43 protein-coding genes (2 of these 43 running past the window's edge) are annotated in these 57,671 nt (G+C 46.2%); 13 read left to right on the top strand and 30 right to left on the bottom strand.

What is annotated here, in order from left to right; translation table 11 throughout:
* From LMH68_RS17525 to gcl, 5 genes are all read right to left on the bottom strand, one after another.
* A protein-coding gene (locus LMH68_RS17525; protein WP_019826185.1) for a TetR/AcrR family transcriptional regulator crosses the window boundary here: on the bottom strand, positions 1 to 286 show its start. 323 nt of this gene lie to the left of the window's left edge; the window shows 286 of its 609 coding nt (coding positions 1–286); the start codon lies at positions 284 to 286; the stop codon falls past the left edge of the window.
* Positions 287 to 449: 163 nt separating this feature from the next.
* Complete coding sequence (locus LMH68_RS17520; protein ID WP_229647907.1) at positions 450 to 1,760, bottom strand: glycerate kinase; 1,311 nt, start codon at positions 1,758 to 1,760, stop codon at positions 450 to 452.
* A gap of 187 nt (positions 1,761 to 1,947) precedes the next feature.
* Positions 1,948 to 2,844 (bottom strand): 2-hydroxy-3-oxopropionate reductase, encoded by an 897-nt coding sequence (locus tag LMH68_RS17515; protein WP_229647905.1) that lies wholly within the window; start codon positions 2,842 to 2,844, stop codon positions 1,948 to 1,950.
* Positions 2,845 to 2,881: 37 nt separating this feature from the next.
* Positions 2,882 to 3,658 carry a hydroxypyruvate isomerase gene (hyi, locus tag LMH68_RS17510; RefSeq protein WP_017075254.1) on the bottom strand — a complete coding sequence of 259 codons (777 nt, stop codon included), beginning with the start codon at positions 3,656 to 3,658 and terminating at the stop codon, positions 2,882 to 2,884.
* Between the two features lie 116 nt (positions 3,659 to 3,774).
* The gene (gcl, locus tag LMH68_RS17505) at positions 3,775 to 5,547 is read right to left on the bottom strand and encodes a glyoxylate carboligase (protein ID WP_229647903.1); all 1,773 of its coding nucleotides are present in this window, start codon (positions 5,545 to 5,547) and stop codon (positions 3,775 to 3,777) included.
* 313 nt (positions 5,548 to 5,860) lie between these two features.
* Here gcl and aceB point away from each other — a divergent pair, with 313 nt between their 5' ends.
* Positions 5,861 to 7,486 carry a malate synthase A gene (gene aceB, locus LMH68_RS17500; protein ID WP_229647901.1) on the top strand — a complete coding sequence of 542 codons (1,626 nt, stop codon included), beginning with the start codon at positions 5,861 to 5,863 and terminating at the stop codon, positions 7,484 to 7,486.
* A 101-nt stretch (positions 7,487 to 7,587) separates the two neighbouring features.
* Positions 7,588 to 8,028, top strand: coding sequence for a GlcG/HbpS family heme-binding protein (locus LMH68_RS17495; protein WP_008220964.1), 441 nt, complete (start codon positions 7,588 to 7,590; stop codon positions 8,026 to 8,028).
* A 99-nt stretch (positions 8,029 to 8,127) separates the two neighbouring features.
* Here LMH68_RS17495 and LMH68_RS17490 read toward each other — a convergent pair whose 3' ends face one another.
* Positions 8,128 to 8,610, bottom strand: a complete 483-nt coding sequence (locus LMH68_RS17490) for a MarR family winged helix-turn-helix transcriptional regulator (RefSeq protein WP_017061583.1) — start codon at positions 8,608 to 8,610, stop codon at positions 8,128 to 8,130.
* A 123-nt stretch (positions 8,611 to 8,733) separates the two neighbouring features.
* Between LMH68_RS17490 and LMH68_RS17485 the strand changes: the two genes are divergently transcribed.
* Both LMH68_RS17485 and LMH68_RS17480 read left to right on the top strand, forming a co-directional pair.
* Positions 8,734 to 9,627: a DMT family transporter gene (locus tag LMH68_RS17485; protein WP_017067653.1), complete on the top strand. Its 894-nt coding sequence runs from the start codon at positions 8,734 to 8,736 to the stop codon at positions 9,625 to 9,627.
* Positions 9,628 to 9,959: 332 nt separating this feature from the next.
* Complete coding sequence (locus LMH68_RS17480; protein ID WP_017061581.1) at positions 9,960 to 10,874, top strand: DMT family transporter; 915 nt, start codon at positions 9,960 to 9,962, stop codon at positions 10,872 to 10,874.
* A gap of 108 nt (positions 10,875 to 10,982) precedes the next feature.
* Here the strand turns inward: LMH68_RS17480 and LMH68_RS17475 are convergent, their stop codons facing one another.
* Genes LMH68_RS17475 through LMH68_RS17465 form a run of 3 tightly spaced genes read right to left on the bottom strand, consistent with a single transcriptional unit; the run spans position 10,983 to position 13,583 of the window.
* Positions 10,983 to 12,164 (bottom strand): MFS transporter, encoded by a 1,182-nt coding sequence (locus LMH68_RS17475; RefSeq protein WP_229647899.1) that lies wholly within the window; start codon positions 12,162 to 12,164, stop codon positions 10,983 to 10,985.
* Positions 12,154 to 13,287, bottom strand: coding sequence for a phosphotransferase (locus tag LMH68_RS17470; RefSeq protein ID WP_102397886.1), 1,134 nt, complete (start codon positions 13,285 to 13,287; stop codon positions 12,154 to 12,156). The genes LMH68_RS17475 and LMH68_RS17470 overlap by 11 nt, the downstream gene beginning before the upstream one ends.
* 11 nt (positions 13,288 to 13,298) lie before the next feature.
* The gene (locus LMH68_RS17465; RefSeq protein WP_102397885.1) at positions 13,299 to 13,583 is read right to left on the bottom strand and encodes a GNAT family N-acetyltransferase; all 285 of its coding nucleotides are present in this window, start codon (positions 13,581 to 13,583) and stop codon (positions 13,299 to 13,301) included.
* A 274-nt stretch (positions 13,584 to 13,857) separates the two neighbouring features.
* Between LMH68_RS17465 and LMH68_RS17460 the strand changes: the two genes are divergently transcribed.
* On the top strand, positions 13,858 to 14,604 hold the full coding sequence (locus LMH68_RS17460) for a flagellar brake protein (RefSeq protein ID WP_017065025.1): 747 nt from the start codon (positions 13,858 to 13,860) through the stop codon (positions 14,602 to 14,604).
* Positions 14,605 to 14,789: 185 nt separating this feature from the next.
* Here the strand turns inward: LMH68_RS17460 and LMH68_RS17455 are convergent, their stop codons facing one another.
* Positions 14,790 to 17,150: a Lon protease family protein gene (locus LMH68_RS17455; RefSeq protein ID WP_017061577.1), complete on the bottom strand. Its 2,361-nt coding sequence runs from the start codon at positions 17,148 to 17,150 to the stop codon at positions 14,790 to 14,792.
* A 240-nt stretch (positions 17,151 to 17,390) separates the two neighbouring features.
* Here LMH68_RS17455 and LMH68_RS17450 point away from each other — a divergent pair, with 240 nt between their 5' ends.
* Both LMH68_RS17450 and LMH68_RS17445 read left to right on the top strand, forming a co-directional pair.
* Entirely contained in the window at positions 17,391 to 17,885 is a 495-nt protein-coding gene (locus tag LMH68_RS17450; protein ID WP_017068585.1) for a hypothetical protein, read from the top strand.
* A gap of 12 nt (positions 17,886 to 17,897) precedes the next feature.
* On the top strand, positions 17,898 to 19,526 hold the full coding sequence (locus tag LMH68_RS17445) for an ABC transporter ATP-binding protein (protein ID WP_229647897.1): 1,629 nt from the start codon (positions 17,898 to 17,900) through the stop codon (positions 19,524 to 19,526).
* 196 nt (positions 19,527 to 19,722) lie between these two features.
* On the opposite strand, the gene LMH68_RS17440 is transcribed toward LMH68_RS17445, so the two are convergent.
* Entirely contained in the window at positions 19,723 to 20,736 is a 1,014-nt protein-coding gene (locus LMH68_RS17440; protein WP_017094250.1) for a LacI family DNA-binding transcriptional regulator, read from the bottom strand.
* A 96-nt stretch (positions 20,737 to 20,832) separates the two neighbouring features.
* Positions 20,833 to 23,931, bottom strand: coding sequence for a GH116 family glycosyl hydrolase (locus LMH68_RS17435; RefSeq protein ID WP_229647896.1), 3,099 nt, complete (start codon positions 23,929 to 23,931; stop codon positions 20,833 to 20,835).
* Between the two features lie 64 nt (positions 23,932 to 23,995).
* Between LMH68_RS17435 and LMH68_RS17430 the strand changes: the two genes are divergently transcribed.
* Positions 23,996 to 24,943 (top strand): aldose 1-epimerase, encoded by a 948-nt coding sequence (locus tag LMH68_RS17430; protein ID WP_229647894.1) that lies wholly within the window; start codon positions 23,996 to 23,998, stop codon positions 24,941 to 24,943.
* Between the two features lie 73 nt (positions 24,944 to 25,016).
* Here the strand turns inward: LMH68_RS17430 and LMH68_RS17425 are convergent, their stop codons facing one another.
* The 11 genes from LMH68_RS17425 to LMH68_RS17375 form a co-directional block, all read right to left on the bottom strand.
* Positions 25,017 to 27,431, bottom strand: coding sequence for a GH36-type glycosyl hydrolase domain-containing protein (locus LMH68_RS17425; protein WP_229647893.1), 2,415 nt, complete (start codon positions 27,429 to 27,431; stop codon positions 25,017 to 25,019).
* Between the two features lie 108 nt (positions 27,432 to 27,539).
* The gene (locus LMH68_RS17420; protein ID WP_008216689.1) at positions 27,540 to 28,631 is read right to left on the bottom strand and encodes an ABC transporter ATP-binding protein; all 1,092 of its coding nucleotides are present in this window, start codon (positions 28,629 to 28,631) and stop codon (positions 27,540 to 27,542) included.
* Positions 28,631 to 29,980: a GH1 family beta-glucosidase gene (locus LMH68_RS17415; protein ID WP_136974041.1), complete on the bottom strand. Its 1,350-nt coding sequence runs from the start codon at positions 29,978 to 29,980 to the stop codon at positions 28,631 to 28,633. Before LMH68_RS17415 ends, LMH68_RS17420 begins: the two co-directional genes overlap by 1 nt.
* 17 nt (positions 29,981 to 29,997) lie before the next feature.
* Positions 29,998 to 30,846, bottom strand: a complete 849-nt coding sequence (locus tag LMH68_RS17410; protein ID WP_229647954.1) for a carbohydrate ABC transporter permease — start codon at positions 30,844 to 30,846, stop codon at positions 29,998 to 30,000.
* A 46-nt stretch (positions 30,847 to 30,892) separates the two neighbouring features.
* Entirely contained in the window at positions 30,893 to 31,879 is a 987-nt protein-coding gene (locus LMH68_RS17405) for a carbohydrate ABC transporter permease (RefSeq protein WP_009846152.1), read from the bottom strand.
* Between the two features lie 66 nt (positions 31,880 to 31,945).
* Positions 31,946 to 33,193: an ABC transporter substrate-binding protein gene (locus tag LMH68_RS17400; protein ID WP_017083012.1), complete on the bottom strand. Its 1,248-nt coding sequence runs from the start codon at positions 33,191 to 33,193 to the stop codon at positions 31,946 to 31,948.
* An 18-nt stretch (positions 33,194 to 33,211) separates the two neighbouring features.
* On the bottom strand, positions 33,212 to 34,219 hold the full coding sequence (locus LMH68_RS17395) for a LacI family DNA-binding transcriptional regulator (protein WP_009846150.1): 1,008 nt from the start codon (positions 34,217 to 34,219) through the stop codon (positions 33,212 to 33,214).
* A gap of 446 nt (positions 34,220 to 34,665) precedes the next feature.
* Positions 34,666 to 36,684, bottom strand: coding sequence for a methyl-accepting chemotaxis protein (locus tag LMH68_RS17390; protein WP_229647892.1), 2,019 nt, complete (start codon positions 36,682 to 36,684; stop codon positions 34,666 to 34,668).
* 200 nt (positions 36,685 to 36,884) lie between these two features.
* Complete coding sequence (locus LMH68_RS17385) at positions 36,885 to 38,225, bottom strand: carbohydrate porin (RefSeq protein WP_229647891.1); 1,341 nt, start codon at positions 38,223 to 38,225, stop codon at positions 36,885 to 36,887.
* Positions 38,226 to 38,598: 373 nt separating this feature from the next.
* Positions 38,599 to 40,659, bottom strand: coding sequence for a prolyl oligopeptidase family serine peptidase (locus LMH68_RS17380; protein ID WP_229647888.1), 2,061 nt, complete (start codon positions 40,657 to 40,659; stop codon positions 38,599 to 38,601).
* An 11-nt stretch (positions 40,660 to 40,670) separates the two neighbouring features.
* On the bottom strand, positions 40,671 to 41,588 hold the full coding sequence (locus tag LMH68_RS17375; RefSeq protein WP_017068571.1) for a LysR family transcriptional regulator: 918 nt from the start codon (positions 41,586 to 41,588) through the stop codon (positions 40,671 to 40,673).
* 234 nt (positions 41,589 to 41,822) lie between these two features.
* On the opposite strand from LMH68_RS17375, the gene LMH68_RS17370 reads away from it, so the two are divergent.
* The 3 genes from LMH68_RS17370 to LMH68_RS17360 all read left to right on the top strand — a co-directional run bounded on the left by LMH68_RS17370 (position 41,823) and on the right by LMH68_RS17360 (position 47,857).
* On the top strand, positions 41,823 to 43,517 hold the full coding sequence (locus LMH68_RS17370; RefSeq protein WP_229647886.1) for an L-lactate permease: 1,695 nt from the start codon (positions 41,823 to 41,825) through the stop codon (positions 43,515 to 43,517).
* Positions 43,518 to 43,718: 201 nt separating this feature from the next.
* Positions 43,719 to 44,858: an FMN-dependent L-lactate dehydrogenase LldD gene (lldD, locus tag LMH68_RS17365; RefSeq protein ID WP_229647885.1), complete on the top strand. Its 1,140-nt coding sequence runs from the start codon at positions 43,719 to 43,721 to the stop codon at positions 44,856 to 44,858.
* A gap of 143 nt (positions 44,859 to 45,001) precedes the next feature.
* The gene (locus tag LMH68_RS17360) at positions 45,002 to 47,857 is read left to right on the top strand and encodes an FAD-binding and (Fe-S)-binding domain-containing protein (RefSeq protein ID WP_229647884.1); all 2,856 of its coding nucleotides are present in this window, start codon (positions 45,002 to 45,004) and stop codon (positions 47,855 to 47,857) included.
* A gap of 140 nt (positions 47,858 to 47,997) precedes the next feature.
* Here LMH68_RS17360 and LMH68_RS17355 read toward each other — a convergent pair whose 3' ends face one another.
* The 7 genes from LMH68_RS17355 to LMH68_RS17325 form a co-directional block, all read right to left on the bottom strand.
* On the bottom strand, positions 47,998 to 48,240 hold the full coding sequence (locus LMH68_RS17355) for a hypothetical protein (RefSeq protein WP_009846141.1): 243 nt from the start codon (positions 48,238 to 48,240) through the stop codon (positions 47,998 to 48,000).
* 152 nt (positions 48,241 to 48,392) lie between these two features.
* Positions 48,393 to 50,129 carry an ABC transporter permease subunit gene (locus LMH68_RS17350; RefSeq protein ID WP_102398456.1) on the bottom strand — a complete coding sequence of 579 codons (1,737 nt, stop codon included), beginning with the start codon at positions 50,127 to 50,129 and terminating at the stop codon, positions 48,393 to 48,395.
* A 4-nt stretch (positions 50,130 to 50,133) separates the two neighbouring features.
* The gene (locus LMH68_RS17345; RefSeq protein ID WP_229647881.1) at positions 50,134 to 51,645 is read right to left on the bottom strand and encodes an ABC transporter substrate-binding protein; all 1,512 of its coding nucleotides are present in this window, start codon (positions 51,643 to 51,645) and stop codon (positions 50,134 to 50,136) included.
* 48 nt (positions 51,646 to 51,693) lie between these two features.
* Positions 51,694 to 52,545, bottom strand: coding sequence for an ABC transporter ATP-binding protein (locus LMH68_RS17340; protein ID WP_229647880.1), 852 nt, complete (start codon positions 52,543 to 52,545; stop codon positions 51,694 to 51,696).
* The gene (locus LMH68_RS17335) at positions 52,542 to 53,300 is read right to left on the bottom strand and encodes an ATP-binding cassette domain-containing protein (protein WP_229647879.1); all 759 of its coding nucleotides are present in this window, start codon (positions 53,298 to 53,300) and stop codon (positions 52,542 to 52,544) included. The genes LMH68_RS17340 and LMH68_RS17335 overlap by 4 nt, the downstream gene beginning before the upstream one ends.
* 201 nt (positions 53,301 to 53,501) lie before the next feature.
* Entirely contained in the window at positions 53,502 to 54,836 is a 1,335-nt protein-coding gene (locus tag LMH68_RS17330; RefSeq protein WP_229647878.1) for an MATE family efflux transporter, read from the bottom strand.
* Between the two features lie 243 nt (positions 54,837 to 55,079).
* A complete protein-coding gene (locus LMH68_RS17325; protein ID WP_017083000.1) occupies positions 55,080 to 55,949 on the bottom strand; it encodes an AraC family transcriptional regulator in 870 nt (289 codons plus the stop codon).
* 115 nt (positions 55,950 to 56,064) lie between these two features.
* On the opposite strand from LMH68_RS17325, the gene LMH68_RS17320 reads away from it, so the two are divergent.
* Both LMH68_RS17320 and LMH68_RS17315 read left to right on the top strand, forming a co-directional pair.
* Complete coding sequence (locus LMH68_RS17320; RefSeq protein WP_054541949.1) at positions 56,065 to 57,213, top strand: PLP-dependent aminotransferase family protein; 1,149 nt, start codon at positions 56,065 to 56,067, stop codon at positions 57,211 to 57,213.
* A 154-nt stretch (positions 57,214 to 57,367) separates the two neighbouring features.
* A protein-coding gene (locus LMH68_RS17315) for a 5-carboxymethyl-2-hydroxymuconate Delta-isomerase (protein ID WP_102501627.1) crosses the window boundary here: on the top strand, positions 57,368 to 57,671 show its 5' portion. Its footprint extends 32 nt past the window's final position; only the first 304 of its 336 coding nucleotides appear in the window; the start codon lies at positions 57,368 to 57,370; the stop codon falls past the right edge of the window.

Raw genomic sequence — 57,671 nt, 5'->3', positions numbered from 1 at the left:
CACGAGAGATGATCAACTTAGTTTGAATATATTGAGATAGGGCTTCAACAGGGTCGCTGAGCTCTTCAATCGGACGTGACGCTTCCAGTAAGGGCTGAGTGACGGTTTCTAGAACGGCATTGTAGAGCTTATCTTTGGAGCTGAAATAATAGAATACGTTAGGCTTGGGAATGTCGGCCGCTTTTGCGATATCAGCCATTTTTGTTGCGGCATAACCATGAGTGGCGAATTGTTCACACGCGACTTCGATGATTAAATCTTGATTCTTTTGTCTGATCCTAGACATATTGCATCCTTTACAGCTCGTTACTAAAATCATAGTAATCAACGTGCTTCATTAGTCCAGAAGATAATCTCAGAACTCAAGGTCACCGCATTGATAACAATAAAATGGCCGCTCTATTTGTTAAGAAGCGACCATTCCATACCGTGTTTTTGAACTGTTCAAGTTAAAGAATCAATATCGCGCGGAAGTCATTCACATTGGTCAGCGTTGGCCCCGTGGTTAGAAGCACATCGACTTGCTTGAAAAAATCGTAGCTGTTGTTCGCATCGAGATAGTCTTGCGCTTTAAGCGACAGGCTCGAACCTAGTTGCCATGTTTGAGGCGCGATCCATGCTCCCGCATTGTCTTCAACACCATCAATCCCGTCGGTATCAGCAGCCAATGCAAATATGTTGTCTTGGCCTTTAAGCTCGTTATACAAGCTCAACAAGAACTCACAGTTACGCCCACCGCGACCATTGCCTTTAACGGTTACCGTGGTTTCCCCGCCGGAAAGTATCACGCAAGGCGTCTCAAATGGGTGCTTGTTATTAGCCACTTGTTTGGCTAGCGCAGCATGCACCTTCGCGACATCTCGCGCTTCTCCCTCTATGCAATCACTCAACACATAAGCGGGAATACCCAAGCCTTCAGCTTCTGCAGCAGCGGATTCCAATGCCGACATTGGTGTCGCGATAATATGGTGCTCCGCGTTCTTCCAACATACGTCATCTGGTTTAACCGTCTCTGACTCTGGATTATTTAGCCATTCAAATGCCGAGCGTGGTGTTTCTATTTGATAACGTTCTAAAATGGCCATCGCATCAAAACGCGTGGTGGTGTCGGGTACGGTTGGGCCCGATGCAATCACACTAATGTCATCGCCCGGCACATCAGAAATCGCCAGTGACACAACCCTTGCAGGATACGCCGCTTTAGCAAGTCGACCGCCTTTTATCGAAGATAGATGTTTGCGAACACAGTTCATCTCATCAATGGCGGCGCCTGATTTAAGCAACGCTTTATTGATTTGTTGCTTCTCTGCCAAGCTAATATCGCCACCAGGCAGACTCAGTAATGCGGAGCCACCTCCTGACAAAAGACATATCACGGTGTCGTCTTCACTGAGGTTACTCACCAACTCCAACATCCGGTGACTGACTTCAAGACCCATCGCATCCGGAACGGGGTGCGCCGCTTCGATCACCTCGATGTACTCACAAGACGCGAGGTGCTCATAGCGAGTCACAACCAAGCCTTCTAAATCACGTAGTGCAAGGTCTTGTTGTTTCTTTGCCTGCCAAACCGCTTCCAGCTCGGCGGCCATCGACGCGGCTGCTTTTCCTGCCCCGATAACGACAGTACGCCCGGCTTGATTAGCAGAGCGATAAAAAATGTCTTGAGGAAGAAAAGGTTCGATGTGATTTTTAGGTAGCGCCTGAGTAACAGCACTTGAGAAAAGGGTTTGTAGAAACTGCTTAGCATCAATGTCCATCAGCCACTCCTTAGTTGACGGAGAAAAAAAGAACCCCGATACAAGGCCAAAGGGTGCCTGCTAAGATCAAGTTGGAAAGGAACAACTTCAACCTCTGCCCTGTATCAGGAACGCGTATAAAAGGAGACGAAACTACGCGATTTATAAACAAACTGTTGGGCTACGAATCGATAGCAGCCCTAATTAATTAACGAATCGAGTGGTCAGAACGTTTCTCAATCGCTTGGATAAGCGCAGAGTGGTCCCAACCTTCACCGCCCATTTCGGCGCACTCGCCAAACAGCTCTTGAGCGTTAGCCGTATTCGGCAGTGCGACACCCAATTCTTGAGCGCCCGTTAGCGCTAAGTTCAGGTCTTTCTGGTGAAGCGAGATTCTAAAGCCAGGGTCAAATGTGCCTTCAACCATGCGCTCGCCGTGTACTTCCAATATCTTAGAGTTAGCAAAGCCACCTAATAGCGCCTGACGTACGCGTGCTGGATCAGCGCCAGCTTTTGAAGCAAATACCAAGGCTTCAGACACGGCTTCGATATTCAGAGCAACAATGATCTGGTTAGCCACTTTACACGTTTGGCCTGCTCCGTTATCACCCACCAGCGTAATATTCTTACCCATGATTTCGAACAAAGGGCGCGCTTTATCAAAGGCGTCTTGCTGACCACCAACCATGATAGTCAGCGCTGCATTAATAGCGCCTACTTCGCCACCTGATACCGGTGCATCAAGGTATGAAGCACCACCTTCATTGATTCGCGCTGCAATTGCTTTGGTCGCGATTGGCGAAATTGAACTCATGTCGATAACCAGTTTTCCAGCTGCACCGCCCGCCATTAGGCCTTTCTCAACACCGTTGTCACCAAACAGGACATCTTCCACTTGAGGGGTATTCGGCACCATTAGGATAATGATATCCGCTGCTTCAGCCGCTTCCGCTGGTGAGTGGCAGACCGTTGCACCCGCTGCCACAAGATCGGCAGGTGCTGCATTAAAGTGATCCGACAGAATCAAATCGTGACCTGCTTTTTGAAGGTTACTCGCCATAGGTTTCCCCATGATGCCAGTTCCGATAAATGCAATTTTAGACATGTTGTTCTCCTTAACGTTTGAGGGTTACCAGACGCAATTAACGGTACTGGTGTAGCCAACCAAGGCCTTCTGTCGTCGTTGTTTTTGGCTTGTATTCGCAGCCAACCCAGCCTTGATAACCAAGCTCATCAAGATAATTGAGCACGAATGGGTAATTGATTTCTCCAGTCCCCGGTTCGTGTCGACCTGGATTGTCAGCCAGTTGAACGTGTGCGATTTGACCAATGTTCTGCTGCATGGTCGGCGTAAGATCGCCTTCCATAATCTGCATGTGATAAATATCGTATTGGATAGAAAGGTTATCGCTCCCTACCTCTTTGATGATCGCTTTGGCTTGCTCAGTCGTGTTCAAGAAGAAGCCCGGAATATCACGGGTATTGATCGCCTCTATCACTAAGCTAATGCCTTCTGCTGCTAGCGCGTTCGCCGCGTAATGCAGGTTAATCACAAACGCCGATTGCGCATCTTGTTGGGTCACACCTTGCGGAACAATCCCGGCCAAGCAATTCACTTGAGTACAACCGAGCGCTTTTGCGTAAGCGATAGCTTTAGGTACACCCGCTTGAAACTCTTCAACTCGTGCAGGGTCGACCGCGATACCACGGTCGCCAGCGTCCCAATCACCCGCAGGCAAGTTAAATAGCACTTGCTCTAGGTTATTAGCATCGAGCTTTGCTTTGATTGCCTGAGCATCAAAGGCGTAAGGAAAAAGATACTCCACACCTTGAAAGCCCGCTTCTGCGGCAGCTTCAAAGCGGTCCATAAAATCAACTTCCGTGAATAACATTGACAAGTTTGCTGCAAATTTTGCCATGACTCTGTCCTTATTCTTTATCTGTAAAAATCTGGTTATTTGTAGTAAAGCCTCGCTCTATTGGAGACTTTCTGTAGATCTAAACCTCAACTCTACGGATACACATTACTTAATGATTACTTGTAAGCTAGCGCGGTTGGAGCATCGTCGCGGCTTTCGGCAAGTGGTTCAAATTCGTTAATAGCATTGATCTCAACGCCCATCGCAATGTTGGTTACTCGCTCAAGAATCAACTCAACAACAACCGGGACCTTATGCTTGTTCATCAGCTCTTTGGCTTGCTCAAACGCAGCGGCAATTTGGTCTGGTTCACGAACTCGAATTGCCTTACAGCCTAGGCCTTCAACAACTGCGACATGGTCAACACCGTAGCCCTCAAGCTCTGGCGCATTCTGGTTATCAAAAGCCAGTTGTACACAATAGTCGATATCAAATTGGCGCTGCGCTTGGCGAATCAATCCTAGGTATGAGTTGTTCACCAACACATGAATGTATGGCAAGTTGAACTGCGCACCTACCGCCAGCTCTTCAATCATGAATTGGAAATCATAATCACCAGAGATAGCGACAATATCGCGGTCAGGATCGGCCGCTCGTACGCCTAATGCAGCAGGTGTTGTCCAACCCAATGGGCCTGCTTGACCACAGTTGATCCAGTTACGAGGCTTATAAACATGCAGGAACTGAGCGGCGGCGATTTGCGACAAACCAATGGTGCTCACATAGCAAGTATCACGACCAAATGCCTTGTTCATCTCTTCATAAACACGCATCGGTTTCATTGGTGCTTCGTCGAAATTGGTTTTTCGCAGCATGGTCGATTTGCGTTCCTGACACTCACTTGCCCAAGCATTTCGGTTCGGCAGTTTGCCTGCATCACGCCACTCTTGCGCCACTTCAACCATTAGCTCTAGCGCTGCTTTCGCATCTGAGACAATGCCTAAATCTGGGCAGAACACGCGACCGATTTGGGTCGGTTCAATATCAACGTGAACAAACTTTCGGCCTTCAGTGTAAACATCGACAGAGCCGGTATGACGGTTTGCCCATCGGTTACCGACACCAAACACAAAATCAGAGTTCAGCATGGTTTCGTTACCGTAACGGTGAGAAGTTTGTAGCCCTACCATGCCTGCCATTAATTCATGATCATCTGGGATCGAGCCCCAACCCATCAAGGTTGGAATCACAGGAACTCCAGTGATCTCGGCAAACTGTTGCAACAATTCGGACGCGCCAGCATTAATCACGCCACCACCCGATACAATCAGCGGTTTTTCCGATTGAGACATCATGGTTAATGCTTTCTCAACCTGCGCGCGGGTTGCTTGTGGCTTATAAGGTTCTAGCGGTTCATAGGTATCGATATCAAACTCAATCTCAGCCAGCTGAACATCAATCGGTAGATCAATCAGGATTGGACCCGGGCGACCCGAACGCATTAAATGAAAGGCTTTTTGGAATGCGCGTGGCACTTGTGCAGGTTCCAGCACCGTAGTCGCCCACTTAGTGACTGGTTTAGCGATAGATTCAATATCAACCGCTTGGAAGTCTTCTTTGTGAAGGCGAGCACGCGGAGCCTGACCTGTAATACATAGGATTGGGATTGAATCTGCAGACGCCGAATAAAGCCCCGTGATCATGTCCGTTCCCGCAGGACCAGAAGTACCAATACACACACCTATATTGCCTTGATTAGTACGCGTGTACCCTTCAGCCATATGGGATGCACCCTCTACGTGACGAGCTAAGACGTGGTCGATTCCTCCGAGCTTTTTCATAGCCGCATACATAGGGTTAATTGCTGCGCCGGGAACACCAAATGCGATGTCTACACCTTCACGTTTAAGCACCTCTACCGCTGCTTCAATCGCTTTCATAATTGCCATTCGAACCTCCAGTTCAGATTGTATACAATTAAACTAACTTTTGTGTACTATGAACCATCCTCGCTATTTATCAACCCCAGAATGAAACAATTTTGTTACATCAACCCATCACATTAAGTACGCACTCATCCTGAAAAGCTTACAATTCATTGCTTTACATAAAATATCTTTACGTAAAAATAAATTACAAAAAGATCAAATGATAAATAAATGTTAAATACCGTTTGCTTGTTTACAATTTCTACAATATAAATATCCTTAAAAAGAGCATTTTGTATACAAAATGACATCGTATTGTTTAAAGGAGACAACAATGATGAATGACGTAAAAGAGAGAGAAGAAGTGCAGTGTATGCAGGTACTCGGGAATATGGACAACTCCGAGTACAAAGAGATCTTGTCTAAAGATGCATTAAAATTCTTAGAAGCTCTCGTCAATAAGTTTGGAGATCGCCGTCATGCCCTGCTAAGTGACCGCGACACAAAACAAGCTCAATATGACGAGGGAGAGCTACCCAATTTCAGAAAAGACACCGTTTCCATTCGTCAGAATAAAGAGTGGAAGGTAGCAACACCGCCACCAGAGCTACTGGATCGCCGCGTAGAGATCACCGGCCCTATCGAAAGAAAAATGGTGATCAACGCGCTAAACTCAGGCGCGAAAGTCTTCATGTGTTGTTTTGAAGATGCGTCTTCCCCGACTTGGGCCAATATGGTCGAAGGGCAAATCAACCTAAGAGACGCCAACCTTGGCACCATTAGCTACTTCGATGAGAAGAAGCAGAAGCGTTACCAATTAAACGACGATCCTGCACTGCTGATCGCACGCCCACGAGGGATCCACCTTCCTGAGCAATCCATCCAATTCAACAATCAGCCTATCGGCGGTTGCTTGATGGACTTCGCCTTGTACTTTTTCCATAACTATCAATCACGAGCACAACAAGGTTTAGGGGTTTACTACTACATTCCCAAGCTTGAGAGCATGGAAGAAGCACAGTGGTGGGACGATATTTTCAGCTTCACCGAAAACTATTTCCACGTACCCAAAGGCACCATTCGTGCGACGGTTTTGATTGAGACGCTTCCAGCCGTATTCCAAATGGAAGAGATCTTGTACGCAATGCGTGATCATATCGTGGCAATGAACTGTGGCCGTTGGGATTACATCTTCAGCTACATCAAAACGCTGAAAAACCATAAAGACCGCATCCTGCCTGACCGCCACGGGATCGGCATGGATCAAGAGTTTCTAAATGCCTATAGCCAACTGTTGGTGCGTACTTGTCATGCTCGCGGCGCACTGGCGATGGGTGGTATGTCGGCCTTTATTCCAGCGAAAGATCCGCAAGAAATGGCGCGTGTAACCGCCAAGGTTATCGAAGATAAGCAAAGAGAATCTCAGAACGGACACGACGGCACATGGGTCGCGCACCCTGCACTGGTTGATTTGGCAATGTCGATCTTTGATAAGCACTTAGATGGCAAAGTAAACCAAATGGATTTTCAAAGCCCGGAGCATGTGATCAATGCAGACTCGTTGCTAAAACCTTGTGAAGGCAGCCGCGACGAAGCCGGCGTGCGCAAGAATATCCGTATTGCGCTGTATTACATCGAAGCTTGGATTCAAGGCTACGGCTGTGTACCTATCTACGGCCTTATGGAAGATGCCGCCACCGCAGAGATCTCAAGAGCCAATATTTGGCAATGGATCCACCACGGCGTCACGCTTGATGACGGCCAAACCTTTACCAAACAATTGTTCCACTCTTGGCTTTACCAGGAGTTAGACACGATAAAACATGAAGTCGGTGACTCGCGCTATGCAGCAGGTCGATTTGAAGAGACAGCTGATCTTTTCTATCAACTTTCTACAGCCGAAGAGTTCGCTGCCTTCCTAACTTTACCCAGCTATGGGCTATTACAAGAGTCCAGTTAGGACTCTTGTACCGAGCTGAATCAGTCAATGATATTCACAACAAGCGTAATGATTGGCTGACTTAGCTTGGTACACGGCCCCTTGAAAAACTAGGAGATAACATGGGAAGTTTGACTCTACAACAAGCGTTAACCATCATTGATGGCACCTTAAAAGCAGGAAACAAGATCCACACAGAACCTTTGACGGTCGCCGTCTTAGACAGCGGTGGCAAGCTGATTTCTCTGCAACGTCAAGACGGCTCTAGCATGATGCGACCAGACATCGCGATTGCTAAAGCGTGGGGAGCACTCGCACTGGGTTGTTCCTCTAGAAAACTCGCCCAAGATGCTGATAATCGACCAGCATTTATCTCCGCCGTAAACGTACTCGCACACGGAAACATGGTGCCAGTGCCAGGGGGCCTACTGATTCGAGATAAGGATAAAACGGTACTTGGTGCGATTGGGGTCAGCGGTGACATCTCAGACATCGACGAAAGTTGCGCCATCAACGGCATTGGTTGTGCAGAACTGTTCAGTGACGAGATGCTGCAAGCTTAACTCGCCAATTCGCTGTACTTGAAGTTCTTAAACAAGCACAAAAAAACCGAAGCGATTAAGCTTCGGTTTTTTATTGAATCTAAAGGAAGATCAGAAAAACTACTCGTACGCGCTCAACCATGTTTTCAGAAGTTGGTTGGTGTTCTTCTTCTGACTCGCAGACAATGATTTAACCAGTTTTTTCTGCATTTCGACATGTTCAGTCATCATTTGGTCAATCAGAATAAGACCATCTTTAGTTAACTGGACACTCACGCTGCGTCTGTCTTCTTTGCTGTGTTCACGACTGATCAGCCCTTTGGCTTCTAGCTTATCAAGGCGATTGGTCATCGCGCCAGATGTCAGCATCATGGATCCAATCAGTTCAGATGGCGTCAGTCGGTAAGGCTTCCCAGAACGTCGCAACGTCGCCAGCACATCAAACTCACCCAGCTTCATGTCGTATTTTTTATGAAGCTCGGCAACTTGCGTCTCCATATACTTGGCAATACGCATAATCCGACCCATCATTGCCATAGGCTCAGTATCTAGTTCGGGCTTTTCCTTTGCCCATTGCTCTACTACGCGGTCGATAGCATCCATTTGCAATCTCGCTCCGTTGTTAGTCTGATTACTTCAAACTAGTTTAACATAAAGATACTTTACAACCACTAGTTCTCAGTATACAGTTCACACAATAGTTATCTTAACGTAAAGATATTTTAAATGAACATATTATTAGCAATGATCCCCGCGTTCTTTTGGGGAACAACCTATGCAGTGACGCAATTTACGCTACAGGAGTGGCCACCATTATTATTGGGTGCTTTGCGTGCGTTACCTGCTGGTTTGTTATTGCTAGCAGTAAAACCAACACTGCCTAAAAAAGGCGAGTGGCAAATCATTTTCACACTGGGCCTTATCAATATCGCGACCTTCTTTGGCTTGATCTTCGTGATGGCGCTAACGCTGCCTTCGGCAATCTCTGGCGTGGGTATGATCTCTGTGCCAGTGTTCGCGATGATCTTCCACTGGGTAGTGAAAAAACAGCGCCCGCATCTGATTCAGGCCCTTTCGGGTATTGGCTTGATCACCTTAGCGTGGATACTGTTTAACCCAAGCCAAATTGCTCTGAACCCAATCGGTTTAGGCGCAATGTTTGCCGCAATAATGTGTATTGTCATCGGCAGCAGCATTACCAAGTCACTGGGTAACCGCATGCACTGGTGGAAGGTATTAACATGGCAACTGATTCTGGGCGGTACGATTTTGTCTGTCGCGTCTGGCGTTCATGCATTCATCGATCCGCAGCCTTATATTAACGCTGTCACTCATTTCGATACTCGTAATGCTATGGGACTCGTATGGGTTATTGGGCTAAACACAGCGCTGGGTTACGGCATGTATGTGTGGTTGCTACAGCGTATGTCGGTGGTTGATTTCACCTTCGGTGGCATCGCAAACCCAGTAGCTGGCATCGTGACCGGTATGGTGTTGATGGGTGAATCATTCACTGCAGTACAATACTCACTAATGACCGGCATGATAGTGATGTCACTGCTACCACAACTTATCCTTGCGGTAAGACAATCCAAACAAGTCAAGCCTGTTACGCAGTAGACGCAGCCTCTTAAACGTATTGTTCAAAAACGCGCCTCATTGAGGGCGCGTTTTTTGTTGCTACGCTAACAGCAATAACCCAACAGCCATACTCGTTGAGTTGACCATTCCTTAAGTTAAATTAAACCTCACAAAGAACAATGACTTTACTTTAACTATCTAAAGCGAATTTATTTTCTATAAAATAATCATAATGGAGATTTAATTTCCACAAAAAACTCAAATTAGAGATAAAAAGACAAAACTTTTCTCCGACTACCTTTCTATACTGTGCCACGTCATTAAGGCGCTACAAGCCTATGATTTAAAATAATTATTAATGAGTAGTCACCATGAATTCGAAGTCGCTAACTATTTTGCTTTTTGTCTCTGTTTGCTTAATTTGGGGAACCACTTGGTTCGCTATGGAAGTAGCATTGCATTCTATCCCACCTATTTTTGCTACTGCGTTGCGCTTTTTACTTGCAGCACCTCTGCTTGCAGTATTGGCGAAAGTCTTCAACCAACCACTGCTGTTCCCTAAAGGTAAGCGCCAATGGCTGCTTATTGTTGCGTTGATGTATTTCGCGATTCCGTTTACGTTGATGATCTATGGCGAGCAATACATCTCTTCAGGTTTAGCGTCGATCATCTTCGCCAACATGCCTGTGGCTGTGATGTTGATGTCTGGCTTATTCTTAGGTCTACGACTAGCGAAGCACCAGATATTCGGGTTGATCGCTGCTGTTGTGAGCCTATGTCTAATCCTTGGTAATGAAATGCAGATGGGTGGCGATGACTACCTAATTGGCACGGTTTGCTTAGGCCTTGCTGTTGCGATTCACGCAGTGATGTATGTGCTGGTTCAAAAGCACTGCAAAGGCATTGAAGTACTAACCTACAACGCCGTACCGAGCCTAATTGCAGCTCTATTCTTGTTCGCTGTTTCAGCTATAGGTGAAAACGTGAATATTGAATCTTTCACTTGGGATTCAATCTCTGCTGTGGTTTACCTAGGCTTTGTGGCGAGTGTTGGCGGCATTGTGGCTTACTTTAAATTAGGTCAGGTTTCGACACCTTTCCAAGCGTCTATCTGCTTCCTAATCTTCCCAGTGGTTGCGCTGCTGATCTCTTGCTACATCAATGGTGAGGTTCTATCTGAACAGTCACTTGTAATGATGATTCCTCTACTTTGCGGCATCTTACTGACCAAAGCACCAAAGGGAATCTTCAAGCTGCGTACCGAATTAAAAACCGTAAGAAACTGATCCGCGTGAAACCTATTTTGCGGATTAGATATACATATCCCACATAAACAAAAAGCTCCAATATCACTATTGGAGCTTTTTGCTTATTTCATAATATCGAGACCAACATTAACGCCAGCTAAACATTCGCACTTCATTACCTTCTTCAGGTGTCTTAGGAATGTTTAAAGACAACGCCAAAGAAACCACGGCCATCACTGCACCAATATAGAAAACCGTTGCAGGAGAAGACAACCAAATCACACCAAACGCGACTGGAATAACAACCGCGGCGATATGGTTGATGGTGAAAGAAACACCTGCGGTTGAGGCCATGTCTGCTGGATCTGCAATTTTTTGGAAGTAAGTTTTAATCGCTAACGCCAAAGCAAAGAACAGATGATCGACCACGTAAAGCGCCGCCGCCCACTCAGCACTTTGCACCAAACCATATCCAACAAACACACCGATCAAACCGACATACTCGAAGATTAACGCCTTGCGCTCGCCAACCACACCAATGAACTTGCCAATGCGTTTTGCGAACAAGAAATTAAATAGGTAGTTGATTAAGAACAATAGCGTAATCTCAGCAGCCGAGTAACCGAACTTCTCTACCATCAAAAAGCCTGCAAACACGGTGAATATTTGTCTTCTCGCGCCACTCATAAACGTCAGCGCATAGTAGAGCCAGTAACGCTTCCTTAGCACTAACTTCTTATTCTGTTGGGTCTTGGTTTGAAACTCAGGGAAACCAAAGGTCATCACCAACACCAGAACGAAACCGATGCCTCCGGTAATACCATATACCCAAGCGAAATCGAGTTTTAGCTGTTCTAGCATCACCCAAATAGAGCCATAGGTGAGAAGAGACGCAAGTGCGCCCACCGAGATCATTTTACCTAGCATCTCTGGCGCTTCTTCTTTGCTTAGCCATTGCAGTGACAAAGATTGCTTCAACGTTTCAAAATAGTGGAAACCCGTTGACATCAAAATGGTGGTAAGCAAAAGGCCTGTCAGTGAAGGGAATAAACCGGTAATCGCCGTGCCCACGGTCAGCATCGCTAGCGATATCAACATGAAGCGTTGCTCACGTATGAAGGCTAAAACAAACACCACAGTAAATGCTAAGAAGCCGGGTATCTCACGAACACTTTGTAGCAAGCCTATATCGGCACCGTCAAAGTTCGCTTTCTCAATCACGAAATTATTAAGCAGAGCCATCCAGCTCGAAAACGCGATAGGTACAACAATCGAAATCAGTAATAAAAAGTTTTGCGGCGTTTTCCAGCTCGCGGTTCTATCGAACATTGACGGACTCCTGTTCGTCTAATTGAGTGAGCACTCGTAAGGTCAACTGCTCAGTATAAGGGTTAATCTTCCAATGCTCTGGGCTCCAGCCTTTTACGAAACGTTGGAAATCGGCCCACGCCACGTAAAACATTGGTCGCCATGCTGCTTCTACCTCATCAAATGAAAGGTGTGGCTGATAGTACGCCAATGCCTCTTTCAAGTAGTGGAAGTAAGCATCTAGTACTTCTGATTCAAGCTCTGCGCAATCTTGTGGCCTAATCGCGCTGCTCATGAACAAGGCGACGTCTTTCATCGCACAGCCGTAACCCACATATTGGAAATCGACCGCAGCTGCTCGCTCGCTTTCAGAATCAAAACAAAAATTGGCGAGCTTGGCATCGCCATGTACCAAGGTTTGATATGGACACTCTTTGAGTAAACGGTCGATGTGCTTGGCTTGATTCTTCAATGGTAAATCAGCCAAGGCATTGAGCTCATCAGGACGTGTATCTAGATGCCAATAAGTACCGACTTGCCACAATGATGACAACTGCTCTTGATTGATATTGATATGCTTTGCGTGAAAGTTAGCGAGCCATTTAAGGCAAGCATCGCGTTGTTTTTGCTCTTCTCGTGTGTAACTAGGTGCCTGATAGTCAGAAGCAGCAAGAACATCAAAATGAGAGGTTAACGGAAAGCCTATATCCGCTAAGTCTTGCATCACAATCAGCCACTCATTCTCTTCTAGTTCACATTGCAGCCCAACAGGCACAGGGCAACGCTCATCCCATTGCTGAGTGAACGACTGATACCAAGCCGTCTCAACTTGGTAAGAGTGCACCTTTCGCTGATGAGATAATTTGGTGTTCCAGCCTTTGGGGTGTTCGGCTTTATCTGGCAGTGCGACATGCTTAACGATCACACTGTTTACTGAGGCGTTGTTCATCGAGCCGCTATTATCTTTATCAAAGACTAAGCGAACTAGCTCGCCATACCCGCCCCATAGGCGTTGAATAACTTGGATATCAAACCCTTGATGGCAACCCAGTAAGGTCGCAATTTTTTGATAAAGCTCAGGTTGGTTTGGACTCGTACTCACTTGTGATTGAGCAAGATTGTTTGACGGTATTGATTGAGACATATAACTCGTTGCTATGCTTTTTCGGATAGAAGATGTGACCACTGTGGCTGCCTATTCATATAGTGAACCACATAGCTACAAACCGGCACAATTTTGAAGCCAGCTTGTTCAATTTCAGGCAATACCGACTCCATCATCACCTTACCAAAGCCCTTGCCTTGCAGTTCATCAGGAATGCGTGTCGACGTGATATGTAGTACATCTCCGTCCTTTTGATACTTAACGACCGCGAACTGGTTGGGTTCTAACTCTACCGTGATCTGGTTCACTTCTTGATCCCATTTTACTGCCTGCATTCTCAACTCCTGCAAATAATTGATACGACAAACAATAAAAGTTTGAAGTATGAGTTCCTTGTAATAGACTAGCGCAAGTGCATATAAATAAAACTAAGTACTTACAAACAAAGCAAATAATTCAGTGCAATCGGCTTAATATAAAATCAGCAATGATAAAAGGCACTCTATAAATCTATGTGAGTACGTCCACTAAATCTAGCACGTAATAACCCCTTGTTAGCAAGTTACCAATATAACTAACAGACGCATGTTGGCGCATGGAGAACATATAATGAACGCACCCCTGAAGAAGCCTTTGGAGCATAATCAGGCACTTCAAGACCCTCGTAATCGTACCGTTTCCACTATCAATAGCACTGATGCACTGGCCATGATTGAGCACGGCAGTGAGCTGACATTAAATGTCTCGACTCCGGTTGGCACTAAGTTTCTCGCCACCACTAAATTTATCGGTACGCACAGTGATAACTGTATTGTGGTTGAGGTTCCCGAGGTATCCAATGAAGATCTGAACTTTTTCTTTCAAGAAGGTTTTTGGATGACCGCTCGTGCGTATTCTCTACGAGGTGAAGGCGCGCTTATCCACTTTAGAAGCCAAATTCACCATAAGATTGGTGAACCCTTCCCTATTCTTGTGCTGTCTACACCAAGCACGATGCAAGTGACTCAGCTGCGTAAAGAAACACGCTATGAAGTTAACCTTGCTTCAAGAATCATCTTCAACGACCAGCGAGCAAACTGTGAGATACGAGATTTATCGAAAAGTGGTTGTCGTTTCGTTACCTCGCCGACCTCTCGTGCGATTCAGATTGCCGATCGAGTGTCTATTGAGATAACCCCTGAGAACTACAATGGCCCACTGATTCCGCCACTGCGAGGCATCGTCTGTAACCTACAGAAATCGACGCACTACGCTCGATATGGTGTTGAATTTGATGATATTGGCCGAGCTAACGCCAAACACTTGTTGGCAAAACTGAAGTTCGATGGCACCAAGCTTTGCTTACGAAATGGGTAACGCCTTTTAACACGCGACTTTCACCGAATACAGCAAGCTGACCAAATACAAATAGCTCACTGGTAAACCAAATCGTAACCAACAAAAAAGCCATCGACTCTAGAATCGATGGCTTTTGCGTTTTAGCTGTTTATCTGTTTGTTTATCTATCTATTTAGCAAATAGTTTGTATCTAGATATTCAAACTATTTGCGCAGTGCGTTCAGTTTAGCTTGGGCGATACCAAAGATAGTATCAATTGGATAGCTACCCTCATCACTTGCTTCACCAGCGGCTTTGCCTGTGAACAGCTCAATCGCCTCTGTTACATGGTCAATCGCCCAGATATTAAACTCGCCCTTTTCAACCGCTTTCACGATATCGCTGCGTAGCATCAGGTTGTGAACATTTGAACGCGGGATGATCACCCCTTGTTCGTTTGAACGCCCTTTGATTTCACACACATCAAAGAAACCTTCAATTTTCTCGTTCACACCACCAATAGGCTGAGACTCACCAAACTGGTTCATCGAGCCTGTAATCGCGATGTCTTGACGGTTTGGCTGCTTAGAAAACGCTGACACTACCGCACAGAACTCGGCCATACTCGCACTGTCACCATCGACGCCACCATACGATTGCTCGAAGGTGATGTTAGTGGTGAGCGGGACTTTGGCTGTCTTACCAAATACGGAAGAAAGGTAAGCCGACAAGATCATCACCCCTTTTGAGTGAATACTGCCACCTAGGTCTACGTTTCTTTCAATATCAATCACTTCACCATCACCGTAAGCGGTGGTTGCCGTGATTCGGTTCGGCGCACCAAACATATGATCCGTCGTGCTGAGTACAGACAGCGCATTCACTTGCCCAACCGCTTGACCATCAACATGGATTAGCGTTGTGCCGTTAGTGAAGGTTTCCATCACGCTGTCTTGCAGTCGTCCGACACGCATCTGTTGGTTAGATAACGCTTGGTCAACGTGCGTTGCACGAATCAGGTTCGATTTTGAGCCTCTCGCCACGTAGTTTGATTCACGAAGCAGATTAGCAATGTGAGCAGAGTGCAGAGACAATTTACCTTGGTCACCCGCCTGACGAGAGCTGTGCTCAATGATGCGAGCGATCGCTTTACGGTCACAATGCAGCATGTTGTTGTCGTGCACGATGCTCGAAATAAAGCGCGCGTAATGCATTTCAGAATCGGGAGTACGCTTCATCTCATCTTCAAAATCGGCCGTTACACGGAACAGTTCACCAAACTCTGCATCGTAGTGTTGCAGCAGTTGGTAAGTTCGGTAATCGCCAAACAGGATGATCTTAACATCCAATGGAATCGGTTCTGGATCAAGCGATACCGCCCCCGTTAAGGTCACCTCTTTTTCTAATGAAGTGAAGCTCAATTGACGTGAACGCAGTGCTCGTTTCAAGCCTTCCCAAACGTACGGCTGCTCAAGTACCTTCACCGCATCCATCAGTAATACGCCACCGTTGGCTCTGTGTAAGCTACCTGCGCGAATCAATGAGAAGTCAGTAAAGACAGTACCCTTGAACGTCGCCGTTTCTACATAGCCAAACAGAGAGTGATAATTTGGATTCTCTTCCACCACGATCGGCAGAGTCTCCTCCTTTTGGCTCACAATCACATTAACCTTGTAGCGACGCGGCATTTTCTTATCCAAAGAGGCCGTTGCAACTTCTGCTTGCTCCGTGCTCTCTTCTAAGAAGATGTCAGCGTTGTCGACAATGTCTTTACGCAGTGCCGTTAGGTACTTTTTGATGTCTGGATATTGGCTGTAATCCTTCTTCAATTGCTTGATGAAGTGCGTGATCACGTCTCGCGCCGTATCATCATTCAGTTTTTGAATTTTCTCAGTGTACGTTTCTTCAAGTTCCGTCAACTCACGAGAAATGGTTCGCAGACCGACTTCCAATCCATCAATGGTTTTATCGAACTGGTCTTGCTCTTCCGGCGAAAGCAGATCAAAGCTCTCTTCGGTATGAAGATCATCACCATTCATGGCCACAAACTGGTAATCACCCTGAGTGGTGATCGTCAGGTTAATGCCCTTGTCTTTCGCTTCTTGGCTAATGCTTTCTAACGCGGCTTGTTGCTTAGCTGCTAATTGGTTTTTAAGCCTGTCAGCACGGCTAAAGTACATCTCGTTATCAAATGCTAGAGGCATACCTTTCAGCAATTTACGCATTAGCTTTTCAATATCTTGCTTTAAGCTGCTGCCAACGCCACGAGGTAATTTCAGTACCTTAGGTGTACGAATATCTTCAAAGTTCGCGATATAACACCAATCAAAAAGCTCCTGCACTTCTTGAGGGTGACGGTTCAGATAGCGCAAGATCATGGTGCGTTTACCCAGACCATTTCGCCCTATCGCATAAATGTTGTAACCCTTTTCCTTGATTGACATCGCGAACTCAACGGCTTTTTGTGCCCGTTCCTGCCCGACGATTTCGTCAATTGGAGCCAGTTCTTTGGTCGACTTACATGGTAGCTTATCTAAATCCGCTACCTGATACAGCTGTTCTGTATTGAGTCTTTGCATCGCCATCGCCGCCTCCTTAGTCCTTCATTACTTGGGTGTAGATAAAATCAGTGTAGATGTAATTTCCTACAAATTTAGTGACTTACGCTACACAGCTGTTCAACTGAACAAATAACACACAATTTAAGCCATTTTTAGGAATAGCTCGTCATTTAATTCACCAACTTAACATGTGAATGATTTTAATTTGCAATTGATAATAAATATCATTAACATTTTCTGATATTATAAATTGAGGATGTGGATATGGAAATTGAACGATGCTGGATGCACTACCTAAAAGCTGAACAGTTAATGGAACAAGGTCACTGGCCAGAAGCACAACGCCTTTATGGTGATGTTCTAACCTCACTTCCTCATCACATCCAAGATGCAGCATACCAAAGCGATATCAAGCCTTGCCAATTTGCCTGCTTGCTTGCCGGGTTAAGAGACGCGAGCGTCGCTCAATCAGAGATACTCAACCGATTAGGTCAGCACCAACAAGCCTTCGATACCTTGAATCAATCTTACGCTCTGATGCAATTTATCTCTCTGGAGAACACTGAGCTGATTCAACGTACCTTTGGATTATTGGAAAAGCAGAGCGAAGGTTTGCTCAATCACCTGATCGCTTTTTGCAGCGCTCAGCGCAGTTCGCATTGGATGCTCGAACTAGAACAAATTCAACGTGCTCATCACCATTTTGGGCAACTTAAAACAACGTCAGAAGTTCAATCTTCACCTAATGTCTTAAATTGATAAGGATATATCATGTCGGACCGGGCTCTTCTTAAAGTCAATAACCTCTCCGTTAGCTTCAAAACCAACGATGGAATCGTTGATGCGGTGAAAAAGGTTAACTTTACCCTTAAATCCAGCGAAACCTTGGCCATTGTTGGTGAATCAGGTTCTGGTAAATCTGTATCTTCCAACGCACTGATGCGTCTACTTCCAGACAACGCCATTATTGATCCGCAGTCTCAAATTGAGTTTGAAGGCGAGTCTGTTCTCGAAAAATCAGAGCGTGAAATGCAGTCGATTCGTGGCGACAGAATCGGCATGATCTTTCAAGAGCCGATGACATCTTTGAACCCATACCTGCGCGTCGGCATTCAAGTGGCAGAAGCTATTATGTGGCATCGTAAAGTGTCAAAGTCTCAAGCCAAACAGCGAGTGATTGAGCTGTTTAATCTTGTGCACTTGCCAATGCCAGAAAAGTCGTACACCAAGTACCCTCACGAATTTTCGGGTGGTCAGCTGCAACGCATCATGATCGCAATGGCGCTGATTAATGAACCGGATATCCTGATTGCTGACGAGCCTACAACTGCATTAGATGTAACGGTTCAAGCTGAAGTGCTTGCTCTTATCAAAGAGATCCAAGGCAAGATGGGAATGGCAATTTTGTTCATCACCCATGACTTAGGTGTGGTGAAACACTTTGCAGACCGCGTGCTAGTGATGTGTAAAGGTGAGCTCGTAGAAGAAGGGATGACTCAATCTTTGTTCGATAGTCCTAAACATGATTACACAAGAATGCTCATTAACTCGATTCCGAAAGGCGCTAAGGTTCCTGTTGAGGCGACAGCCCCAGAACTATTGTGTGCTGACGACATCCGAGTTCAGTTCTTGGTGAAATCACACTTTATCAAGAGTAAAAGCCAGTACTTCGAAGCCGTAAAAGGCATTTCGTTGAATCTTAAGCAAGGCGAAACGCTAGGCATTGTTGGTGAATCTGGTTCAGGTAAATCAACCCTTGGACGTGCATTAATCGGCTTGCTGCCGAGTACCGGACGTATTGTTTACAAAGGCCAAGACGTTAGCTTATTAAATGATAAAGAGCGTCACAAGCTCAAGAAAGATGTCCAAATGGTGTTCCAAGATCCTTATGGTTCTTTATCACCACGCATGACAGTTGGGGAAATCATCACCGAAGGCTTAACGGTGCATCAACCTCATCTATCCAAGCAAGAACGTTTAGAAAGAGCGCGCAAAGCATTGATTGAAGTTCGCTTAGAGCCGAATTCAATAAACCGTTATCCACATGAGTTCTCTGGCGGGCAAAGACAACGTATCGCGATTGCTCGCGCACTGATTCTAGAGCCCTCTTTCATTTTGCTGGATGAACCGACTTCAGCACTCGATCGCTCAGTACAACTGACCGTGATTGACCTGCTGAAAGACATTCAAGCCAAGCACAATATCGGCTTCCTGTTCATCAGCCACGATCTCTCGGTAGTGAAAGCACTGTCGGATCGCGTACTGGTGATGCAGAAGGGCGAAGTAATGGAAGAAGGGTCTGCAGAAGAGATTTTCAATGCGCCGAAAAACAACTACACCAAGAAATTAATCGCTGCGTCATTCGACTTAGAAGATAAATCGAAAAAAAATGCCGCATAAAGGGAACTAATCAACATTAACAGCGTCTTATAATTACATTCTGAATAATCTCCTAATGGATTGAAATCTAGAATGGATATAGCAAAACTGGTTTGGCCGCCAAAAGAGAAATGTCGCATGGATGCGACATTTTTCGTTTCTGAAGGGAAATAATGTGTCTTTGACTGTAACTCCCTATGATTCAATCATTTCACAACTAACGATACAGAGACTTGGTCGACTCTCTGACGATTAAATCTATCGGTGGTAGTCGTGCTTCATGCCTCTCACCTGAAAGTAAGTTCAAAATCGACTGAGCACACACCTCTCCAATCTCTTCAATTGGCTGCCTTAATGTTGTTAACGCAGGTGTGAAATACTTAGACGTTGGCAAGTCATCAAACCCAATCACTGACACATCTTCTGGCACTTTATAACCGTGGTCAGACAGCGCCTTAATCGCCCCGTAAGCCGTTTGGTCATTTGCAGCAAACAAGGCGGAGAAGTGAACCTTAGATTCAATCAACTCTACCGTTTTCTCGTAGCCAGACTCACTACTGAAATCACCCTGTTTAACGAGTTTTGGCATCACTTTTATGCCCGCCTCTTGAAGTGCTTTCTTATAGCCTTCAAAGCGATTTCCCGAATCAGGTTGACTTGAAAGTCCCTTAATATGAGCAATATTCACATGCCCTTGTTGCAGTAAATGTAAGGTTGCCATGTAGCCGCCCAACACGTTATCAATGTTGATGGAGCGGACGTTATTCTCAACAAAATCGTAGCCAACCATCACGATAGGAATGTCTTGTGCATACTTGGAAATCTCTTCCTGAGTAATGCTTCCTGTCACGATGATCATGCCATCCACGTTACTTTTTGCGAGATACTCCAACGCGTGCATTTCTAACTTTTTCTGCCAATGCCCTGTCGCGATTACTAACGAATAACCTTGAGCGATCAGTGTTTTCTCCATGTCATTGAGAATACGGCTGGTATAAGGGCTGTCAGGGTGTTGTACCAATACACCAATAGTGAGCGAGCGTCGGTTGGTGTTTTCTTGCATTTGAAAATTAGGTTTGTAGCCCGTGTCTTTAATCGCTTGCTCAATATTTTGGCTTTTATCGTCAGACACATAAGTGGTTCGATTAAGGAAGCGAGACACGGTACTGGGAGAAACACCAGCCAGTCTTGCTACATCGTATACTGTTGTTTTTTTTGTTTTAGTGCGCATCTCGAATCCCTAATCAAGTGACATTCGGGGAGCTTTAAGCTCCCCATCAGTTTCAACCTGCATACCACTGCTTTAGCTGAAAATCGTGTCATTAAGTTAATACAAGTAGGCGAAGATCATCCCCGGTCTAAAGTAGCGACCAGCCGTATATTTCAAGCCAGTACTCAGTAACCATTTGTGTAAGCCTGCCAGCTTTTCTAACGGAATTTCACCGCTCACCATTTTAACAAAATTATCAGTATCTTTCGTCAATGTTGGATTGATACGACCGTCAGACAGCACACAGTTTTGACATTTAAGTACACTTAGCCAGTTTTTCGCATCATTTTGCGTCAATTTGAAGACTTCCATAAGATCTTTCTCATTGACAGACACAGAGCAATTGAACCCTTCTGGCGCTGCAAATGGAATTTTTGAATAGTCATAGAGTGCGGTATACACGGTATCCATCAATGTTTCTGCTTGCTGGTTTTTACCTGCCAGACTCAACGCCGTTGCGACACTAAACTGCACACCAATCCACACATCTTGAGCCTGAAATGCCTCATGCGGCGAACCATCGGCCAACGTCATATTCGCAACCCCAAGCTTAGGGCTGTTAATCTCAAAGTTGTGCTTATAAACATAGTCTAGTGCGCGTTGGATGTTCTCTTGCGGGAAAATACCGTCCAAGCCGATGAGCTTTAAGTAACTGTCGGCCAACAAGGCATCACCAAAACTGTTGTCAGAATCTGGCACTAAATCTAAGTATTCTTGAGTAAAGGCTTGTGGCGCCGTCTCACTCAGCAAGCGTTTCTTAGAGACTCTTTGAGATACCTTACTGATGCTAATGGAAGTATCCGTTTCATTTAGATATGCATTGAGCATGTGCTTGTCAGCAATCGCATCGCCGGTCAATGAAAGTCCCAAAGTTTCCAGAGCTTGATAGCCCGCACCGGTTAGATGCTTAGCCTGAACTGGCGTCACGAAGAAGTGGTAGTAACCCTCTTTGTCATCCCACAAGCTTTGCTCAACCGTAGCTAACGCCTTTTTAGAACGCGTTAAGTAACCGTTAGCTCGCTCGCTTTCACCCATCAATTGTGCAAGTTCACTCGCCGCTTGCAAGCCAGCAACCCACAGGCTCGCACAATAAATAGAGATGCCGTGAGACGCGAGGTTATCGAAGGTATCGTCTGTGCCACGGGTTAGTGGTAAATCGTCACCCTCAGCGATCAAATTCGATAAGAAATCGATGCTTTCAGTTACCGCTTGCCAGCACTCTTTAACCACAGAGAGATCTTGGGTGTTTTGATAGTGGCGGTACACCATCAGAATGTATTTCGGCGCTAAGTCCTTCCACTCTTTCACATTGTGCCAACTGTAAGCATCGGGCTGAATGTCGAATGGGCTGCCTAAGTCGTGGATTACCGCACCTCGAATGGCACGCACACCTTGGTACTTGTCATCAATCAATTCGGCATTAGGCGTCGCTTCGTATTCCCAGTAGCGGCGCTCGGTAAAGTCTTCGGCCAAAATAGCTTTCGAGAACGCTTTCATCACGCAGCCATCAAGCTCAGGCAGCAAGTAAAGCAGCGAGAACGAGCCGTAGAAATACACATCCAGAGAGTTAAAGAATGGGTAATCGACACACTCTTTTACCAAGAACTTATCTTCATTGTCCCATACCGTTGATTCCGCTAGGAAGGACAATGAGTTCATCGCCATCGTTGCATAGCGAAGTGCCGATTCAGGCTGCGAGATCTTGCTTTGAGCTTGCTCTAGGAAAGCGGTTTGTTGTGCGACGATCTGCTGCTCAATCGCTTCGAGCTTTGGCAACATGTCTTCTAACATAGGTAATGCAGGCTTTACTTGTGGGTAGAATTGCGTGTAAGCCTTATCTGAGTGCCAACCATTAAGCATGACTTTGCTGTGTGCCATCACCTGTGCAAAACGCAGATCAACAGACTCACCCGCTTCCAATTCAACCTGAACCACCACCAATGCGCTCAACGCTTCACGCCCTGTGTAAATGCCGGTTTGGAATTCCACGTTGGTACGGCCTGTTTTCAGTGCGAACTCTGTTTGCTGAGCAGTCTTAGAGGTATAAAGCGTTGGTTTGACAGAAATCGAAACCTTACCAGATTCAGTCAAATGGTTATCTGCTTGAACACCAAACACCATTTCGCCTTCAATATCGCTTTGATAAGGCGATTGGCTAGACAATTGAACACCCGTAAAGCTGCCGCTTTCACCCTTTAAGTTAACCACTTCATGCTGCTGAGCAATCGGATTTTGAGACAAGGTACATGCCGAATCCTGAATACCATCACGACCTTTTTGGTAGGTTGAGCCAATCAAGTTTTGAAGCGGCTGAGCAAGCGTAATCACGCGTGGTTGCGATGAGTTATTGGTTAATTCGAAGTGATTCCAGTGCATCGGTAAAGAACATAGGCGTTTGTTCTCTTTAACGATTGGAGAGACTACCTTACGCTTTATATTAATATCTTCGAAGCTACTGTATTTATATTCAGCCAGTGGATATAAAGCTTGGTATTCTATATCCCTGCCATTAACACTATCTATATCACTGCCACTGATACTATCCATATCATTATTATAACCCGCAGTGAGTGATAATAATCTCGTTGTATCATTTATTAATAAACCATTAAAGAAATCTAAGGCGACATATAATTGACAAATAGTTGAACCTGAATCTTCTGCAATCAACAATTGAGTCTTATTTGAAAATTCAACGTTCCATTTTGTAAAGTTAGTTTTATTTTCTTGGTAGAATCGACCATTTTTTAATGCTGTTTGAATGAGACTAATCGCATTCGACATTTCTCTACTTTCAATCTTTTTTCCATCAAACAAAGCAGGATAGAAGTTCAGGTGAACGCTTAGCTCTTGTTCATTAAGAACTTGCAGCGTGTCGATGGTTGGCACATTCATCACTGACGCATAAAAATCATTAAAATTAATAACTTGCTCTGAACAATCGACAAAGATTCCCGGAATAAAGCTGAAGTTAGGCGTGTTGCCGTTTGGTGTGAGTGTAAATGTGTTACCAATTCCGCCGACTGCCATACCGGTATTTTCTGGTGTAGTCGAAATTGGCGTGTACCAAGGTTGAATAAATTCAACTGCATCACCTTTTTTACACAAGTGTTCTGAATTTCCTGAGTAGCTCGTATATGGAATTTTATTATTCATTTTAAAACCGCCATTGAATATTTTTTTCTTCTTGTTAATATCTTTTAAAAATGGAGACATCAACATGTTTAAAATTATAAATGAAAAATTTGGAAATATTGACTCTGTCACATTAATAAACCACCAACATGGTATAGAACTTCAAATAATCAATGGATTTGGTGCTGTTATTAATAAATATATCGTAAATAACAGTCCATTCTCTTTTATTTGTGGTTATCAGAATTATGATGAACTGATCAACCAACATCCGTTCTTTTCCCGCAGTGCTAAATTATTCCCTTTTCCAAACCGTTTAAACTTAGGTCGTTACAGTTTCGATAACCAAAACCATCAACTCCCAGCTAATTTTCCTTGGTCTGATCACGCCGTACACGGCCTGCTCTACAACCAACCTTTTTCAATCACAAACAGCGTAGCCACTGAAGAATCTGCCAGTGTGACGTTGCAGTATCAAACGTCGTCTTTGCATCCTGCTTTCCCGTTTGCGTTCAACCTTGAAATGACCTTCACGATTGACGTCACGGGTAAACTCACTTCCTCAACGACCGTCTCTAATCTTGGTGATTCAGCCTTCCCATTCGGTGATGCTTGGCACCCTTATTTTTCACTCGGCACTGAGCTAGCACAATGTGGACTCGCTATGTCGCCTTGCTCTGAGGTCATACACGAAAACGACCTACCCAATGGTGAAAAACACGCTTTTGACCGTTTGTCTTTGGGTGATTCACTCACCAATCAAAGCTTAAATCACTGCTTTGAATTTGATTCCAAGACAACCAATCAACTTGCGTTTACGCGCTCAGATTCCTCTGCCGCTATTCGCTACCAACAAGATGAAAGCTACCCATTCGTTCAGCTGTACACGCCAACTAGCGAGCAAAGTATTGCAATAGAACCAATGACTTGCCCCGCTGATGCCTTCAATAACCAGATTGGCTTATTGACACTTAGCCCGAACCAATCTCAAACCTTTACTTGGCAATGCCAAGCTAGCTATCAACCAAAGTGATGCAACCAAAATAAAGCGTCACTAAAGAGAAACCAAAAAGCAATAAAGGGCGCATAAAGCGCCCTTCTCTTTGTTAACCTAAAATCACCTCGATGGTGTGTTCACCAGATGTAAACACTGGCGCTTTATTACCTGAAATCAGGTCACCATTTACCTTCATTTCAACCACACCCTTACACACGTTATTCGGGTTCGTGACATGAATATGATACGTCGCGCCACGGAACTGACGACGGACTTTGAACTCTGGCCACTCAGCAGGAATACATGGGTCCACCAGCAAGCCATCCACTTCAGGACGAACACCCAGAATCCACTGCGTACCCGCCACGTAAGTCCAAGATGAAGTACCAGAAAGCCACGCATTACGCCCTAAACCGAACTGTTTGTGCTCGTCACCCAAAATGTTTTGTGGGTAGCAGTAAGGCTCAGATTCAAAGGTATCAATGTCATCATTCTTAGAAGCTGGGTTGATTTGACGGTAGTACTCGTAAGCACGCTCACCGTTGCCCATTTTCGCTTCTGCGATCATCACCCATGGGTTTGAATGCAAGAAGATACCGCCGTTCTCTTTCGCACCTGGTGGGTATGTTGATACGCCACCTAGTTGAGGATCAAAACCGTTGTAACCCGGTGTTGAAAGCTTGATGCCATTGGTGGTGTTCAGTTTGTTGTAAACAGAATCTAGCGCCTGAGTTGCACGCTCTTGAGTCGCGAAACCAGAAATTACAGGCCAGCTTTGACCATTGGTGTAGATCTGACCTTGCTCGTTCTTGTGAGAACCGATTGGCAGGCCTTGCTCGTCAAAGTAACGAACAAACCATTCGCCATCCCAGCCGCACTCATTGACTGTGCTCTGCATCTGTTGGTACTGATCGTTAAACTTAGCTGTCAGTTGCACTTCGCCACGCAGCTCACACAAGTCCAACATATCGAGCAGTGCTTTGCCGTACATGTTAGCCACCATCATCGATTCTGCACCCGTTGGCAGGTTCACCGTGTCATTCCAGTCAGCGAAACCTAACAGCGGTAGGCCGTGCTCACCAGTATTGGTATAAGTAAATTCAATCGCGCGGCACAGGTGGTTCCAAACCGTTCCCGTTTCAACTGGATTGCCCGCTTTGTCTTTTTGATAGAACGGGATCTCTTTATTCAAGAAGTCTGCATTGCCCGTTTCTTTCACATATTGAGTCACCGCGTAGATGATCCACAGATGATCATCGCCGTAGTAATCCGGGCGATCTTCCTCTTCACGAGAGTCACCCGCGTTCGCTTCCATTGTTGATGGGAAGAACTGATGCATCGCAGAACCGTTGGTGTTCTGAACAGACAACAGACGCTCGATAAACTCACGCGCTTCTTCTGGCATGTGAGTAATTACGCCTAAAATATCTTGCGAAGAATCACGGAAACCGATGCCACGAGCCCCATAACCAAGCTGGTACAGAGACAGGTAACGAGACCAGTTTTTGGTTGTGTGACACTGACGTGGGTTATGTACGTTAAGCATTGAGTTCATTGCCGGATCTGGCGTTTCAACCTGAACCGCTTGTAGGTAACCATCCCAATGTTCAGCCAGTTCAGCGAAAGCAGAATCGACCACTTGATGGTCACGATATTTAGCCAGCAGAGGCAATGCCACTTCTAGGCTCTGTTCTTGCGCGATTTGTACAATCGTACGTTCTGTCTGCTCTGGAGATAACCAACCTAGGCGCAGGTTAAGTGCACCAATGTTGTCGCCACGCAAACACTCAGTATTGCCTAATTCATCATTGTTTAGTGCTTCTGGTGCTGCCCATGTGCCGTAGCCCAAATTCCCTAGGAACGATTGGCGATCACCATCAAAAGACGTCGCAGGGCGATCCGCTGTCATCAGGTTCACCGCGTAATCGCGCTTCATGAAAGCATACTGCTCAAGCACGGTATGACCCGATTCTTGCTGGTGTGCTTTCAGCGTCATGGTTTGTGGAACCCAATCAGCATTCAGTAGTTGCTTAAGTGCATCAAAGTGTGTGAATTCGTATACAGGCACCACATCAACATGCAGTGCTTTGTCTGAAATGTTGGTGACTTTGATGTCTTGTAGCAGCACTTGGTCAGCTTTTGGTACAAAGAAGGTCGCTTCACAACGCACACCAAAGGCTTCTGCAATGATGGTGGTGTAAGACAAGCCAGTGTGGTTTTCAAACTTATCAAGCGGCTTCAGAGTCGGTGTATAGAAAGGTGAGAACACCTCTACGTTACCCGCTTCGTCACGCACCTTGAGGTATAGGGTCGAGCCTTTGAAGTCTGAGTTTGGCAGTTGTGCAATGTACTTGGTGATACGGTTCAGTGCCGGATCGCCCTTACACAACAACACGCCACCGTTGCTATCAACAATGCCACCGAAATCTAATGTGCCAACATAGTTACACCATTTGATTGGTGTGCACGGCGTGGTTGCTACGTATTCTTTGTTTTTATCGTCAAAATATCCGAATTTCATCATCACTATCCCTAGCCCCTCCCAAATCAGGAGGAGCCAAAACAATTTGTCGTAAGTAGGTTGGTATCAGCTCGTTGGCTGACTTAAGTAGACCGGCTAGCTCGTAATTGACTAGCTCGCTAGCGAGTTCTCGCTCAGTGCGTCAAACAGGTGGAAAGCATCCAAATCTAAGTAAAGTGTCAGTTCTTTCACATCCACTTCAGCAGCTTGGGTCTCAACCATCAGCGGTTGGCCGCCGATTTCTGTTTTCAGAAGAATGCTCGCACCCAGCAGTTCCTTGTCTTTGATTTTCACAGGGAATGGCAGCACACGGTCGTGGTCAACTTGCTCAGCACGTAGGTGGATGTCTGTTGGACGAACACCAAAGTGAAGCGCTAGGTTTTTAGACGCCAGAGACTTAAAACGCTCCGGAAGTGGGATATGAACATCACCAAGTTCAACGAAGTACTCGCCTTCTTTTTCAATCAGTTTTGCTTCCAACATGTTCATTGACGGGTTACCAATGAATTGCGCGACAAACTTGTTTGCAGGACGCTGGAACACCTCGGTTGGTGTGCCAACTTGAGCAACATAACCGTCTTTCAGGATCACGATGCGATCCGCCAGTGTCATCGCTTCGATCTGATCGTGGGTTACGTAGATCGTAGTGGTTTTAAGCTCGCGGTGTAGGTGTTTGATCTCTTCGCGCATCACGCCACGAAGTTTTGCATCTAGGTTAGATAACGGCTCATCAAACAAGAACACTTTCGGCGTACGAACCATCGCGCGGCCCATGGCTACACGCTGACGCTGACCACCAGAAAGCTCTTTTGGCTTACGGTTTAGTAACGGGTCAAGCTCTAGCATTTTCGCCGCTTTTAGTACTTCTACATCGATTTCCGCTTTCGGCATGCCTTTCAGTTTTAGTGCAAAGGCGATGTTCTCGTAGACCGTCATGTGTGGGTACAGTGCATAGCTTTGGAATACCATCGCCAAGTCACGATCTTTAGCATCGACCTTGTTCATCACTTTGCCACCAACCACGATGTCGCCTGAGCTGATGCTCTCTAGGCCTGCAAGCATTCGAAGTGTGGTCGATTTACCACAGCCAGATGGACCAAGGAAAACCACGAACTCACCGTCTTCAACCGTAAAATCAAACTCTTTTACAACCTCAACATCGCCGAATGATTTTTTGATGTTCTTAAATTCTACTTTAGCCATTATCTGTTCTCCTCAGCGCGCTCTTGAAGCATATTTCGGTACGCAATTGCGCTCTGTTTCAGTGTTCTTTCTTGAGTGGTGTAATCAACATGGACGATGCCAAAGCGTTGGCAGTAGCCGAATGCCCACTCAAAGTTATCCATCAGACTCCAAGCGAAGTAACCATCGACTTTCACACCCGCTTCAACTGCGTTGTGAACTGCTTCGATGTGGCCTTGGAAGTAACGAACACGTTGTTCATCCATCACTTGTCCGTTAACACACTCGTCGTTACCTGCTGCACCATTCTCTGTGATGTAGATAGGCGGCATATTTTCGTAGCGAGCATCCAGCCTTACCAATAAATCGGTTAGGCCTTGTGGGTTGATCTCCCAGCCGATGTAAGTGTGTTCAGCATCAGTCTGTTTTACTGATTCAATATCACCATTCTCGTTGAAGCGAGCGACATTGCGTGTGTAGTAATTGATACCGATGTAATCAACCGGGGCGCTTATGATGTCTAGGTCGCCTTCTAAAATCATCGGCATGTTCATCGCTTGGCGGTCGACGACTGGCAGTGGGTATTCACCTTTCAGTACAGGGTCGATGAACCAGTGGTAGTTCTCTGCTTCACAGTAGTCTGCAGCGCCTTGATCTTGCGGTGTCAGTGGGTAAGCCGGAGTCGCGTTAAATACCACACCATGCTTAGCGTGAGGCGCATTTTTGCGAAGAATCGGCATCGCCAAACCATGACCTAGCATTAAGTGATGAGAAGCCAAGAAGCCTTCTTTTTCACCCTTAATACCCGGAGCATGCTCGCCCCAACGGTAGCCTAGGAACGCAGATACAAACGGTTCGTTCAATGTGGTGTAAACATCAATTTTGTCGCCAAAGTAGTTACTCACCACTTCTGCATATTCTGCAAACTTGTAAGACGTTTCACGGTTTAACCAGCCGCCTTTGTCTTCAAGGTATTGCGGTAGATCCCAGTGATAAAGTGTCACGAACACCTTCATTCCACGGGCATGACATTCATCGATGATCTGCTCGTAAAACTCTAGGCCTTGCTGATTCACGACACCGTCTTGCGGCAAGATACGTGGCCATGCAATTGACAGGCGGTAAGCATCAACGCCTAAGCCTTGAATCATCTCGATATCTTGTTGCCACAAGTGGTAGTGGTCGCACGCCACATCACCACTGTCGCCGTTATCTACCTTACCTGGCGTCTTACAAAACGTGTCCCAGATAGACGGTGTACGACCGCCCTCTTCAACGCCGCCTTCAATTTGGTATGAAGATGTCGCGACACCGAATACAAATTCCTTACTGCGTAACTTTGAATCACTTGGAAGTTGAAATTTATTCATTGTTATAACCCTTAAACCTAACCTTTAACTGCGCCGGACGTTAAACCACTGATCATCTGTTTCGATGCGAACAGGTATGTAATCACGAGTGGTAAAATAGAAATGGTGGTACCTAGCATTACCGCGCCCCATGGCGTATTCGGAATACCTTGAACACTTCGTAGTGCCTGTGTGATGACGTAATTGTCTGGGTTGTTCAGCACCACAAGAGGCTGCATAAACATATTCCAGAAGAAGACGAACTGCACGATAGCAAGTGTTGCTAATGCTGGCTTCATCAGTGGCAGTACCACACTCCAGTACGTTCTGAACTCACCTGCACCATCCAACTTCGCTGCTTCTAACAGCTCTTTAGGAATCGATGCAATCACGTGCTGACGCATCAAGAAGATACCAAACGGCGTGGTTGTGAACGGTAGCCATACCGCCATGTGGTTATCCAACAAGCCTAAGAATTTCACGATCATGAAGTAAGGGATCAGGCTAAGCACTGGCGGAATCGCCATTGAGCCAACCAACATGCCAAACAACACGTTCTTACCGCGAAACTTAAACACAGCAAACGCGTAACCACCCATGCTACAAAACAGCAGCGAGATGGTTGTGCCCAAGAAAGCCACGTAAATCGAGTTAAACATCGCTTTCCAAAACGGCATGATTTCTAGCAGTTTTGCGTAGTTCACCATTAGGCTGTCGCCAATTGCGAAGCTAATGCCCGTACCGAAAATTTCAGAACGATCACGCGTTGATAGCAGTGCCGACCATACAAATGGAAAGACGGTAATTAGCGCTGAAACAACCAGCAAGATGCCTAGCATGACCATCAAGATCTTAGTCAAAATGTACATGCTGCGTTCGCTTGGCATCAGTCCACTTAGTGGTGAGGTATTTGTCTTAATTGATGTCGACATCTTAATGTTCCCCTAAGCCTTTCTTACCGAAGAGTAAAAATTGAACCAATGTACAAGTCGCGATGAGTGCAAACAGTAACCATGAGATAGCTGACGCTGTGCCCATTTCTAACCATTCCCAGCCCACTTTGTAGAGGTACATAGAGATAGTTAAACCAGATTGACCCGTACCACCTGTACCACGCGTTAGAACGAACGGTTCTTCAAACATTTGCAGGTTACCGATGATGGTCATGGTGATTGCAAAGAAGATGAATGGACGAATCATTGGTAGTGAGATGTTCCAGAAGCGGCGGAAGGCATTCGCACCATCCATACGTGCAGCTTCTAAAATGTCTTTAGGAATCGTCATTAAACCAGTGGTGTAAAGGACGATATTAAAACCGGTGTATTTCCAGAAAACCATGATCGCAATAGACGGCTTCACCATAGTGGCATCGTCTAACCAGCGGATTGGTTGAAAATCGTTAACCCAAGCAAATGCCCAACCAAACAGCGTGCTATCGGCCAATGCCATTAACGTTTGGTTGATAATTCCTGAGTTAGGAGAGTACATGTTGAAGAAAATCAGTGATGCTGCGACCGTTGATGTGATGAACGGTAGGAAGTACGCCGATGTTAGCCAGTGACGCATACGGTCACCCATTGAAACCAACATGTAAGCCACTGGAATAGCGACTAAGTGCTGAGCCACGCCTGAAGTGATCGCTAGCCAAAGCGTGTTCTTCAATGAACGCCATAGCCATGGGTCCGTTAAAGCAATGTGATAGTTCTCAAAACCAACGAACTCCATCGCATCCATGCCTCTTACCGGGTTCCACTCGTGGAACGACAGGTAAACAGAGAACAACAGCGGGAAGATCCCAAATACAGAAAAAATGATCAGAAACGGCAGAAGAAATCCATACGGTGTAAGCGCTTTCAAATTTAGACGAGAAAAAAGGCTTTTGTCCGCAGGTTCTATCGTTGTGCTCGCTGTATGATTCATAGTAACGGCCTCTTAAAAAGGAAGCGCGTTATCCACGCTTCCTCACTTACTTAAAGTAAAAACAAATTAAAGATTACGCGTGCGACGCTTGATTAGACGCTCTGCCTCTTTAAGCGCAGTCTTGATGTCTTTGCCTTCATCAAGTACTTCCATCAATGCGTTCTCTAAGATAATAGAACGTGCAACGTGGTCGCCTTGTGCTGGAGAGACGGGTTTGATGTTCTGTGCCACTTCAGCAAACAGTAGACGAGCTTTTTGCCCACCTAGGAATTCCATCTCTTCTTGGAAAAGCTCATCGTCATACGTTGTGATGTTCGCAGGGAAAGCGGCAATCGTTTCGAAGTGCTTAAGCTGTACTTCACGGTCAGTCGTCATGTATTCAATAAGCGCCCAAGCTTCATCTGGATTGTCTGATTGAGTTGGAATTGAAAGGAATGAACCACCCCAGCTGCCGTAGATACCATCAGGTAGGTTTTCTACTGCCCACTTACCTTTAGTTTCAGGAGCAATCCAGTTGTTTAGGTGACCAAGAAGCCAAGCGCCAGAAAGTTGAGTTGCAAATGTGCCGTTGCGAAAGCCTTCGTACCATTCGTTAGACCAAGCCAGAATGCGGCCGTCTAAGCCTTTGTCGCGAATTTCTTTTGCTACTTCAAAAGCGTGAACAAAACGCTCTGATGTAACCACTGGGTTGCCATCTTTATCGAAGTACAGACCTTCACCTTCAGGAACGGTCGTGAAGATAATCGCTTGTGCCACGTCGGCTGCCGAAGCGATAAGTTGTACGTTTTGCTCTTTCAGTTTTTCACCAGCAGCAATGTATGAATCCCAATCTTTGATTGCTTCTTCTACATCAATGCCCGCTTTTTCGAATACGTCGGTACGGTAGTACATAACACCTGGACCTAGGTCGACAGGGATACCATACATGTCGCCGTCAGCGCCTTTACCTTGTGCCCATGCGTAAGGTGCGAATCGCTCTTCGTATTTATCTGCACCGTAGTTTTCAGACAGGTTAACTAGGCCGCCAGAACCCACGAATGGACCAATTTTCTCAACGTCGACAACAATCACATCACCGGCACCAGAGCCCGTTGCAAGGTTCGTTGTGAGTTTCGTGTGGTGGTCACCGTGGTTGTTCATAAGGTAATCAACTTTAATCCCCGTTTCCTTTTCGAAATCAGGCAGTAATACCTTCAGGCTGCTATCGAAATCAGGGAAACCGTCGAAACGAATTTCTTTGTCTGCTGCATTTGCAGCTGTTGTACCTAATCCTAAAGCAACCGCGCATGAAAGCGCTAAGGTCTTAAATTTCATGTTCTATCCTTAATATTTTTATAGGGTAACTGGTAAATCCGATACCGAGTTTCTAGTGACCAACGTCGGCAGCAATTTAAAGTTCACGTCATGTTTTATTTTTTTTAGCTTCTGTAGAGTGAGCTGTACTGCTTCAACGCTCATCTCTTCAATAGGGAAATTAATGGTGGTCAAACTAGGGGTCAGATAGCGCGCGAAGATGGTGTTATCGAAGCCCACCAGTGATACATCTTTAGGAACAGACAGTCCCTCTTGATGAAGCACCTCAAAGGCGCCAAATGCCATGTGATCATTCGAAGCAAATACCGCCGTAAAGTGGCATTTTCTGTTGATCAACTTCTTCATGGCGCTGATGCCTGTCTCTTCAGTAAATCCCGCCTCAGAGACTAAGGCTTCATCGTATGGCACACCGGCTTCTTCCAGTGCCTTGCGATACCCCTGCAAACGCCCCCTAGCGTCGGCTTTATCTAAAGGCCCGGTAATACACGCGATATCTGTATGTCCCTTTTGCAAAAGATATTGAGTAGCGAGTAGCCCCCCGACTTCGTTATCAATATCAATGCAACTCATCGCCATTTCTGGGATGAAGCGGTTAATTAAAACCACAGGGGTCCCCTGTTCTTCCAATTCAATTAAATAGTCATCACTGAGCAGTTGAGTATGAAGAATCAAAGCATCGACACGACGCCCCAACAGAAACTCCACCGACTCGCGCTGCCCTTGTTCGGTGTTCGAACCCGCTGTAACCACTGCGTGGTAACCGAAGCGGCGTAGGTTTTCCTCTATGCAATGCAAGATGCCTGAATAGAAAGATCCGCCCAGTTCTGGAACAACAACACCCACACTTCCGGTACGACTTGAAGCCAAAGCCTGAGCGATAGAGTTCGGGCGATAACCCAGCTCTTTGATCGCCTTTTCAACCTTTAACTTCTTGTCGTGGCTCACTCTACTGGTGCCGTTAATCACTCTAGACACTGTCGCTTGAGACACACCTGCATGCTCTGATACGTGTTTAATTGTTGCCACTCGAACCTCGATACTTCATTAGCTTGTAACCGCTTACAAAACGATTATTAAGAAATTACGTTTTAGTTGAAGTGAGTGTCATCACACTAAACTTGGAGGTAAAAAGGCTGGATTTGGAAATCTTGAAAGCGCTTACAGATTCACTTCACACCATGAAACTGTTTCATGAGATTCTTGCTCACCTTATCAAAACAACACTCGGTTACTTGCTCCCAAAGTGCTAACAAGCATGCATAAACTCCGTTTTCAAAAAGCACGATTCGGTGATGAACCCGCAACAGGCGGTAATATACAGAGCAAAATTGACCCTATTATTTCAGTGGCTATGCGAAATTGTATGGGAACATTTCATAGGCACTTCTAATTCTCTTTCCAGAACCCGAAACTTGAAACAACAACGCCCAGCAAAGGCTGAGCGTGAAACATTGAAAAACTTAGAGTCGCCTTTAAACCTCGTTTTCTGATTGCTCCGCGAGCTTAAACTCTTGAGTTAGTGAGAACTGCTGCTGCGACATGGTTTCAAGCTGTTGACCATGAGAAAACAAAACCTGAGATCGTTGTGAGTTATCTTCAGCCAAGATGTGTATCTGGCTGATATTTTGAGTGACTTGAGAGGCAACCACTTGATGCTCTATCGTCGCGGTCGCAATTTGATGACTTCTTTGCTCTACTTCGTTGAGAAGATCAGACACCGTCGATATCGAGTGATTCACTTCGCCCGTTTGCTCAACACATTGAACCATCCCCACCACACATTGATTGATTTGTTCAACCGCCAGTTTAGAGCTAGTTTGCAACTGCTCGATCTTGTTGTGTATCTCTTGCGTCGAGGCATTGGTTTTCGCTGCTAACACTCGAACCTCATCCGCAACCACAGAGAAACCACGCCCTTGCTCTCCAGCTCGCGCCGCTTCTATTGCCGCATTCAACGCCAGTAGATTAGTTTGCTCAGAGATCCCAGATATCACATCCAAAATGGAGCCAATGCTGGCACTTTCGCTTTCGAGCTGGCCAATGGTCGCTGTTGATTCTGCTAACTTACGCTCTAAACTGCCCATTAACTCGGCGCTTTTATCCATGGTCTTCTGACCAGCACAGGAACTCGACACCGCTTCGGTTACAAGCGTTAGCGTTTGATTAGCGGCTTGAGTTATTTCGGTCACCGAGCACTCGATCTGCTCCATAGCTGTTGCCACCATCACGGTCTGATTGGTTTGGTCTTGCATCGCCTCGCTCAATGAACGGCTCGTGCTTTGATTCTCTATGGACGCCTCTTTTAAGCACGTCGACGAATAACGCATGTTCTCAATCATTTGAGTCAGATGACTGATCACTAAGTTGACCTTGTCGCTCACTGAGCCGAACTCATTATTGGCTTGATACTGCACCATCGCGCTCAAGTCTTTATTGGCAACTTGGTCGAGTGCACTTTGTAGCAGCTTGCTTGGTTTACGGATACCTTTGGCAATATTCAACCCGATCAACAGAGCAATAAGCACGGAAGCAAGTGCAATAAAACCCTGCATCACAAGGGCTTGCTGTGAAGAGTCCATCGATTCGTGATACAGGCGTGTCGCGGTGTCTTCAGCGTACATTGAAAGCTCATCAAAGTGACTTAACTGTTGATCGATTAGCTGTTCAATTTCCTGCTTTTGAAGGGAGATAGACTCATCGAGTTTGACGGTTTCTTTATGGGTAGCGACTGAGCCACTGGCTGAAAACGCGTGTGAAGCGAGCAACGATAAAGACTGTTTACTGCGGCGCAGCAAAGATGAATCCAGATTATCTAAACCTGCGACCGCTTGTTCGAATCGCTCTTTGCGACTTTGTAGGCGACGCTCTACCCCACGAACCTCCGAAGATGTTTGCAGTGAAAACGCTTCGTTGGCTTCCGCGGCAATCAAACTCAATTGCACCAACAAAGCTTCGACTGCCTTTTGTGTCTGCTCTGAATCTGCACTCGCGAGTTGATTCACCAAAGTATTATTGAGCTGTCCAACCACAGATTGAAATTGCGCTTGTCCCATCGAACCGAGATCTTTGCTATCCAAATACTCAACATAAAGCTCAAATACCTGCTCTATCTTATCGATAGTCAACAAACCTGTTTGAGTGATGTTGTTAAGCATGGCTTCCATTTGTGAACCAGCTACGCCCTTACCTTCGAACCAGTTCAATTGCTGCTGATATAGCTCGATGTTGTTTAAGACGGTTTGTTTCAGTGGCTCAAGTTCATCAATATAGTTAGCGGATAAGTAGGGTGTGGTGCTGCGATTAATGTCCAGAAATCGGATGGTTAACGTTGAAGATTGAAGCATTAATGGCGTAGCTTGCTGGGTGATGTTTTCGATTCGAGTGGTGATGTCTTTATTGCTACTGATGCTTAACCATGCAGAACCCAGCATGATCACAATCAGTACGAAGAAACCTAAATAAACTCGAGACACGATGGAAGAAAGTCTCATAGTAAATCCCTGATCTAGTGGCGAAAAAAAGGGCACAAAAATGTGCCCAAGAATGGAGTTAATTGAAACGTGCCCTAATCAATCTGCCTTTAGGGCTAAAATGGACAGTATTTACGTACTATTGAAAAGCATGGATATTCGAAAGCATGGCTCTTTGAAAATATGCCGAATTCAAAGAGCCGCTCTTTCTATATCGGTGATTACCACCAAGCTTCAAACATTGCGCCGAACGACAATGTGTCAACATTCGTTGTCTTCACTGTGTTGCCTTTGGTTTCTACATCACCCACGGTTGTGTAGAAACGAAGCATTGGACGGCTCCAAGGTAAGCCACCTAGAGAAACGTTTTGAGAAAGCGTTACTTTCCATGCGTTCTCTTCACCGTCGTCATCGTAATCAACCATGCCGTAGCCCGCTTCTAACCATGTAGAATGAACATCATCCCATTGGTACTGTGGACGAACGATACCAGCGTATTCCGTGTTCTCACGATCTAAGTCTGAGCCAGAGTTGTCTTTGTAAGACACTAAGTAATCAATGATGAACTGTTCAGATGCAGCGTAGCTACCCTCAACACTTGCATAAAAAGTCTGGTAATCACCTTTAAGGTCATATACCGATGAATCGGCACCGTCACCGTACTTAACAACCAACTTGTTAGACTCACCCAAGCCTAATGTTGCACCTACTAGGTAGGCCGTTTCATCACTGACTTTTTGTCCTTGAGTCACGACAGGCTGCATTGAATCTGTCACTGGATCGTATACGTACTCAGTCGTCGTAGACGTATCCGCTTCGCTCGATGCAAAACCGTAGTTCGCGTAAAAATCCAGATTACCAATACCTGCGTCAATACTGTGTAGCTTCGCTGTCACGGCGTATCGGCCATTGTCATTTACGAGGCCGCCTTTCACTTGGCCAACAAAGCCCATATCTAGCTTAGCGCCGCCGAAATCTAGGTTGTTAAAGCCAGCGCCTTGACCATCGTGTGTCATCCAGAAGTAATCGTTCAAACCTTGTTGCGGACGTTGATGGAAGTCGCGACCAGCCCACATATAAAGTTCTGGTTGGCTTTCAAATACGTTAGTTACACCTGCGTACATTTTTTTCATACTCAGGCCGCCGTCGTCAGCCCAAGCGTCTGCTTCCCAGTGGTCAGCCATGAATACGATGTCCCAAATCGCACCATTGTCAGCTTGGAAAAGCTTAGCTAGCTGAACCTCACCACCATTAGCTTCGTTACCCAAACGACCGACAGAACGACCTGTTGTACCGATGTCTACGTAACGCTCATCACCGCTCTTGTAGTGAGCGCCGTAACGAGCATAACCAGAGAAGACGATGCCATCTGGCACCTTAGTTTCTGCTGTTAAAACTGCGGGTTGTTGATCATTAACATAATCAATATCCACAACCTTAGATTCTAACTCTTGGATTCGTTTTTCTAATGCTTCGATATCAGTATCAGCAGCAAAAGAAGAGAGTGAAGCAAGCGAGGCCGCCACTGCGACTGTTATTGGCAAAAGCTTAAATTTTTGCATTGTAATTCCCTATTATTTTTTTGAGTTTTCATCGAACAGGGAAATATTAAGCAATGAAAGCGTTGAAAAGTTGGTTGCTGTTCACACTGATAAATCAGCCTAAATGCCATGAAACTTTTAGAATATCCATGACGAAAACTACTGATTTAAGATCAACAGGTTACGGTTGATATTGCGTGAGATATCAGCTTGAAATCGCTTTCATTTCATCAGTATTGGTGGCGGCTATCACGGAAAACAGTGTGTGAAAGTGAAGGAAATATGACGCAGTTTTGATTGGTTTTCATATATATGAAAAGCCTCAAAATCTAAGGTAGATTTTGAGGCTTCTTGGTCTGAGTAAAATACCCAGTTATCTAGAATCAAGCATTCGTTAAAGTGAATCTAGAGACGCAACCCCCATATTGAACAGAGTAAATGCGTAGATATCGGCGGTGAGATCGATCGCTTTGCTGAGCGGCATTCCGGCGCCATGGCCCGCATTAACATCAATACGAATCATCACGGGCGCACTACCTTCATGCTTATCTTGCAGCTCTGAGATGAACTTATAAGAGTGAGCAGGCACTACGCGGTCATCGTGATCAGCGGTCGTCACCAATGTTGCTGGATAATCCGTGCCACGCACCACATTATGAACCGGAGAATAGCCAAGCAGATATTCGAACATCTCTCTGTTCTGCGCGGATGTGCCATAGTCGTACGCCCACCCTTCGCCAGACGTGAATGTGTGGTAACGCAACATGTCCAACACCCCAACAGCAGGCAGAGCCACTTGGAACAGCTCAGGCTTTTGTGTCATACAAGCTCCTACCAGCAAGCCTCCGTTAGAACCGCCGCGAATCGCCAACTTATCGCTACTGGTGTAGTTTTCTTCAATTAAGAACTCGGCAGCAGCAATGAAGTCGTCAAAGACATTCTGCTTTTTCTGCTGAGTTCCCGCTTTGTGCCACGCCTTACCGTATTCGCCACCACCACGTAAGTTTGGCACCGCATATACGCCACCCAGTTCTAGCCAACTGCCCACAGTGCCCGAGAAAGAAGGCGTTAGGCTAACGTTAAAGCCACCATAGGCGTACAACATGGTTGGATTATTGCCGTCTAACACTAATCCCTTCTTGTAAGAGATAAGCATCGGAACCTTGGTGCCATCCTTCGAGGTATAGAAGACTTGTTTAGACTCAAATTGATCCGACTCAAACGGAGACTCAGAGCGTTGGTAGATTTCAGAGCTTCCAGATTCAACATCAAAAGAGAAAATCGTTGGCGACGTTACATAGTTGGTAAAGGTGTAATGAAGCTGGGTTTGCTCTTTTTTACCACCCAAACCACTGGCCGTTCCTAGCCCGGGTAAATGAATTTCACGAACTAGGCTACCTTGGTAATCCAGCTGCTCAATCTTAGACACCACATCGACCATGTAATGAGCAAACAAGTAACCACCACCAGTGCTGATATCTAACGGCTGTGGCTTTTCAGGAATGATATCGAGCCACTGTTGACTGCTAGTATCAAAGCTCACCACCTTGCCATTAGGCGCATCGAGATTGGTGTATAGAATGAAGGTCTCATCTTGGTTATCGATGAGATAAGTGTCGCTATCCACATGATCAATCAGCGTGTTCAGCGATTGTTCCTCTGAACCTAAATCGATATAGAACAGTCTGTTACCCGATGTCGACTCTCGCCCTAGAATGGTCAAGTAACGGTCGTCTTCGGTGGTGTAACCCGACACATAGCGGTGCTGCTCGGCGTTATTCTCACCAAAAACCACTTTGTCGTTGGCTTGCTCTGTACCCAACTCATGGAAGTAAAGTTTGTGCTGTTCGGTACGTGCAGAAAGCTGGCTGCCGTCTGGCTTGTCGTAACTAGAGTAATAAAAGCCGCGATTACCTAACCAAGAAATACCGGTAAATTTAGCGTCTGTGATTTCGGCTTCAAGCTGCTGTTTAGTCTCGGTATCAATCACAAAGATCTTGCGCCAGTCGCTACCACCCTCTGAAATACTGTACGCCACTAGGCTGTAATCTTTAGAAAACGACACCGCACCCAGTGATGTAGTGCCATCTTCCGAGAAAGTATTCGGATCTAGGAAAATTTCTTCTTGTTGCCCTTCTTTGTGACGATAGAGAATGCTGTGATTCTGCAGGCCATCGTTCTTATAGAAATAGGTGTACTCACCTCGCACAAACGGCTGCGAGCTCTTTTTGTAGTCTTGTGCTTTTGCCAGTCGCTCTCTCAGTTCCGCGCGATACGGGATTTGAGCGAGGTAATCAAACGTGATTGCGTTTTGACTCGCCACCCACTTCGCGGTCTCGTCACTTCTGTCGTCTTCTAGCCAACGATATGGGTCTTCGATTATCTGACCAAAGTAGTCATCGCTGACGATCTGTTTATTGGTGATTGGATATGGATACTCTTTTAAATAGCTCATCGTGATCCTTATTAAAAATAGTGAGAAATCGTCAAGTAGCGCGTTCTGATATGTTCAATCAATAACTTAATCTTGTTTGGTGGCTGGCGAGTAAAAGGGTACACCGCATAAATTCCCAACTTTTTGCCTACCAAATCAGGGAAGATATCCACCAGCTGACCATTGCGAATGTCGTGATAAACCAGACAACGTGGTACGTACGCCACACCATGCCCACCCAGCGCCGCTTTTCTTAACGCGGTCGCATTGTCAGTCGAAAAAGAGCCCGCAACACGCACGATATATTTGTCATTGTCGGTACAGCCATCTTTACTATGCAGAAACTGCCATTCGCTAGCACCCGTTGTTTGATAGGCGTATTGCAAGCAATTGTGCTGCACTAAATCTTTAGGCAGCATCGGCTTACCGTTCTTAGCAATATAAGACGGCGAAGCGCACACCACCCATTGTGAATCCAATATATGACGAGCAATGAGGCTTGAATCTTCCAAGTAGCCGGTTCGAATCACCAAATCGAGACCATCCTCAACCAAGTCGACAAAGCGATTATTCAGAGACATATCGACCGTTAAACCTGGGTGCATATTACAAAACTCGGCCACAGCGTCTGCGAGAATCAAATCTCCGGAGATAGTAGGCACTGACATTTTGATATGACCACTGACATTTTCACCAAAGCCTGAAACTGCGTCCATAGCCTCTTGAGCTGCCTGCTTCACATTTTTGGCCCCGTGTAACATTGCCTTGCCCGCCTCAGTCAAGGTCAATTTACGCGTGGTTCGATATAATAATTGCACGCCAATCTCTTCCTCTAAACGCGCAATTCTTTTACTAACTACCGAATTTGTAAGGTTATTTTGCTCTGCCACCTTACTGAAGCTGCCTAGTTCTACCACCTGTGAAAACAGGATCAAATCGTCTGCTCGCATCTGATTATGCCAATTTTGGAATTAATTATTTTCATTATTTCCCTATATCAATAAAAAATAAAGGGGTAAATTCACGCCAAATTAACAAAACAATTACAAAAACAGTCATTCCAATTACAAGATTCGCCTAAAGAAGGTTCCCGTTTAGAGGCCAAAGCGATTCAAATAATGACAAACCATAACGTGATCTTTACTTCAAACATGAACGTTTGAAAACAGTACGAGGAAGTACCCATGAGTGAAACTCTACTAGCATTATTGGCCTTTTCGCCAATAGTTGTTGCAGCGATTCTGCTGGTTGGCCTTAACTGGCCTGCAAAAAAAGCGATGCCAGTGGCATTTGCATTAACCGTTGCTATCGCCCTATTCGCATGGGATATGTCTAGCACTCGCGTGCTGGCTTCAGTATTCCAAGGCTTCGGCATTACCGTGTCGGTTCTCTGGATTGTGTTTGGCGCCATCTTCTTATTAAACACTTTGAAACACACCGGAGCTATCACCACCATCCGCAACGGATTTACTGACATATCAGCAGACCGTCGTGTACAAGCGATCATCATTGCTTGGTGTTTTGGTTCATTCATTGAGGGCGCATCTGGCTTCGGCACACCCGCTGCAATCGCCGCTCCCTTACTCGTTGCAATCGGCTTCCCAGCATTAGCTGCGGTACTGATGGGCATGATGATTCAATCTACGCCGGTATCGTTTGGCGCGGTTGGTACACCTATCATTGTTGGCGTAAACAAAGGTTTGGATACGCACAACATCGGTGAAAGCCTGATTGCCAATGGTTCAACATGGGATGCTTACCTACAACAGATCACATCAAGTGTTGCGATCATCCACGCCTGCGTTGGTGTGATGATTCCTGTATTGATGGCGATGATGCTGACTCGCTTCTTCGGTAAGAACAAAAGCTGGACTGAAGGTCTTGATATCCTGCCATTCGCACTGTTCGCAGGTGCCGCTTTCACCATTCCTTACGCACTAACGGGTGTTTTCCTAGGTGCTGAGTTCCCATCACTGATTGGTGGTTTGGTTGGCCTTGCGATTGTTGTAACAGCAGCAAAACGCGGCTTCCTAGTACCTAAATCAAAATGGGATTTTGAGAGCGAAGACAAGTGGCCTGCAGAATGGCTAGGTTCTCTGAAAATCGACCTTGACGACAACAATCAAGGCCATAAGAAGATGAGCATGGCGATGGCATGGGCACCATACGTGCTGCTAGCGGTGACCTTGGTTGCGAGCCGCGTGAACCCTGAATTCAAAGGCCTACTGAAGAGCGTTAGCCTATCGTTCAGCAACATCCTTGGTGAAACCGGTGTGAGCACTGCGATTCAGCCTCTGTATCTACCGGGCGGTATCTTGGTCTTCGTCGCGCTGGTTGCTGTTCTCATGCAATCTCGCAGCGCAACGCCACTGGCTAAAGCCTTCGGTGAATCGAGCAAGACTCTGATTGGCGCAGGCTTTGTGTTGGTGTTCACCATCCCAATGGTTCGTATCTTCATTAACTCTGGTGTGAACGGCGCAGATTTAGCAAGTATGCCCGTAACCACGGCAAACTTCGCAGCTGACCTCGTTGGTAGCGCATTCCCAGCATTGAGTGCAACGGTTGGTGCGTTAGGTGCCTTCATTGCAGGTTCGAACACAGTTTCAAACATGATGTTCAGCCAGTTCCAATTCGAAGTAGCGCAGACTCTGACTATCTCTAGTGCGGTGGTTGTTGCTCTACAAGCCGTTGGTGCAGCAGCAGGTAACATGATTGCGATTCACAACGTGGTAGCGGCATCAGCAACTGTTGGCTTGCTAGGACGCGAAGGTGCAACCCTACGTAAGACAATCATTCCAACGTTCTACTACTTGGTGATGACAGGCATCATCGGCCTAGTGGTTATCTACGGATTCAAAATGACCGACGCACTTATGTAAACCATAAGTCGTTCAAAAGCACTTGGCGTTAATACTCAATTCCCCGACAGCGACACCGTCTAATAAGACAGTTGATGAGTTCCGGGATGGATACTAGAGCACATCAACACCCATGGGTATTAACGCCATTTTCCCGAATTAAAGCAGCCCAAACCAAGCTCTCAAAGAAGAGCAACATCCCAAGAATTTAGGACTGAAATTATGATCATATCCGCATCGACTGATTACCGCGCCGCAGCAAAAGCGAAATTACCACCGTTTCTTTTCCACTACATTGATGGTGGCTCTTACGGAGAACATACCCTACGTCGCAACACGGCTGACCTAGCTGAGATTGCGCTAAAACAACGCGTACTCAACGACATGTCGGACCTAAATTTGGAAACCGAACTATTTGGCGAGAAGCTAGCGATGCCAATCGCACTGGCGCCTGTTGGTTTAACGGGTATGTACGCAAGACGCGGTGAAGTACAAGCAGCAAAAGCCGCCGACAACAAAGGCATCCCTTTTACCATGTCGACCGTGTCGGTATGTCCGATTGAAGAAGTTGCACCTAAGATTGAACGCCCAATGTGGTTCCAACTTTACGTGTTAAAAGACCGTGGCTTCATGAAGAACGTTCTTGAACGCGCTAAAGCCGCTGGCGTCACAACACTGGTCTTCACCGTGGATATGCCCGTACCCGGCGCTCGCTACCGTGACATGCACTCAGGAATGAGTGGTCCAAATGCAGCAGTACGCCGCGTATTCCAATCTATGCGTCATCCTAGCTGGGCAGTTGATGTTGGCTTGTTAGGTAAGCCACATGACCTAGGCAATATCTCAACTTATCGTGGTTCTCCTACCAAACTGGAAGACTACATCGGTTGGTTGGGCGACAACTTTGACCCATCAATTTCATGGAAAGATCTAGAGTGGATCCGTGATTTCTGGGACGGCCCTATGGTCATCAAAGGCATTCTTGATGAAGAAGATGCAAAAGACGCCGTGAGATTTGGCGCAGACGGTATCGTCGTTTCAAACCACGGCGGTCGTCAGCTTGATGGTGTTCTATCAAGCGCTAAAGCATTACCTGCAATTGCAGATGCAGTAAAAGGCGACACTAAGATTCTGGTCGACTCTGGCATTCGTACTGGCTTAGATGTAGTGCGCATGATGGCGATGGGCGCAGATTGCACCTTACTTGGCCGCTCATTCGTCTACGCGTTAGCGGCTCAAGGACAAGCAGGCGTTGAGAACCTACTCGACCTGTACGACAAAGAGATGCGCGTTGCGATGACTCTAACTGGCGCGAGGACAATCAAAGACTTAACTCGTGAATCTTTGGTGGGGCTAGATTAAGCGGCCACGATTCTGATTTAGGTTCAGACTAATGCTTTGGTCTACTTAGACTGAAGTTCAATCGGTGTCACAGCAATTCCACTGCCGTTGTGACACCGTTTAAAAACAAATCAGTGCCAAATAAGAAGCACAAGGAAGCAAAGATGGAGACAAACACATCCCATGAGCGAGTAGTAGATGCCAAAGCTTATCAGCAGCTTGAAGCGATACTGGCTCAAAAAATAGAAACGGAACGTATTGTCACTCAAGAGGCAAAGCGATTGGCTTACGGCACCGATGCGAGTTTCTATCGCTTGGTGCCGAAAATGGTTCTAAGGCTCAAGAACTTAGACGAAGTCATATTCACCATTCAAAGCTGTCGCGAACTCGGCATTCACTTTACCTTCCGCGCCGCAGGCACCAGCCTGTCAGGACAAGCGGTTTCAGACTCGGTGCTCATCACCCTTACCGACGACTGGCGTGGTCATGAAATTGTCGATAACGGCAATCAGATCATTCTTCAGCCCGGTGTGATTGGTGCTGATGCCAACAAATACCTCGCCCCTTTCCAACGTAAAATCGGCCCAGATCCAGCTTCAATCAATACCTGTAAAATCGGTGGCATCGCGGCGAATAACGCCAGCGGCATGTGTTGTGGTACTGCGCAAAACTCGTATCGCACCGTTGAGAGCATGAAAATCGTATTGAGTGATGGTTCCCTGCTTGATACGGCAGATAACGCCAGCGTTGAAGCTTTCAAGCAATCACACAAAACGTTGTTTGAAGGCATTATTGATTTACACAGACAGACTAGCTCAAATCAAGAACTGGCAGACAGAATCCGCCACAAGTACCGTCTTAAAAACACCACCGGCTACGCGCTCAATGCATTGGTCGATTACCACGACCCAATTGAGATCATAAAACACCTGATGATTGGCTCAGAAGGCACGCTAGGCTTCATCGCAGAGATCACCTACAACACCGTTATCGAACACCCGAACAAAGCTTCGGCTCTGTTGGTGTTTGCTGACATCGAACAAGCAAGTAAAGCCGTTACTACGCTATCAAAAACACCAGTTGCTGCCGTTGAATTGATGGATGGCAGAGCACTGCGTTCAGTGGCTGATAAACCGGGTATGCCCGCCTTTATGCCTAGCTTGGATTTAGAAGCCGCGGCTATTTTGGTTGAATCACACGCCAGCTCCCAGCAGGACTTAGATTTACAATGTAAATCAATTTTGGATGCATTGACTGAATACACAATTGTTGAATCAGTCCCTTTCACGTCCGATCCGAAGACAGTCGCGACTCTGTGGGGCATCCGAAAAGGCATGTTCCCAGCAGTTGGAGCCGTTCGTGAAGTTGGCACAACCGTTATCATCGAAGACGTGGCTTTCCCTGTCGAAAACCTCGCTAACGGTATTCGAGAGCTACAAGAGCTGTTCGACAAATACGACTACAGCGAAGCGATCATTTTTGGTCACGCCCTCGAAGGCAACCTGCACTTTGTATTTACTCAAGGCTTCGACAGTCAAACAGAAATCGATCGCTACGGCGGTTTCATGGACGATGTTGCCGAGCTGGTTGCGGTGAAATACCAAGGTTCTCTAAAAGCAGAGCATGGTACTGGTCGTAACATGGCGCCTTATGTGGAATTGGAATGGGGCAAAGACGGCTATGCCTTGATGCAACAGATCAAAGCGCTGTTTGATCCAGAAAGACTGCTCAACCCCGGCGTTATCATCAACGACAACCCGAATTCACACATCACCAATTTGAAGCCAATGCCTGCAGCTGATGACCTTGTCGACCGCTGTATCGAATGTGGATTCTGTGAGCCTGTGTGTCCGTCTCGTACGCTGACTCTATCACCTCGCCAACGTATTGTGTTGTACCGAGAACTGCAACGCCGCCGAGAAGCAAGTGAAGAGATAGAAGCCAGTGAACTAGAGAAAACCTTCGAATACCAAGGCATTGATACCTGCGCGGCAACAGGCCTGTGTGCTGAGCGCTGTCCGGTAGGCATTAATACGGGTGACTTAGTGAAGAAGCTTCGTGTTGCCAAGTATGAGAAGTTCACACCAATCGCTAAGTGGACAGCGGATCATTTCTCGACCACCACTAAGCTGACCAAGGCTGGCCTCAAAACCAACCAAGTGGCGAGTAAGGTTCTGGGCGCCAACACGGTCGGCAAGCTTACCAATGGCCTACGCTCAGTGACCAAAGGCGCGACACCGATTTGGATGCCAGAGATGCCGCAATCCAACAATCACTCCCTCACGGCTTCACCAATGACAGCCGAAACATCGAACAACGCGAAGAAAGTAGTTTACCTCCCTTCGTGTGCCAGTCGAACCATGGGGCAACAAAGTGATGCGGGCGACCAACGTCCTCTTACTGAAGTGACCATGTCTTTGCTCAACAAGGCAGGATTCGAGGTAATTCTACCGAAGAAGCTAGATGACCAATGCTGTGGTATGCCTTACGACAGCAAAGGAATGACCGACTTAGCACAGTCGAAGGCTCAGCAGTTGGAAGAAGTGCTATGGCAAGCCAGCCGTCAGGGTGAATACCCAATATTGATGGATACCAGCCCATGTGCTAAACGCAGTATTGAACAGTTCACCAAGCCATTAGAGGTGTTAGAGCCAACAGGGTTTGTGAATCAATATTTGCTTGAACATCTGACGCTTGAGCCGCTACAAGAAACCGTGATGCTGCATGTGACTTGTAGCTCTCGTCGAATGGGTTTAGAAAGCGCGATGTTGAGCCTTGCTAAAGCCTGTACCGAAGAGGTGATTGTTCCTGAGCATATTCAATGCTGTGGTTGGGCGGGTGATAAAGGTTTTACCACTCCAGAGCTGAATGAAGCGGCGGTACACCCACTCAAAGAACAAGTGCCGAGCAACTGTACTCGTGGATTCAGCAACAGCCGAACCTGTGAGATCGGTTTGTCACATCACAGTGGCATTCCGTATCAATCAATCTTGTACTTGGTGGACGAAGTGGCGCAGTAGCATCATTCACGATGCAAAAGGTATTAGCTTTAACCTAAAACGAAAATGGCAGCCAAATCAGGCTGCCATTTCTTTATTCGTTTGTTCGAAAGATGCTACTTAACTGGATGCTGATAAGCTAACCGTTATTAAACTAGATATTACAAAGCTAAGCGCATCAACTCTTCTGGCGAGTAGTGTTCTGCTTCTGCACCTTTGGCGATTAAGTCGATCACTTGAAATTCGCTCATGTCACCAAACTCTTTGGTTAAGTAATCACGGAACGCTTTCTCGTTCGGCCATTTGCCTCGCACGATATAGCCATCTTCCTTATCGAAATCTTCCGTCTCAAAGAAAGAAAAGTCGGTCATACCAATATTGTGGCAATACAAAACGAGATACATGTTGAATCCTTTACACTTAACTAGGGCCTGTTTAACTTTCGAGCCGATCAAAAAGCGTCTCTAAAAAGCAGGGCTAAGGTTACAACATAAATGCTAAATCGAATACCCAATCGGATCGTCAATTTAGAAACCTCAGCGACCGGATCTTTACGTTAGTCATCAAACATCAAGTTAATGGCTGCACCCAACAAGATCAGCCCAACAATTGGCCCCATGACTGCTAATGGCGCGCGCTCAATGTATGGAAGGTTCTCTGCGATCATCAAACCCCATTCAGGTGTTGGTGGCTTTGCCCCTAATCCGATGAAGCTCAGCGAGGTCAGACTTAGAGTGATAACCGGTAGCCTCAACATCGCGTGTCTTAACAACGGTGGCAACACATACGGAAGCAAGTAGAAACGGAAGATTCTAAGCTTACTGGTGCCCCATAGTGGCGCGAGGTGTGTATAAGGTTGAGCCTTGGCTTCTACGATCAAGCTTGAGCAGTGTGCAGCTAGCGGCGCCCACGACACCAATACAATCGCGATTAATGCGCTGTTCGGATTCATCCCCGTTAAGCCTGCAACAAGCAAGCCTGCAATGATGTATGGGATACCCTTAGTGATCTCGATAAGGCCTTGGCTAAAGCGGGTGTTGAAACCCATGATGATGCCCGTCACCAAGCTCAAGAACGTTGCCAATATGCCGGCTTGGAAGGTCGCAATCATACCAGAACCAATTCTCGCCAGTAGGTCTCGACCAATGCCATCTGCGCCCAAAGGTGCTTGCCAACTCGGTGATGCCAAGCGTGCGAATTGGCTAGTGTATGGGTCTCGGAATGCAGCCCATACAACGATAGCAATTAGGAAAGAGAAGATCGCAAAAGCAGTGACACGCTTTGCGCGGTTCTGGGTAAAACGAAACGAAGAGTGGCTACTGATGAGCTTGCCGCTTTTCAGGCTGTGGCCAAGAATCAATTGCTGAACAAACAAGCTCATGCTGCTCACGGCAATTGAAAATAGCAGCAACACCAATAAGCCGCCTTGCAGCGTTGGTAAGTCTTGCGCCTTGGCTGCACCAAGAATCATGCGCCCGATACCAGGGATCGAGAAGATAAGCTCAACCGCGACTGCGCCACCAGTTAAGCCAATCACGATCATCGCGATTTGCGGGATCAGACTGCTCAGCGCTCTTTTCAGCGCAAAGCGAATAATTTGATTGGAATGAACGTTGGCACTGAGCCAAGTGATCACCCAAGGTTCATTGAGAACGCGTTGTAAACTGTCTCTGAGTAGACGACTAAACAAGCCACTTGCAGGCAGTGCGAGCGCTAAACTCGGTAGCCAGATATCTTGCCAACCTTGCCAACCATACGGCGGCAGCCAACCTAACCAGATAGAGAACACCAGTATTAATACCGAGGCCACTACGTACTCTGGCAACGATATTAATACCGTACTTAAACTGCTGTAGCTCTGCCCCAGCTTGCCCTTCTTCCAACTGCGTAAGGTGGCAAGCAGGCCTGCACCACACAGTACGAAAGTCATCACCAATGCGCTAGACATCAAAAACAGAGACGTAGATGCTGTTTTTTGAATGCTTAATGCAACCGAGGAACCATCAATCCATGATTCACCTAGATCGCCTGAAAAAGCACTTCCTACCCAGTCGAGCAGGCGCTCAATAGCTGAACGGTCAAGCTGAAGATCAGCGCGTACCGCCGCTAAAGCTTCAGGCGTAAGCAGGTGTTGTTGCCCCGCCCTAGCCCGCAGAATAGATTGGCTTGGATCGATGCCTGCAATGTCAGGCATCAAACCAACAAGAATCACCACCACAATCAGTGAGGCGATTCTTGATAGCCAAGGCGTCAAGATAAATAGAGTTCGACGCAGAGTCTCAGCAGATAGCATTTATTTAGTTAACCTGTTTCGCTTGTTTGATCTGTGTAGTTTGGTCAACTAAACGGCGCTCACTTGGGTCACGAACCACATTGCTCACGCGCTCGCTTTCACCTTGAATCACACGTTCGTGAAGCAGCGGGATAGCCGCGAAATCGTTAAGGATTTTTTGTTCAGCTTCGATGATCGCTTGCTGACGCAGCGCACCTAGTGGTTGCAGATCAGCGTGATTCAGTGCTTTATCTACCTCTTGAGAACAGAACTGGCCAAGGTTGAATGAACCCTTACAACCAAAGTCGCTCATCATGTAAGCCACTGGGTCACCCGAATCTAGAACCGTTGCACGAGAAAGGATAAACGCGTCGAACTTACCAGATAGCGCATCGTTCTCGATCTGAGCATATTCACGAATATCCAGCTCAACCTTGAAACCAGCCGCTTCAAGTTGTTGCTTCAGTAGCGCTGCCACTTCTGGAAGCTCTGCACGGTCGGTAAAGGTACCAATAACAATGCTTTCGCCGTTCGCTTTTAGCGTTTTGTCAACTGCCTGACCTTCAGGTCGAATTGGTTCAGCCCAAGCAAGTGCAGGACCTAATAGGCCTTGCGCGATATCCGCGTGGTTTTCATAAACAGTATTCACGATCTGCTCACGGTCTACTGCAGCTGCCGCTACCTTACGCAGTTCAATATCGCTAAATACGCCTGACTTGTTGTTCAGGTAAAGCGTATTAGTACGAGGCATTGCCACTTCGTAAAGTAGGTTCGGATCAATGGTCGCGATTTGTGAAACGGGTACCGCTTCAACGACGTCAGCCGTGCCGGTTCTCAGTGCTGCAGCACGAGCAAAACCATTAGGAACGTATTCTGCAATTACAGATTCTACTTGCGCTTTTTCGCCCCAGTAGCCGTCAAAACGTTTCAGTTTCGCGCTGGTTGTGCCGTTGATTTCAGTCAGCTCAAACGGGCCAGTACCTGCGCCAATTGGACTAACACGACCATCTTCTTGATAAGCACTTGCTGCTAGGATCGCTAATTGAGGGCTTGATAAACGGCTTGGTAGAAGAGGGTCATCAAAGCTGGTTTTAATCTCTACACGGTAGTTGTCCATCGCTTTCACTTCTAGCTCTACGCCATCTAGGATACGCGGCTTAGGTGCTGCTTCAAGCGCTTTTTGTAGAGAGTTCACTACAGAGTTTGCCGTTAATGTCGAACCGTCATGGAATTTAACGCCTTGGCGAATCGTGAACTGCCAAGTCAGAGGATCAAGATGTTTCCAATCCGTTGCTAGCATAGGTTCTGCTTCTGAGGTTGGGCTCAGGTTAACCAGAGTTTCTGCTGTGCTCCAACGAGATAACTTAAAAGCGTCATCAGAAAGTGGCGATAAACCCGTTCTTGGTGGTTGCATCATCGCAACTCGAATTTCAGATTTTACTGCGGCATCGCTAGACCCTGGTTGAGAGTCAAAACAGCCCGTCAAAGGCAGAGCCAACGCAAGCGTGCAAGCCAGTTTGATTGAATTAAAACGCATAATTATTTTTTCTCTGTAGCTGTATTTTTTTAATAAATAAGGTTGTGTTTAACAAGTAGATTTCGAAAGAGGCTGAGACTCGATCAGCATCTGAGTCGCAGGATGAGCAGGTTTACTCATCACTTGATCGGTCGGTCCGTGCTCCACCATTTCACCATGGTCGAGTACCAGTATTTCTTCACAAAGGACTTTTGCGGCACCTAAATCGTGAGTAACCAAAATAAGGCGCATATCGCGCTTCTTTTTTAATGAATTAACCAAGTCCAACAACCTTTGGCGATTCACTGGGTCAAGGCTGGCAGTAGGTTCATCGGCCACCAGCACTGCGGGTCTAACGACAAGAGCCCGAGCAATAGCCACACGTTGAGCTTGACCTGTAGAAAGCTGATTAGGTTTCAGTAAGAGCAAACTGGCAGGCAATCCAACGTCTGAAAGCGCCTCTTCAATGATGGCTTCATGATTACCCGAAACATCTAAGTTACTTAGAGGTTCGGCTAAGATCTGTCGAACGGTATAGTAAGGGTTGAGGCTAGTGTGGGGCTCTTGAGGCACCAATTGAATCAAGCGACACACCGTTGCTTGCGCTTTGCTATCGCGAATTGGGAGCGAATAACCGAACAAGTTTATTTGACCAACGGTTGGCGCTTTAAGGCCAAATAGCAGTTCAATTAACGTTGATTTACCGGCACCAGAACGCCCAACAATTGCTAGGCTTTTGTCTTCAACATTAAGGTCTATGTTCTGTAGCGCTTTGAACGCTTTACCACCCAACCAACTTGGTACGGAGTAGTAGTGAACACTCACATTGTCGAACTTAATCTCTATCGGTGTTTGTGTTTCTGAATCAGTCACTGGCATTAATGGCGAGGCTTCTGAGTTTAGTGATAAGGTCGAGCTCATTCGATTAAGTCTCTCAATGAACAGCAGAAAGCGTGAGAGCTCGACTCAAGTGCATGTTTCGGTGCACCGTAAGCCACCACACCACCATCATCGATGACTAACAGCTTGTCACACGCCAACGCGCTATGCAGGTCATGGGTGATGAGTAAACCACCAATTTGACGCTGTTTAACATTGTGTCGAATCAGCTTAAGTATCTCTTGCTCTGTCACCGGATCTAATGCGCTGGTTGGTTCATCGGCGATGATGAGATCGGCGTTACTCAGCAAGCCAATCGCAATACAAATCCGTTGACGTTGCCCTCCCGAAATTTGGCTCGGATATAACGGCAAGATGGTTTCAGGGTTAGGAAATCCAAGCTGCATTAACAATTCAGTGAGTTTGATCTTGTCTTGTGATTTAAGCTTAGTGCGCGTCCCCGTCAATGCCAAACTGAGTTGACCTTCAATGGAAACCAGAGGATTTAATGCTTGAAGCGCATCTTGAAAGATAACTGCGGGGCGCTGTGCTGCGGTTCTTTGCAACATAGGCAAGCCACATACGGGATCGCCAGAAAGAGAAATATGGCCTTCAACCTCAACCGTCTCTGGCAGAAAACCCGCAATCGCGCGTGAAAGCATCGACTTACCAATGCCTGATGGACCCATGATCGCCAACAGCTCACCTCGATATACATCGAAATGAATATCTTGAAAAAGTGTTCTCGAAGAGGTTTTGATCGTTAATTGGTCAACAGACAGAAGTGGGGCGTTCACGCAGATACTCATAAATGGATGTTATAACATAACAACTCTATCATTAAGCCTACATGATGAAAAGCGGACATTGGACCGTATCGCATTTTATTTGCTGTTTGATTGACCATTTTTACTAGGTCATTAGATAGAAAAAGCGCCCTTAGCATAATGCTGTCAGGCGCTTTCAAAAGTACTGGCAATAACGATTGTGTTTCTAACCTAATGACACGCCGCGGATGCACCTTCTGTTGGAAGGCACTTCTGCTTAACTTGTGCGATGAACGGATACAAGAAGGCAATACGTCCCAGATAAAACAAGGTAAACGCCAACCACAAACCATGATTGCCCCACATATCGATTGATAATGCCTGTACCGCTAAAAAAACCAGCAAAGTAGCGATGCTAGAGTCTCTAACCGGACGCGTGGTTCCCGTTCCGGTAAAGATGCCGTAAACCGTTAAGCCAAAGCCAGCCACCAGCGGGAACACAATTAACCACGGAGCCATCTCTTGGTACAGCGTGACCAGCGCTAGAATATCGGTAAACAAGAAAACAATCATATCTTTAAAAATCAAAGTTAAAAGCGTCAACGCGGCAATGAAACCTGCCGTCCATTGGAAGTTAAGTCTTAATACACGATCCAACATTGAAGGGTTTTTCTGACCTACCGCTTTACCCGCGAACACACTCGATGCGTTGGCAATACCATCAAACATATAGCTGACAATGAAGGTCACCTGCATCAAGATCGCGTTAGCCGCTAGAACATCGGTACCCAGTTTAGAGCCAGTACGCGCCATCATGTTGAAGAAAACTAAAATACAGATGGTACGAAGTAAGAGATCAGTATTTGAAGAGATAATTGTCGATAGGTCTTTCTTAGTCATCTTCGAACCTTGTAGGAACTCAGAGATCGAGATATTGCTGGTCTTAATCACCAGTGTCATACCAATAGCGAAGGTGGTGACTTGTGCAATCAAACTTGCGTAGGCCACACCCGCAACACCCAAGTCGAAATAAAGTACAAACACCGCATCCAATACAATGTTCAACACGTTACCAAACACTTGTGTATAAAGAACTTCTTTGGCTTTCGCCTGCCCCATTAACCAACCAATAATGGTATAGTTGAGCAGTACAAAAGGTGCACCATAAATCAAAATACTGAAGTAGATGTGCGCGTGCTCAGCCACTTTCGCTTCAGGTTCTATCACCCACATCGCGCCTTGCCAGATGAGTGGTTGTATCAAGATAAAGATCAAACCCACCAAACCAGACAACACAAATGGACGCATCAAGCTGCCCGCTAAATCAGAACGATTCCCTTTGCCCAGTGCCATCGCACTTTGTCCCGTGGTACTAACACGGAAAAAACCAAACAGCCAATACATGGTGTTCATAATGATGGTGCCGATCGCCACGCCACCAATCAATTCAGCAATGCCAAGTTGGCCGATAACAGCAGTATCCACCGCACCTAACAAAGGCTGTGTCACCGTTGAGATGATGAAGGGGAAGGCGATTTTCAGATAATCTTTATGGGTAATGGTCATATATTCTAGCGAGTGATATTAAGAATTATTTGCAATTAGAACGGAATGCTATCGCTTAATCCGTACGTTGTCATCAATTACTGAGGTAAATTATCAACAAGCTTTCTCTTCATTACATCATCAACATAAGATGCCTTTCAGCCATTGAGTGAGCAAATTAGCCACAACAAATGAGTAAAGCCACACTCGACAAAACACAACAATACGTTACCGATACAATTCATTAGTTAGCCTAATAAAGACTCAGTAAAAACTCACAGGGAGGTAGAAATCAAGCTCAAACACCTCATCACTATTGAGAAAATGGTTCCGATGATAATGCACATACGCAGGAGTCGAGCGCTGTTTGAAACCAGAAGCCGGTAACCATTTTTCCAATACCATACTGATCTGTGGTAGCAGCTCACCATAACGACCATTAAGTCGAAATACGGCATGCAAACCGCCTGGAATCACCATCTGGTTCACGACACCTCGATACTTGATCGGCTCATCTATCGCGATGCACGCTACATAACGACACTGATCCATTTCAACCCAAGCAGGGTTAGAGTGATGCAAGCCGAATTGACTCGAAAAATCACGCTGTTCGGAGTTCGCCCATGCTTTCAATATCAACCAAGCATTGCGAATGGATCGGTTATAGCCAGTATGTCGAACATAAGCTGCCATTCGGTCTGATACTTCAACAATTTTAGGTTCCGGCAACTCCCGCTGCGACACATTCAAATAGCCTGCCGCCACTTCGGGGTCTTTCAGGTAAGGTTTTTCTGCAATCTGTAAATCATGCTTACGCCATTCTCCGGGCGACATATTAAAAGTCGCTTTAAATGCTCGGCTAAACGAAGACACAGAGCTAAAGCCACATTTATGGGCGATCTCAACCACAGACGAGCTGGTATCGAACATCAATTGATTAGCCGCATACTCCATTCGAGTGCGTCGAATGTATTGATGCAACGACTCCCCAACCACACTTTTGAACGTGCGATGAAAGTGTTGCTCTGAATACGCAGCAATCTCAGAGAGCGCTTTTGCCGACAAAGGCTGACTGATGTCTTGGTGAATATGGAACAAAACATCATTGATTCGGGATATGTGTTGTCGTGACATCGTTCAAATAGCATAAATGGACATGTTTAAGAGCATAAACGGACATGCCAGTTTTTACAATTGCCGTGTAATATCAAGCGATAGAATAAAAACGATAAACGACGAGACACAACACATGGAAATCGCACAGTCATTACAACAGATTCAATCTTCATACATTCGAGAGATCCTCGCAGCCGCAAGCGATCCAAATGTTATTTCGTTGGCCGGTGGTTTACCCGATGCGAAAACATTCCCTATCGATTTAATGAAGCCTACGCTAGAAAACCTAGCGAACATGCCTGAAGTTTTCCAATACGGTTCGACCGCCGGTTATGGCCCGTTGCTTGATCACCTAACACAAAGCTACCAATTGCCAGAATCTCACACGGCCATGATCTGTACAGGTTCTCAGCAAGGTTTGGATTTGATTGCTCGTGCGTATGTTGACCCGGGTGATGTGGTTGTGATGGAAGCGCCAAGCTACCTAGGTGCGATGCAGGTGTTTGGCCTAGTTCAAGCAAACATTGCAACCGTGTCTCAAACTGAATTTGGCCCGAACCTAGATGAACTGGAAACATGCTTTGCCGAGCAAGCGCCAAAAATGTTCTATGCCGTGCCTGATTTCCACAACCCAACCGGCGTGTGCTGGGCAACAGAAACTCGTCAAAAAGTGGCTGAGCTGTGTATCAAATACAACGTAGCCTTCATTGAAGATGCTCCATACCGTGAGCTACGTTTCACAGGTACGGAACTGCCATTGGTTTCTTCGTTCTGCCCTGATAACTCTATCGTTCTTCGTTCATTCTCTAAGATTGCATCGCCAGGCCTACGTATTGGCGCGGTAACAGGCAAACGCAGCTACCTTGAACCACTGATCAAAGTGAAGCAAGGCGCTGACTTGCACTCAAGTGTACCCATGCAAGCGCTGCTTGTTGGGCTTCTAAAGCATGATGACTTCAACGTACATATGGAAAACATTCGCACACTGTACAAGTCTCGTTATGAAGTGTTGTTTTCAGAGCTAGAAAAACAATTGCCTGCAGATTGCGTGTTAAAAGCCGTAGATGGCGGGATGTTCATTTGGGTAGAAATCCCAGAGTGCGATACCTTCGAATTAGCTAAGACTTTGCTATCGAATGGCGTCGCGGTAGTACCAAGCCCTGTATTCTATCCAAAGGCTGATGAAGCTAAAGCTGCACTGCGCTTAAACTTCACTAACGCCAACCCAGAAGAATTAACAGAAGCGGTGAAACGCTTAGCGGAAGTACTGAACCAAGCGTAATCGCTGACGATACTGACCGCTTTGGTGATTGCCTGATCGGCTTATTGCCGAGAAAGCCGCAACGAATCAGCATTAAGGGCCAATGTCATTCTCAACAAGAGAGTCACATTGGCCTTAATTTTAGGTCGCTATAAAACACAGAAAGGACATCACTTTGCCTCATTGTATTATCGAACACTCATCCACTATTGATGGTCAGCAACTCAATCAGAAAGTGTTTCTCGGCGCGATGGAATCTCAGCTGTTCTCACCAACAGGAGAAGACATCAAAGTACGCAGCCTTGCTTATCAGCATTACCAAACCGGCGAAGTAAAAGAAGACTTCGTGCATGTCTCTGTGCGTATTTTGTCTGGGCGAAACGAAAGCGTTAAAGCGATGCTCTCCAAGTCCATTTTGGATCAATTACTGACTCTTCGATTAAACAATGCTTCGCTGACCGTAGAGATCATTGATATTG

The organism is Vibrio sp. F13 (genome assembly GCF_020806305.2).
GTDB lineage: Bacteria > Pseudomonadota > Gammaproteobacteria > Enterobacterales > Vibrionaceae > Vibrio > Vibrio crassostreae_C.
This window is presented reverse-complemented; position numbering and strand designations above follow the sequence as displayed.

Bases quoted from the DNA above. Each gene is read 5' to 3' on its own strand.
- LMH68_RS17460 (WP_017065025.1), top strand. From the start codon at position 13,858: ATGAACGCACCCCTGAAGAAGCCTTTGGAGCATAATCAGGCACTTCAA.
- LMH68_RS17475 (WP_229647899.1), bottom strand. From the start codon at position 12,164: ATGTTCGATAGAACCGCGAGCTGGAAAACGCCGCAAAACTTTTTATTA.
- LMH68_RS17450 (WP_017068585.1), top strand. From the start codon at position 17,391: ATGGAAATTGAACGATGCTGGATGCACTACCTAAAAGCTGAACAGTTA.
- LMH68_RS17400 (WP_017083012.1), bottom strand. From the start codon at position 33,193: ATGAAATTTAAGACCTTAGCGCTTTCATGCGCGGTTGCTTTAGGATTA.
- LMH68_RS17345 (WP_229647881.1), bottom strand. From the start codon at position 51,645: ATGCGTTTTAATTCAATCAAACTGGCTTGCACGCTTGCGTTGGCTCTG.
- LMH68_RS17360 (WP_229647884.1), top strand. From the start codon at position 45,002: ATGGAGACAAACACATCCCATGAGCGAGTAGTAGATGCCAAAGCTTAT.
- LMH68_RS17470 (WP_102397886.1), bottom strand. From the start codon at position 13,287: ATGTCTCAATCAATACCGTCAAACAATCTTGCTCAATCACAAGTGAGT.
- LMH68_RS17380 (WP_229647888.1), bottom strand. From the start codon at position 40,659: ATGAGCTATTTAAAAGAGTATCCATATCCAATCACCAATAAACAGATC.
- LMH68_RS17445 (WP_229647897.1), top strand. From the start codon at position 17,898: ATGTCGGACCGGGCTCTTCTTAAAGTCAATAACCTCTCCGTTAGCTTC.
- LMH68_RS17520 (WP_229647907.1), bottom strand. From the start codon at position 1,760: ATGGACATTGATGCTAAGCAGTTTCTACAAACCCTTTTCTCAAGTGCT.
- LMH68_RS17440 (WP_017094250.1), bottom strand. From the start codon at position 20,736: ATGCGCACTAAAACAAAAAAAACAACAGTATACGATGTAGCAAGACTG.
- LMH68_RS17415 (WP_136974041.1), bottom strand. From the start codon at position 29,980: ATGAATAAATTTCAACTTCCAAGTGATTCAAAGTTACGCAGTAAGGAA.
- LMH68_RS17330 (WP_229647878.1), bottom strand. From the start codon at position 54,836: ATGACCATTACCCATAAAGATTATCTGAAAATCGCCTTCCCCTTCATC.
- LMH68_RS17320 (WP_054541949.1), top strand. From the start codon at position 56,065: ATGGAAATCGCACAGTCATTACAACAGATTCAATCTTCATACATTCGA.
- LMH68_RS17455 (WP_017061577.1), bottom strand. From the start codon at position 17,150: ATGGCGATGCAAAGACTCAATACAGAACAGCTGTATCAGGTAGCGGAT.
- LMH68_RS17485 (WP_017067653.1), top strand. From the start codon at position 8,734: ATGAACATATTATTAGCAATGATCCCCGCGTTCTTTTGGGGAACAACC.
- LMH68_RS17435 (WP_229647896.1), bottom strand. From the start codon at position 23,931: ATGAATAATAAAATTCCATATACGAGCTACTCAGGAAATTCAGAACAC.
- LMH68_RS17425 (WP_229647893.1), bottom strand. From the start codon at position 27,431: ATGATGAAATTCGGATATTTTGACGATAAAAACAAAGAATACGTAGCA.
- LMH68_RS17465 (WP_102397885.1), bottom strand. From the start codon at position 13,583: ATGCAGGCAGTAAAATGGGATCAAGAAGTGAACCAGATCACGGTAGAG.
- LMH68_RS17385 (WP_229647891.1), bottom strand. From the start codon at position 38,225: ATGCAAAAATTTAAGCTTTTGCCAATAACAGTCGCAGTGGCGGCCTCG.
- LMH68_RS17490 (WP_017061583.1), bottom strand. From the start codon at position 8,610: ATGGATGCTATCGACCGCGTAGTAGAGCAATGGGCAAAGGAAAAGCCC.
- lldD (WP_229647885.1), top strand. From the start codon at position 43,719: ATGATCATATCCGCATCGACTGATTACCGCGCCGCAGCAAAAGCGAAA.
- LMH68_RS17350 (WP_102398456.1), bottom strand. From the start codon at position 50,129: ATGCTATCTGCTGAGACTCTGCGTCGAACTCTATTTATCTTGACGCCT.
- LMH68_RS17420 (WP_008216689.1), bottom strand. From the start codon at position 28,631: ATGGCTAAAGTAGAATTTAAGAACATCAAAAAATCATTCGGCGATGTT.
- hyi (WP_017075254.1), bottom strand. From the start codon at position 3,658: ATGGCAAAATTTGCAGCAAACTTGTCAATGTTATTCACGGAAGTTGAT.
- LMH68_RS17515 (WP_229647905.1), bottom strand. From the start codon at position 2,844: ATGTCTAAAATTGCATTTATCGGAACTGGCATCATGGGGAAACCTATG.
- LMH68_RS17495 (WP_008220964.1), top strand. From the start codon at position 7,588: ATGGGAAGTTTGACTCTACAACAAGCGTTAACCATCATTGATGGCACC.
- LMH68_RS17355 (WP_009846141.1), bottom strand. From the start codon at position 48,240: ATGTATCTCGTTTTGTATTGCCACAATATTGGTATGACCGACTTTTCT.
- LMH68_RS17430 (WP_229647894.1), top strand. From the start codon at position 23,996: ATGTTTAAAATTATAAATGAAAAATTTGGAAATATTGACTCTGTCACA.
- LMH68_RS17405 (WP_009846152.1), bottom strand. From the start codon at position 31,879: ATGAATCATACAGCGAGCACAACGATAGAACCTGCGGACAAAAGCCTT.
- LMH68_RS17375 (WP_017068571.1), bottom strand. From the start codon at position 41,588: ATGCGAGCAGACGATTTGATCCTGTTTTCACAGGTGGTAGAACTAGGC.
- LMH68_RS17480 (WP_017061581.1), top strand. From the start codon at position 9,960: ATGAATTCGAAGTCGCTAACTATTTTGCTTTTTGTCTCTGTTTGCTTA.
- aceB (WP_229647901.1), top strand. From the start codon at position 5,861: ATGATGAATGACGTAAAAGAGAGAGAAGAAGTGCAGTGTATGCAGGTA.
- LMH68_RS17410 (WP_229647954.1), bottom strand. From the start codon at position 30,846: ATGCCAAGCGAACGCAGCATGTACATTTTGACTAAGATCTTGATGGTC.
- gcl (WP_229647903.1), bottom strand. From the start codon at position 5,547: ATGGCAATTATGAAAGCGATTGAAGCAGCGGTAGAGGTGCTTAAACGT.
- LMH68_RS17370 (WP_229647886.1), top strand. From the start codon at position 41,823: ATGAGTGAAACTCTACTAGCATTATTGGCCTTTTCGCCAATAGTTGTT.
- LMH68_RS17340 (WP_229647880.1), bottom strand. From the start codon at position 52,545: ATGAGCTCGACCTTATCACTAAACTCAGAAGCCTCGCCATTAATGCCA.
- LMH68_RS17390 (WP_229647892.1), bottom strand. From the start codon at position 36,684: ATGAGACTTTCTTCCATCGTGTCTCGAGTTTATTTAGGTTTCTTCGTA.
- LMH68_RS17325 (WP_017083000.1), bottom strand. From the start codon at position 55,949: ATGTCACGACAACACATATCCCGAATCAATGATGTTTTGTTCCATATT.